At 62.1% G+C, this 40,472-nt stretch carries 34 protein-coding genes; 15 read left to right on the forward strand and 19 right to left on the reverse strand.

Annotation, left to right across the window (positions count from 1 at the left end; translation table 11 throughout):
• Positions 1–71 precede the first annotated feature (71 nt).
• From NTD89_RS10695 to NTD89_RS10725, 7 genes are all read right to left on the reverse strand, one after another.
• Entirely contained in the window at positions 72–1,601 is a 1,530-nt protein-coding gene (locus NTD89_RS10695; protein WP_145164010.1) for a DHA2 family efflux MFS transporter permease subunit, read from the reverse strand.
• On the reverse strand, positions 1,601–2,824 hold the full coding sequence (locus tag NTD89_RS10700; protein ID WP_145164008.1) for an efflux RND transporter periplasmic adaptor subunit: 1,224 nt from the start codon (positions 2,822–2,824) through the stop codon (positions 1,601–1,603). Before NTD89_RS10700 ends, NTD89_RS10695 begins: the two co-directional genes overlap by 1 nt.
• A 15-nt stretch (positions 2,825–2,839) precedes the next feature.
• Positions 2,840–4,291: an efflux transporter outer membrane subunit gene (locus NTD89_RS10705; RefSeq protein WP_242199386.1), complete on the reverse strand. Its 1,452-nt coding sequence runs from the start codon at positions 4,289–4,291 to the stop codon at positions 2,840–2,842.
• Positions 4,288–4,761 (reverse strand): MarR family winged helix-turn-helix transcriptional regulator, encoded by a 474-nt coding sequence (locus tag NTD89_RS10710; RefSeq protein WP_145164004.1) that lies wholly within the window; start codon positions 4,759–4,761, stop codon positions 4,288–4,290. Before NTD89_RS10710 ends, NTD89_RS10705 begins: the two co-directional genes overlap by 4 nt.
• 236 nt (positions 4,762–4,997) lie before the next feature.
• Positions 4,998–8,684, reverse strand: a complete 3,687-nt coding sequence (locus NTD89_RS10715) for a translocation/assembly module TamB domain-containing protein (protein WP_262207519.1) — start codon at positions 8,682–8,684, stop codon at positions 4,998–5,000.
• Positions 8,684–10,411, reverse strand: a complete 1,728-nt coding sequence (locus NTD89_RS10720) for an autotransporter assembly complex protein TamA (RefSeq protein ID WP_262207522.1) — start codon at positions 10,409–10,411, stop codon at positions 8,684–8,686. Before NTD89_RS10720 ends, NTD89_RS10715 begins: the two co-directional genes overlap by 1 nt.
• Before the next feature lie 64 nt (positions 10,412–10,475).
• The gene (locus tag NTD89_RS10725; protein WP_145163998.1) at positions 10,476–11,126 is read right to left on the reverse strand and encodes a GNAT family N-acetyltransferase; all 651 of its coding nucleotides are present in this window, start codon (positions 11,124–11,126) and stop codon (positions 10,476–10,478) included.
• A 168-nt stretch (positions 11,127–11,294) separates the two neighbouring features.
• Between NTD89_RS10725 and xthA the strand changes: the two genes are divergently transcribed.
• Both xthA and NTD89_RS10735 read left to right on the forward strand, forming a co-directional pair.
• Positions 11,295–12,107, forward strand: coding sequence for an exodeoxyribonuclease III (xthA, locus tag NTD89_RS10730; protein WP_106578806.1), 813 nt, complete (start codon positions 11,295–11,297; stop codon positions 12,105–12,107).
• A gap of 183 nt (positions 12,108–12,290) precedes the next feature.
• Positions 12,291–13,616 (forward strand): phosphate ABC transporter substrate-binding/OmpA family protein, encoded by a 1,326-nt coding sequence (locus NTD89_RS10735; protein WP_262207526.1) that lies wholly within the window; start codon positions 12,291–12,293, stop codon positions 13,614–13,616.
• A 153-nt stretch (positions 13,617–13,769) separates the two neighbouring features.
• Here the strand turns inward: NTD89_RS10735 and NTD89_RS10740 are convergent, their stop codons facing one another.
• Positions 13,770–14,999 carry an acyl-CoA dehydrogenase gene (locus tag NTD89_RS10740; RefSeq protein WP_145163992.1) on the reverse strand — a complete coding sequence of 410 codons (1,230 nt, stop codon included), beginning with the start codon at positions 14,997–14,999 and terminating at the stop codon, positions 13,770–13,772.
• Positions 15,000–15,165: 166 nt separating this feature from the next.
• Here NTD89_RS10740 and NTD89_RS10745 point away from each other — a divergent pair, with 166 nt between their 5' ends.
• From NTD89_RS10745 to NTD89_RS10755, 3 genes are all read left to right on the forward strand, one after another.
• Positions 15,166–16,101: a LysR family transcriptional regulator gene (locus NTD89_RS10745; protein ID WP_262207527.1), complete on the forward strand. Its 936-nt coding sequence runs from the start codon at positions 15,166–15,168 to the stop codon at positions 16,099–16,101.
• Between the two features lie 277 nt (positions 16,102–16,378).
• Positions 16,379–16,771, forward strand: a complete 393-nt coding sequence (locus NTD89_RS10750; protein ID WP_106578810.1) for a MerR family transcriptional regulator — start codon at positions 16,379–16,381, stop codon at positions 16,769–16,771.
• Between the two features lie 16 nt (positions 16,772–16,787).
• The gene (locus tag NTD89_RS10755) at positions 16,788–17,687 is read left to right on the forward strand and encodes a hydroxymethylglutaryl-CoA lyase (protein WP_242199382.1); all 900 of its coding nucleotides are present in this window, start codon (positions 16,788–16,790) and stop codon (positions 17,685–17,687) included.
• A gap of 663 nt (positions 17,688–18,350) precedes the next feature.
• Here the strand turns inward: NTD89_RS10755 and NTD89_RS10760 are convergent.
• Positions 18,351–19,988, reverse strand: coding sequence for an AMP-binding protein (locus tag NTD89_RS10760; RefSeq protein ID WP_262207529.1), 1,638 nt, complete (start codon positions 19,986–19,988; stop codon positions 18,351–18,353).
• Positions 19,989–20,151: 163 nt separating this feature from the next.
• On the opposite strand from NTD89_RS10760, the gene NTD89_RS10765 reads away from it, so the two are divergent.
• Genes NTD89_RS10765 through NTD89_RS10780 form a run of 4 tightly spaced genes read left to right on the forward strand, consistent with a single transcriptional unit; the run spans position 20,152 to position 25,677 of the window.
• Positions 20,152–21,315, forward strand: coding sequence for an isovaleryl-CoA dehydrogenase (locus NTD89_RS10765; RefSeq protein WP_242199379.1), 1,164 nt, complete (start codon positions 20,152–20,154; stop codon positions 21,313–21,315).
• 10 nt (positions 21,316–21,325) lie between these two features.
• Positions 21,326–22,933, forward strand: a complete 1,608-nt coding sequence (locus NTD89_RS10770) for a carboxyl transferase domain-containing protein (RefSeq protein ID WP_262207530.1) — start codon at positions 21,326–21,328, stop codon at positions 22,931–22,933.
• 15 nt (positions 22,934–22,948) lie between these two features.
• Positions 22,949–23,755 carry a gamma-carboxygeranoyl-CoA hydratase gene (locus NTD89_RS10775; protein WP_242199373.1) on the forward strand — a complete coding sequence of 269 codons (807 nt, stop codon included), beginning with the start codon at positions 22,949–22,951 and terminating at the stop codon, positions 23,753–23,755.
• Entirely contained in the window at positions 23,752–25,677 is a 1,926-nt protein-coding gene (locus tag NTD89_RS10780) for an acetyl/propionyl/methylcrotonyl-CoA carboxylase subunit alpha (RefSeq protein WP_262207531.1), read from the forward strand. The genes NTD89_RS10775 and NTD89_RS10780 overlap by 4 nt, the downstream gene beginning before the upstream one ends.
• Here the strand turns inward: NTD89_RS10780 and NTD89_RS10785 are convergent.
• Positions 25,674–26,309, reverse strand: a complete 636-nt coding sequence (locus NTD89_RS10785; protein WP_262207533.1) for a LexA family protein — start codon at positions 26,307–26,309, stop codon at positions 25,674–25,676. The genes NTD89_RS10780 and NTD89_RS10785 overlap by 4 nt on opposite strands.
• A gap of 130 nt (positions 26,310–26,439) precedes the next feature.
• On the opposite strand from NTD89_RS10785, the gene NTD89_RS10790 reads away from it, so the two are divergent.
• Positions 26,440–26,790, forward strand: a complete 351-nt coding sequence (locus NTD89_RS10790; protein WP_262207535.1) for a DUF6124 family protein — start codon at positions 26,440–26,442, stop codon at positions 26,788–26,790.
• 466 nt (positions 26,791–27,256) lie between these two features.
• Positions 27,257–28,408 (forward strand): M14-type cytosolic carboxypeptidase, encoded by a 1,152-nt coding sequence (locus NTD89_RS10795; protein WP_242199364.1) that lies wholly within the window; start codon positions 27,257–27,259, stop codon positions 28,406–28,408.
• An 18-nt stretch (positions 28,409–28,426) separates the two neighbouring features.
• On the opposite strand, the gene NTD89_RS10800 is transcribed toward NTD89_RS10795, so the two are convergent.
• On the reverse strand, positions 28,427–28,966 hold the full coding sequence (locus tag NTD89_RS10800) for a cytochrome b (RefSeq protein ID WP_106578819.1): 540 nt from the start codon (positions 28,964–28,966) through the stop codon (positions 28,427–28,429).
• Complete coding sequence (locus tag NTD89_RS10805; RefSeq protein WP_242199361.1) at positions 28,963–30,045, reverse strand: catalase family peroxidase; 1,083 nt, start codon at positions 30,043–30,045, stop codon at positions 28,963–28,965. The genes NTD89_RS10800 and NTD89_RS10805 overlap by 4 nt, the downstream gene beginning before the upstream one ends.
• 168 nt (positions 30,046–30,213) lie before the next feature.
• Here NTD89_RS10805 and NTD89_RS10810 point away from each other — a divergent pair, with 168 nt between their 5' ends.
• Positions 30,214–30,720, forward strand: coding sequence for a sigma-70 family RNA polymerase sigma factor (locus NTD89_RS10810; protein ID WP_106578821.1), 507 nt, complete (start codon positions 30,214–30,216; stop codon positions 30,718–30,720).
• Positions 30,717–31,454 carry an anti-sigma factor family protein gene (locus NTD89_RS10815; RefSeq protein ID WP_262207540.1) on the forward strand — a complete coding sequence of 246 codons (738 nt, stop codon included), beginning with the start codon at positions 30,717–30,719 and terminating at the stop codon, positions 31,452–31,454. Before NTD89_RS10810 ends, NTD89_RS10815 begins: the two co-directional genes overlap by 4 nt.
• Here NTD89_RS10815 and NTD89_RS10820 read toward each other — a convergent pair.
• From NTD89_RS10820 to NTD89_RS10850, 7 genes are read right to left on the reverse strand one after another with little or no spacing between them, the layout of a single operon-like run.
• Positions 31,451–32,440: a spore coat protein U domain-containing protein gene (locus NTD89_RS10820; protein ID WP_410017207.1), complete on the reverse strand. Its 990-nt coding sequence runs from the start codon at positions 32,438–32,440 to the stop codon at positions 31,451–31,453. The genes NTD89_RS10815 and NTD89_RS10820 overlap by 4 nt on opposite strands.
• A 16-nt stretch (positions 32,441–32,456) precedes the next feature.
• Positions 32,457–34,850, reverse strand: coding sequence for a fimbria/pilus outer membrane usher protein (locus NTD89_RS10825; protein WP_262207542.1), 2,394 nt, complete (start codon positions 34,848–34,850; stop codon positions 32,457–32,459).
• A gap of 41 nt (positions 34,851–34,891) precedes the next feature.
• Positions 34,892–35,677, reverse strand: coding sequence for a molecular chaperone (locus NTD89_RS10830; protein ID WP_262207544.1), 786 nt, complete (start codon positions 35,675–35,677; stop codon positions 34,892–34,894).
• Between the two features lie 27 nt (positions 35,678–35,704).
• On the reverse strand, positions 35,705–36,205 hold the full coding sequence (locus tag NTD89_RS10835; protein WP_370003162.1) for a spore coat U domain-containing protein: 501 nt from the start codon (positions 36,203–36,205) through the stop codon (positions 35,705–35,707).
• A 5-nt stretch (positions 36,206–36,210) separates the two neighbouring features.
• The gene (locus NTD89_RS10840) at positions 36,211–36,744 is read right to left on the reverse strand and encodes a spore coat U domain-containing protein (protein ID WP_262207545.1); all 534 of its coding nucleotides are present in this window, start codon (positions 36,742–36,744) and stop codon (positions 36,211–36,213) included.
• Positions 36,745–36,762: 18 nt separating this feature from the next.
• Complete coding sequence (locus NTD89_RS10845) at positions 36,763–37,317, reverse strand: spore coat U domain-containing protein (RefSeq protein WP_262207546.1); 555 nt, start codon at positions 37,315–37,317, stop codon at positions 36,763–36,765.
• The gene (locus NTD89_RS10850; RefSeq protein WP_164487989.1) at positions 37,311–37,811 is read right to left on the reverse strand and encodes a spore coat U domain-containing protein; all 501 of its coding nucleotides are present in this window, start codon (positions 37,809–37,811) and stop codon (positions 37,311–37,313) included. Before NTD89_RS10850 ends, NTD89_RS10845 begins: the two co-directional genes overlap by 7 nt.
• A 215-nt stretch (positions 37,812–38,026) precedes the next feature.
• On the opposite strand from NTD89_RS10850, the gene zapE reads away from it, so the two are divergent.
• Both zapE and NTD89_RS10860 read left to right on the forward strand, forming a co-directional pair.
• Positions 38,027–39,121: a cell division protein ZapE gene (gene zapE, locus NTD89_RS10855; RefSeq protein WP_262207548.1), complete on the forward strand. Its 1,095-nt coding sequence runs from the start codon at positions 38,027–38,029 to the stop codon at positions 39,119–39,121.
• A gap of 40 nt (positions 39,122–39,161) precedes the next feature.
• Positions 39,162–40,466: a protein kinase gene (locus NTD89_RS10860; RefSeq protein WP_262207550.1), complete on the forward strand. Its 1,305-nt coding sequence runs from the start codon at positions 39,162–39,164 to the stop codon at positions 40,464–40,466.
• The last annotated feature ends 6 nt before the right edge of the window (positions 40,467–40,472 follow it).

The raw sequence follows: 40,472 nt of genomic DNA on the forward strand, positions 1-40,472 counted from the left end.
GTATCTGATGTACCGAGGTGCCTGCATCGCAGGCAAGCCAGCTCCCACATTGACCGAGTTCGGTCTTTCGATCAGTGCCCCGAAGCCTCCGGCCCGGCCTTCGCCGCAAACGGTGGTTTCGCCAGCCACACAATCACGATCAAGCCCATGAACATCCACCCCAGCAGCGTGAAGTAATCCACGGTGGACATCATGTACGCCTGGCTGGTGAGAATCTGGTCCAGCTGTGCATAAGCCTTGTGCCCTGCCCCGCCGAGTGCCTGCAAGGCATCACGGGTTGCCGAGTCGTAGGTGGTCATGTTCTCGCTCATGTACGCATGGTGCTGGTCGGCGCGGCGAATCCATATCCAGGTGGTCAGCGAGGCCGCAAAACTGCCGCCCAGGGTCCGCAGGAAGGTCGCCAGGCCCGCGCCGTCGGCGATTTGCGCCGGCGGCAGGTCGGACATCAGGATGCTCAAGGTCGGCATGAAGAACAGCGCCACGCCAATGCCCATGAACAGCTGCACCAGGGCGATGTGGGTGAAGTCGACTTCATTGGTAAAGCCGGCACGCATGAAACAACTCAGGCCAATCGCCAGGAACGCCAGCCCGGCCAGCAAGCGCAGGTCGAACTTGTGCGCGTACTTGCCTACAAACGGCGACATCAGCACCGGCAGAATGCCGATCGGTGCCACCGCCAGGCCCGCCCAGGTGGCGGTGTAGCCCATCTGGGTTTGCAGCCATTGCGGCAGGATCAGGTTGATGCCGAAGAACCCCGCATAACCGAGCACCAGAACAATGGTGCCGATGCGGAAGTTGCGGTAGGCAAACAGCCGCAGGTTGACCACCGGGTGCTTGTCGGTCATTTCCCAGATGACGAACACCGCCAGGGCTATCGCCGAAATCACGGCACCAACGATGATGAAGTTGGATTCGAACCAGTCCAGGTCATTGCCCTTGTCGAGGATGATCTGCAGCGCGCCAACACCGACGATCAGGCTCAGCAGCCCGACGTAATCCATCGGCTGGTAACTGGTGACCACCGGACGTTTCTTCAACTGCGAACGCACCACCAGCACCGCAAAGATGCCGATGGGCACGTTGATAAAGAAGATCCACGGCCAGCTGTAGCTGTCGGTAATCCAGCCGCCAAGGATCGGGCCGGCAATCGGCGCCACCACCGTGACCATCGCCAGTAACGCCAAGGCCATGCCGCGCCTCGCCGGCGGGTAAACCGCGATCAGCAACGTTTGGGTCATCGGGTACAGCGGCCCGGCCACCAGGCCCTGCAGCACCCGAAAGCCGATCAGCTCAGGCATCGAGGTGGAAATACCGCAGAGGAACGAGGCCAGCACAAACAGGATGGTCGCCCACAAAAACAGCTTCACCTCGCCAAAGCGCCGGCTCAACCAGCCGGTCAGCGGCAAGGCAATCGCGTTGCTCACCGCAAACGAGGTGATCACCCAGGTGCCCTGCTCCGAACTCACGCCGAGGTTGCCGGAAATGGTCGGCAAGGCCACGTTGGCGATCGTGGTGTCGAGCACCTGCATAAAGGTCGCCAGCGACAGGCCAATAGTGGCCATCAACAGGCTGGGTGGCGTGAACGAGGCGTTATTGCTCATCAGCGTTGCACAGCCTTGGGCGCGGCGAGGCTGTTGTCATGGATCAGCTGAGTGATCATGGCATCGGCTTCGGCCAATTGGCGGTCATACACGTTGGTGGTGAACGAGGCCTTTTGCGGCGCCTGCTGCGCCAGCACCGGGCCGCTCTTGTCGTGCAGGTCCACGTTGACCACGGTGCTCAAGCCCACACGCAGCGGGTGCTTGGCCAGCTCGTCGGCGTTGATATGAATACGCACGGGCACCCGTTGCACGATCTTGATCCAGTTACCGGTGGCGTTCTGCGCCGGCAGCAAGGCAAACGCGCTGCCGGTACCGGCGCCCAGGCTGTCCACGGTGCCGCTGTACTTCACGTCACTGCCGTAGATATCCGACTCGATGTCCACCGGCTGGCCGATACGCATATCGCGCAGCTGGGTTTCCTTGAAGTTGGCGTCGATCCACAACTGGTTCAGCGGGATCACCGCCATCAACGCGGTACCCGGCTGCACGCGCTGACCCAATTGCACCGTGCGCTTGGCCACATAGCCGGTTACCGGTGCAATCAAGGTGCTGCGGGCGTTGGTCAAGTACGCCTGGCGCAGTTGCGCGGCGGCGGCCTGCACGTCCGGGTGGGACGAAATCACCGTGTCGTCCACCAGCGCGCTGGAGGTCTTGAACTGTTGCTGCACGTTGGCCAGGGCGCTTTGCGCCGAGGTCAGGTCGTCACGGGCGTGGGACAGTTCTTCCTGGGAGATCGCGCCGCCGGCGGCAAGGTTCTTACGACGGTTGTAATTGTCCTGGGCCTTTTGCACGTTGGCTTGCTGCGCCAGCACCTGGGCTTTCATGCCATCAACGTTGCTGTACAAGCCCCGCACCTGGCGCACGGTGCGCGCGAGGTTGGCCTGGGCACTTTGCAGGCCGACAGCGGCGTCATTGGGGTCGAAGTTGATCAGCACCTGGCCTTCGTGGACCAGGTCGCCGTCGTCGGCGCCGATGCTGACCACAGTGCCGGTGACCAGCGGGGTGATTTCCACCACGTTGCCGTTCACATAGGCATCGTCGGTGCTTTCGTTGAAGCGCCCGTAAAGCTCATACCAGGCCCACACGCCGATCACGCCAAGAATCACGATCAGCGCCAGGCCGATCAGCATGATTTTGCGTTTGCGTGGGTTGCTGTCTTTCTGCTGCTCTTTCTGCTGCTCTTTAGGTTGCTCTGTTGCGTTGTTGCTTTCGGCAGTGGCCATGACAAATACCTCAAATTATTCCGTGCGTGTAGCTGGGGTGGTTACGGCCACGTTATCGGCGTTGTACCCGCCACCCAGGGCTTGCATCAATTGAATCGACAGATCGATCTGCGCAGCATTCAAGGCCGCCAACTGACGCTGGGCCTGCAGCAATTGCTGCTCGATGCTGAGTACATCCAGGTAATTCCCGATCCCCGAGCTATAGCGCTGAACCCCGGTGTCGTAAGACTGCTGGGCAATGTCCGCGGCGTGTTGCTGGGCCTGGATCTGCCGACCGGTATCGCGCAATTGCGAAAGGGTGTTGCCAATATCGCCCAAGGCTTGCACCAGGGTTTTGTTGTACTGGGCCACCGCCAGGTCGTAATCGGCGTCGCGGGCATCGAGGTCGGCGCGCAGGCGGCCGCCGTCGAAGATAGGCAACGAGACGGTCGGCGCAATGCTGAAGAAACGGCTGGCCGAGCCAAACATCGCGTCGCCCAACAACGACTCGGCCCCGGCGCTCGCGCTCAGGTTGAGGTTGGGGTAGAAGCGGGTCTTGCTGGCGGCGACATTCTTGCTTGCTGCCTCGACGCGCCAGCGTGCGGCGATCAAGTCCGGGCGACGGCCCAGCAACTCGGCCGGCAGCACAGAAGGCACGGCAACGGCGCTGGGTTTGAGCACGTTCGGGCGGGTCAGCTCGCTGCCACGGTCGGGGCCTTTGCCGAGCAATACGGCCAGGGCGATCTTGGCGCTTTGCAGCTGTTTTTCTGCATCGATCAATTGCGACTCAGAGCTGGCTTCCAGGCTTTCGGTCTGCTGGTACTGGTACTGGCTGTCGATGCCGGAACTCAGGCGGCGCTTGCTCAGGTCGAGCATCTGACGGGTGCGCTTGAGGTCGTCGGCGGCCAGGTCACGCACGATATGTGCCTGGCCCAGGTCGCTGTAGGCCTTGGCCACGTTGGCGGCCAGGGTCAGGCGCGCGGCCTGCTGATCGACTTCGGCGGCACGCGCCTGGCCCAACGCCGCTTCCCAGGCGGCGCGCTGGCCACCCCACAGGTCAAAGTTGTAGTTGAAGCTGGCGCCGATGTTACGCACGGTGGCGTAGGCATCGCCCTGCCCCAGCGGGTCCTGATCCTTGGCCAGGCGCGAACGGCTCACGCCGGCGCTGGCATCCAGGGTCGGCATGCGGGCGGCATCGGCGGCGTAGGCAGCGGCTTGCGCCTGGTGGGCACGGGCGCTGGCGACTTGCATGTCAGGGCTGTTTTGCAGGGCTTCATGGATCAAGCCGTCCAGCTGCGGGTCGCCAAGGCTCTTCCACCAATCAGCCGTCGGCCATGCGGCGCTCGACAAGGTCACGCCACTGAGGGACTTGCCGGTTTGCAACGTGTTGGCGTCGAGGCGTTGGCCCTGGGTGTCGAGGCCGCTGAAGTTGGCACAACCGGCCATGCTCATCGCCACCAGCACCAGGCTAAGTGCGCGTGTGTTCATTGATTACCTACCCGCTGGATGACGATGGCGTCACCGGCAGCTATCAGAATTTTCGTGAGGATTTTTTCCAGGGTTTGCAACTCGCCGGGCTGCAGGGCGCCGGCCAGCTCATTCATCGCCTGCGCGCCGATGTGCGGCAGCATGTCTGCCAGGCGCTGGCCGTCTTCGGTCAGTACCAGCTGCACCTGGCGCCGGTCCTGCTCGGAACGCTTGCGCGCCAGCAGGCCCTTTTGCTCCAGGCGGTCGAGCATGCGGGTCATGGAACCGCTGTCCAGCGACAGGTTGCGACACAGCTCGGCGGGCGTGTCGACCTCGTACTGGGCAATGATGATCAACACCTTGAACTGCGCGGCGGTGACGCCATGCGGTTCCATATGCGTGTCGATAATGCGGTCCTTGAGCAGCGCGGCGCGGCCCAGCAACAGGCCGAGGTGGCAGTTGCGAAAGCTGTCAGGGGTGAAGTGGGTCATCGAAAGTCACCTTATTACTGCCTAGGCAGTGAATGTATGACAAGATGTTACTGCTTAGGCAGCGAATGTCAAATGGAATTATTAGCTTGCTTGCTAATTGACCGACAGGTGGGCTGCACCACAAACGAACGTGGGAGCTGGCGTACCTGCGATGACGGTCTGTCAGTCAATGAATCATCGACTGATGGACCGCCATCGCCGGCAAGCCAGCTCCCACAATGTTTGTGCGTGAGGGTTTAGAAATCGCGCTTGTAGAAGATATCCAGTGAACTGGCCACGCCACTGGCCACTTCCAGGTACACCTTTTTGCTCAGCAGGTAGCGCAGGGCAATCGTACTGGCCGGCTCGAACACCCCAACCCCATACCGCAGGCTGAGTTTTTCGGTGATCTTGCCGCTGGCCACCACGGCGGTGTTATTGCCGGTGCCCTGGGTGTCGAGGTCGAAGTCCTGGATACCCAGCTTGTTGGCGATGTCCGAGGTCACCCCGGCGCTGCCCATCAACCCCAGCCCCAAGGCGGCTTCGGCCAGCATGTTGTTGTCTTCGCCGGTGTTGTTGCGCGAACGCCCCAGCACCAGATACGAGAGTGCATCCTCCTGAGGCATGCTCGGCTCGGAGAAGATCTGCGTGGTCGGCTGTTCGGCGCTGCCGCTCAAGCGAATACCGGCCGTCACCGTTCTGGACGGTTCGGTAACGACGCGCACGGCTTCGACATCCAGGAACGGTTGGTCCAATGGCCCTGCAAACAACAGCCGCGCGCGGCGCACGTCCAGCCGCTGCCCGTAGGCACGGTAGCGGCCATCGTTGAGCCACAGCTCGCCACGGGTGTCCATGTTGTCGCCGATGTGCACATGGCCCTGCACTTTGGCGGTGAGCCCGAAGCCCGCGAAGTTGAGCTGGTCTTCGCCCACCACCACGTCGATGTCCATGGCCATCGCCATCGGCGCCTTGCCCTCCTCGGTCTGGCTGCCGACGATCACGGTGTCATCGGAGACCTTGACGGTGGACGGCGGCAATTCACGCACGGTGATGTCGCCACGCGGGATGTGCACCTTGCCGGCAATCGCCAGTTTGTCGTTTTTCAGGCTGATTTTCAGGTCCGGCGCCACTTCCAGCTTGGCGTAAGGCTCAACCGTGACCGGCAATTGCGCGCCTTGCAGGCTGAGGTCCACCACCAGCGCCTGGCCCCAGTCGATCTGCCCCTTGAGGCTGCCCTGCCCGGCCTTGCCGCTGTGCCACGCGCCATTCAACTGCACGCTTTCGCCGGCAATCAGGGCCTGCACGTTCAAGCCTTCAAGGCTGATCGGCAACTCCGGCCCGGAGACTTCACCGCCCACCAGATTCACGTTGCCGTTGACCTGCGGTGCCAGCAAACCACCGGAGATACGCCCGTTGCCGTTGAGCTTGCCGGTGAGTTTGTCCACCATCGGCACAAACGGTCGGGCCACGGCGAGGTCCAGGCCGTTGAGGCTGAAATTACCGGTGATCGGCTTGTTCTTCGGCAACGGGTTGATCTGCGCCTGCACCAGCAACTCGCCGAGCTTGCCGCCACGGAAGGTCAGCTGAGTGTCGATGCGTTTAGGGTTGAGGGTGGTTTCCAGCTTCAGGGTGTCGTAGGGGAAATCCACCCACTGAGCCTTGTCCTTGACGCGCAGGGTGCCACCGCTGGCATCCACCGCGATCACGCCTTTAGGCCCGCTGGCGGGCAGGTCGAGCTGCACGTCGGCGTTGAGCCTGCCTTGCCAGGCGAAATCCTTGGGCAGAAAGGCAGCCAGGCTGTCGATAGGGAATTGCTTGAGGTGGTAACGCAACTTCGGCTCAGGCATCAGGCGCTGGTCTTCACCGCACAGGCTGGAAGGGCCAGACACCCAGCAATGCGCCGCAAAGGTCAGCTTGCCGTCCGCCAGGCGCTCGATCCTGGCCGGGGCTTGCAGCTTCCAGTCCTGGCCACCGGCTTGAACGTCACCGCTGGCCAGGCGCCCGCGCCAGTTACCTTTGTCGAGGTTGCCATCGAGCGCCAGGCCCAGCTTGACCAGCGGCCCGGCCAGGTCCAGCTGGACTTTCTGGCTTTTGATATCCCCTTGAGCGCTGGCGGTCAGGGTGCCGACCTGGGTGTCGCCGGCCTGAATGCCACTGCCCTTGAGGTCGATCTTCGCGCGCTGGGCGTTGTCGAGTGTGGCGTTGAGGGTGAGGTTTTGCAGTTGATTGTCGGCGAACGCCAGTTGCTGGCCTTTAAGGTCGAGTTTGCCTTGCGGCGCCTTCAACGTACCGGCCACATCGACGCGCCCGTTGATCTGCCCGCGCAGTTGCGGCCACAGCTGGGCCAGGCGCGTCAGCTTGATGTCGATCTGCCCGGCCACACGTTGCTGCAGGCTGCCGCTGCCATTGATGCGGTTATCACCCAGGCGGATGTCCAGGTTGGCCAGGGTCCATTGCTCGCCTGCGCCGTCTGCCTTGGCCGCCAGCACGGCGGTCTGACCGCGCAAGCGGCCCTTGAGGTCGAGGTCGGCGTTGAGCTTGAGTTGTTCATGTTTGAACTCGCCCTTGCTGCGCAGCGGCCCGGCCAACGTGCCCGGCAACTCCGCGACCCAGTACGCCGGGTTCAGCGCCGACAGGTCCAGCGCGGTGTCCCAGGCAATGCCGTCGGCAAACTGCAGGCTCAGGTGGCCTTCAGCCTTGCCTTGGCCGGCCGTCAATTTCAGTTCGGGCAGGAAGAGTTGCTTGAGGTCGCCACTGAACGGCGTGACCACATTGAATTTGCCGGCCGGGCCGTCGAGGTCGGCCTTGAGGTTGCCGAGGTAACTGCCGTCTTTGTAGGAAATCTCGCCGTTGAGCGTATGCAGCGCGAACTGCGGCTCATCAATCAATGGATAGAGGCGGTGCCAGGGAAAATCCAGCCAATCGATCTTGGCGTCGGCGCTGAAGCCTTGTTGCCAGTCCAGATTGGCGCTGAGCTTGAGGCTTTGCTGGTCGCCGGCATTCAAATCCAGGCCGGCGATCTGCGCGCCCTTGGCGTCAACCTTGCCCTGCAGCAGCAGGTCCACCGGGCCTTTTTCCGCTGGCAGCACGGCCTTGCCCAACAGTTGATAACCGCTGCTCAGGTCACCCTTGGCGGTGAGGTCCAGTTGATTGAGTTGCAGGGTGTCGGGCAAGTCGGCGCTGGGCTTGAAGCCGTCGGCGCTGATGTGCAATTGCGCGGGCAAGTTCTCCACCAGTGGTTGCAGCTCACCGCTGAGTTTGGCGGGCAGGTAGCCACTGCTGTCGGCGTCGAGTTTGAGGGTCTTGAGCAAGTCTCCGTCGAGCTTGAGGGCAACCTTCCACGGCGCGCCGCCGGGCGCGTACGGCAGGCTCAGGTTGCCCGTGGCGCTCAGCGGCCAGTTGCCGGTCGGTTGCAGCAGACCGGCCAGGTCCAGCACCAGGTCATCGCGTTGCAGGTGCACCGAGTCGATCTGCAGGCCCGCGGCGGTCCAGTGCGCCGCGAGCTGCAAGCCCTTGAGCTCTTCGCTGCCATTGAACAGCAGGCTACCGACGCGAACGTCGCCCAACTGGATCGCCACCGGCAGTTTCAACTCCGGCAGCTGGATCGGCCCGCTGCTGCTGTCATCGGTACTGGGTGGGAATTGCAGGCTGACCTGCTCCACGTCCAGCTGGTTGATGCACAGGGTCATGCGCAGCAGGCAGGCCGGCGACCAGTCGAACTTCGCCGCATTCAGCTCGACCCGGCTGGTGTCTTGCTGCCACAGCAGGTGGTCGACACGCCACTGGCCACCCAAATGCCCCTGGAAATTCTCAACCGTCAATCCGGGCACCTGGCGCAAGGCCCAGCGGCTGCCCGCTTGGCTGCCGAGTACCGCCCACAGTGCCAGTAACACCACGGTGAAGACTGCCACGATGGCCAGCCCCGCTATTTTCAAACCACGCATCACAGCTCAGGCCCCATGGAAAAGTGCAAACGAATGCCGCCCGGATCTTCCAGGGCATGGGCCAGGTCGAGGCGGATCGGGCCCACCGGCGACACCCAACGCACGCCCACGCCCACACCGGTTTTCAGGCTCGGCATGTCCAGGCTGTTGAAGGAGTTGCCTTGGTCGACAAAGGTCGCGATCCGCCATTTTTCGGCGATGGAATATTGATATTCGGCACTCAGCGCCACCATGTAGCGGCCGCCGATGCGGTCACCGCGATCGTTTTCGGGTGACAACGTCTGGTACTCGTAGCCACGCACGCTCTGGTCACCACCGGCAAAAAAGCGCAGCGATGGCGGCACCGATTTGTAGCCATTGGTGGCACTGCCGCCAAACTGCGCACGGCCGAGGAAACGGTGGTTGTCCCACAAGGTGGTCAAGCCCTTGATCGTGGCGGTGCCGTAAAGCAGGTTGGTGTCGGAACCCAGGCCTTCCTTGGCGACCTTGGCGTCGAACATCAGGCGATAGCCATTGTGCGGATCGATGCGGTTGTCGCTGCGCAGGTAGGAATAATTGATCCCCGGCATCACCAGGTTACTCAGGCCCGAGTCGTTGCCCAGGCGGTATTCTTCGCGCTGGTATTTGAGCGAGATGACCCGCGTCCAGCCGCTGGGCAATTTGCTGTGCCATTCAGGGCCGAGGGTGAGCAATTTACTCAGGGTGTCGGTATTGGCGATTTCTTCATTCTGGTAGCCGCCGGCAAAACGCAGTTTGTCGGTGAGCGGTGGGTCCAGCGGGATGTCGTACCACAGGCCGACGTTCTGGCGCGGCGCCGACAGCTCGGCTTCCCAGCCATAGCTGTGACCTTGTGGGTTGACCCAGTGACGCGTCCAGTTGGCTTTGCCGCGCGGGCCGACGTCGGTCGAGTAACCCAGGCCCAGGCCCATGGTGCGCGGCTTGCGGGTGTCCAGTTGCACCGCCACCGGGATCACATCGTTGGCCGAGGCTGCGGGGCTTGCGTCTACGCGCACGGTTTCGAAAAAGCCACTCGCCTGCAGGTTCTGGTTGAGTTCGGCGATCAGCTCGGAGTCGTAAGGGTCGCCGCTTTTGAACGGCACCATGCGTTGCAGCAGGTCTTCATCAAACGGCGTGTCGCCGGCGAAGCTGACCTTGCCCATGCTGTAGCGCGGGCCGCTGTCGTAAATGAGTTCGATATCGGCGACGCCGGCTTTAGGGTCAACCGAGAGTTTCTGGCTGGTAAAGCGCCCGCTGAAAAAGCCGTAGCGCGAGGCCTGGTTCTGGATCAGACGCTTGGCGTCTTCGTAGTGGCCGTGGTTGAGCACGGCGCCGGATGTGAGGTCGCTGCTGTCGGGCACGCGAAAAGCCTTGAGGCTCGCGGCCTGGCCGTCAACCCGAATGGTCACGTTGCGCAAATGCACCGGCTCGCCGGGGTCGATGGTGAGGATCAGGCGTGGATTCTTGCCGCCTTTTACATCACTGACGATTTGTGGCTGATAGTAGCCCAGCGCCTGGGCCGCCTTGCGGGCCTGCTCTTCGGCGCCGCGGCTGAACCGCAGCAGGGCTTCTTCATCACGATCGCCTACCCCGCCGATATAGCCTTCGATGTTGGCTTTCAACGCGTCGTTTGTAGGCTTGATCCGCACGTCCAATTCGCTTTGCGCCAAGGCGCCGCAGCTTGTGAACAGCAGAATCAAGCCGCTGGTAAATCTTCCTGGAAACTTCATAGGCGCGGATGCTACACGAGCTGGGGAGAGACTTTGAACCCGGAATTATCTGAATAATTCTGCATTAAGCCGTTGCAACATGTAACGACTGCGGATTGGGGTGGAAAAACACGTGCTCCAGGATAGGCCCTATCGCCACTTCGCCGATTTCCTCATAGCCCTGGCGCTTATAAAAATCCAGGTAGCGTGAGTTGCCGGTATCGAGCACTACGCCTGAGGAATGCGGGTCGTCGGCGCACCAGTTGTGCACGGCCTCCAGCAATTGCTCGCCATAGTGTTTGCCCTGAAATTGCGGGTGGATGCCCAACAACGGCAGTACGTGCACCGACTCGGTCGGCAGGCACGCCAGCACTGCGTGATGGTATTCCAGGTAACGGCGAGTGCCGCGCACACCGGTGCTCAACCACATGCGCAATTGCCACGCCCAGCTTTCGGTAATGCCCAGGCGCCGTTGCGGTGGCGCAATCAGGGCGATGCCGATCAGCCGGTCGTTGACGAACAGGCCGATGGCGGGCAGTTTCTGAAAGAAATGCTGCTTGACCAGCTCACGCACCGTGGCGCGTACCCGCTGTTCATAGCCTGGGCGTTCAGCTTCGAAGATGTAGGCGAACGTCGGCTCATGCCGATAAGCCTGGTAGAGCATGGAGCGCGCTTCGCGCGAATAGCCGCTGTTGAGCAGGCGGATCTCGGCAAGGGCCGTCGAAGTGTCAGGCATACAGTCAATCTCCCTGGGCGCCATTCAGAAGATGGCGTTCTTATGGGTACGAACCTACGCAGCACCAGTCGTTCCCAGACATTAGCAGTGCATCTGCTCGACCGCCACGCTGGCCCCCGTCGGACTTGTCGGCTAGCATCGCCCTTTTGCCAGACTGGACTGCCGACCATGAAAATCGTCTCCTTCAATATCAACGGGCTGCGCGCCCGCCCTCATCAGCTGGCGGCGCTGATTGAAAAGCATCAACCCGACGTGATCGGCCTGCAGGAAACCAAGGTTCATGATGACCAGTTCCCGCTGGCCGAAGTGCAGGCCTTGGGCTACCACGTTTATTACCACGGCCAAAAAGGCCATTACGGGGTGGCCCTGCTCTCGCGCAAAGAAGCGCTGAGCGTGCACAAAGGTTTTGCCAGCGATGAAGAAGACGCCCAGCGCCGCTTCATCTGGGGCACCTTCGCCGATGAGAACGGCAACCCCGTGACCATCATGAACGGCTACTTCCCCCAGGGTGAAAGCCGCGACCACCCGACCAAGTTTCCGGCCAAAAAACGCTTCTACGAAGATTTGCAGCACCTGCTGGAAAGCCAGTTCAGCAATGACCAGGCGTTGGTGGTGATGGGCGACATCAACATCTCCCCGCAAGACTGCGACATCGGTATCGGCGCCGACAACGCCAAACGCTGGCTGAAAACCGGCAAGTGCAGCTTCTTGCCGGAAGAACGCGAGTGGATGGCCCGCCTGAAAAACTGGGGCCTGGTGGACAGCTTCCGCCACCTCAACCCGGACGTGGCCGACCGCTTCAGTTGGTTTGATTACCGCAGCCGTGGGTTCGAAGATGAGCCCAAGCGCGGCCTGCGCATTGACGTGATCATGGCGTCCAACGGCCTGGTGCCGCGGGTCAAGGATGCCGGCGTGGACTACGAGCTTCGGGCGCTGGAAAAGCCGTCCGACCATGCGCCGATCTGGCTGGAACTGAGCTGACGCGACTCAATGTGGGAGCTGGCTTGCCTGCGATGCAGGCACTTCGGTCTTCCAGCTAAACCGAGTTGATGCTATCGCAGGCAAGCCAGCTCCCACCTTTGGGTTGGTTGTGTGCCCGTCACACCGTTGAAACCTTACTGACTTAATCTCCCGGCACTCCCTTTGGCTTAAGAAGGTGCCGGCATGATGCTGCGCGTTCTGCTCCTGTTGATCCTGCCCCTCTACGCAGTTGCCGCTGCCCTGCCCGTTCCCGACCAAGGCCCCGCGTTGCGCATCCAGGGTTCCAACACCATCGGCGCCGCGCTCGGGCCCGCGCTGGTCATGGGCATGATGCAATACCAGGGCTTGCAGGCGGTGCACAGTGAACCGGGCGACGGCGCCAATGAACAGCGCGTGATCGGCAAGACCCGCCAAGGCAGGACGGTCACCATCGAGGTGGCGGCCCACGGTTCCAGTACCGGGTTCGCGGCGTTGAAAAACCTCAGCGCCGACCTCGCCGCGTCGTCGCGCCCGATCAAGGACAGCGAACTGGTGGACCTTGAACCCTTGGGCGACCTGAAAAGCCCCGAGGCTGAGCAAGTGATCGCCATTGATGGCCTGGCGATTATCCTCAACCCGCAAAACCCGTTGAAGACCCTGAACACCGAGCAACTGGCGCAGATTTTCAATGGCGAAGTCGACACGTGGGAGGCACTGGGCGGCATCGGCGGGCCGATTCATTTGTATGCCCGGGATGATCAGTCCGGCACCTACGACACCTTTAAGGAACTGGTGCTACGCCTGCGCGGTAAACCCCTGGCACCTGCCAAGCGTTTTGAGTCCAGTGAGCAACTGTCCGATGCCGTAAGCCAGAACCCTCAGGGCATCGGCTTTATCGGCCTGCCGTATGTGCGCCAGGCCAAGGCCGTGGCAATCGTCGATGGCGACTCACAACCGATGTTGCCGTTGAACAGCCTGATTGCCACCGAGGACTACCCGCTGTCACGCCGACTGTTCTTTTACCTGCCGCCCTCGAGCCGCAACCCGTGGGCCAAGGCGCTCGTGGACTTTACCCAGAGCAGCAAAGGCCAGGCGATTGTTGCAGCCAACGGTTTTATCGCGCAGCAGGTGCAGGCGATCAGCGTGGAGCCGCGCCCGTCGATGCCTGCGGACTATCAAGCCATCGCGCGTGAGGCCCAGCGACTGAGCGTGAATTTCCGCTTCGAAGAGGGCAGCGCCAGCCTCGACAACAAGGCGCGTCAGGATTTGCAGCGGGTGGTGGCGTACCTGAAAAGCCACGACAAACTCCACAAGCAGGTGACGCTCGTAGGGTTTGGCGACGCCAAGAATGACCCACAGCGCGCCGCGCTACTGTCGAAGTTGCGGGCAATGGCGGTACGCCGCGAACTGGTGAGGAACGGTGTGGTGCTGCGCGATATTCTCGGCTTCGGCGCGCAGATGCCGGTGGCGGCGAACACGGCGGACGAGGGGCGGATCAAAAACCGGCGAGTGGAGGTTTGGGTGCACTGACGCCTGGCGAGCAAGCCCGCTGTGGCGAGCGGACTTGCCCCACGTTGGGCTGCGCAGCAGCCCCATAATCACACGCACTCTTGCAGGCAGAACCGGTCGCATGGTTTCAGGGCTGCTGCGCAGTCCAACGCGGGGCAAGCCCGCTGGCTACATTTACTGCCCGCTGCGCATCAGCTCTTTGGGCACGTACTTGCCGATCTCGAACTTGCCGATCGCCGCACGGTGCACTTCATCCGGGCCGTCGGCCAGGCGCAAGGTGCGTTGCATGGCGTACATGTAGGCCAGCGGGAAGTCGTTGGAAACCCCGGCACCGCCGTGAATCTGGATGGCGCGGTCAATCACTTTCAACGCCACATTCGGCGCCACCACCTTGATCTGCGCGATTTCGCTTTTCGCAACTTTGTTGCCCACGGTGTCCATCATGTACGCCGCTTTCAAGGTCAGCAGGCGGGCCATGTCGATTTCCATCCGTGAGTCGGCGATCTTGTCGATATTGCCGCCCAGACGGGCCAATGGTTTACCGAACGCGGTGCGGCTGACGGAGCGTTTGCACATCAGTTCCAGCGCGCGCTCGGCCATGCCGATGGAGCGCATGCAGTGGTGGATACGGCCTGGGCCAAGGCGGCCCTGGGCAATTTCGAAGCCGCGACCTTCGCCGAGCAGTACGTTTTCGTACGGCACGCGCACGTTGTCGAACAGCACTTCGGCGTGGCCGTGCGGGGCGTCGTCGTAGCCGAAGACCGGCAATGGGCGCACGATTTTTACGCCGGGGGCATCCACCGGCACCAGGATCATCGAGTGCTGCTGATGACGCGGTGCATCCGGGTTGCTCAGGCCCATGAAGATCAAGATCTTGCAGCGCGGATCGCAGGCGCCGGAGGTCCACCATTTTTTGCCGTTGATCACCCACTCGTCGCCCTGGCGCTCGGCACGGGCGGCCATGTTGGTGGCGTCTGAGGACGCCACGTCCGGTTCGGTCATGGCAAAGGCCGAGCGAATCTCGCCGCGCAGCAACGGCTCGAGCCAGCGTTGTTTTTGCTCTGCGTTGGCGTAGCGCACCAGCACTTCCATGTTGCCGGTGTCGGGGGCTGAGCAGTTGAACGGCTCCGGGCCCAGCAGCGAGCGGCCCATGATCTCGGCCAGTGGTGCGTATTCGAGGTTGGTCAGGCCGGCGCCCAGTTCGGATTCGGGCAGGAACAGGTTCCACAGGCCTTCGGCTTTTGCCTTGGCTTTCAACTCTTCCATGATGGCGGTGGGCTGCCAGCGGTCGCCTTCGCTGACCTGGCGTTCGAACACCGGCTCGGCCGGGTAAACGTAAGCGTCCATGAATGCGGTGACGCGTTCACGCAGTTCCTGAACCTTGGGCGAATAGGCGAAATCCATGAGCAGCTCCCTTCTCTGAGAGGTTGTTTAGGTCATGCAATCGATGCTAGAACAGCGCTGATAATTTACCTAGCCTATTCTCGGCGTGTATTAACATTCATCACCGATATATGATCGGCGCCTGAGCACCTGACAAATCGCCACCTAACAATAAGAGCGCAACGAAATGAATCTGAGCAAGGTCGACCTCAACCTCTTTATTGTCTTCGATGCGATCTACACCGAAGCCAACTTGACCCGTGCCGGGCAGATCGTCGGCATCACCCAGCCGGCGGTGTCCAACGCGCTGGCGCGCTTGCGCGAAACCTTCAATGACCCGTTGTTCGTGCGCACGGCCCAGGGCATGGTGCCCACGCCGATGGCGCAGAACATCATCGGCCCGGTGCGCAATGCGTTGTCGTTGCTGCGGGTGTCGGTGCAGGAAAGCCGGATTTTCAACCCGCAGCAGGCGGCCAAAACCTACCGCATCAGCATGACCGACCTCACCGAAGCGGTGATTCTGCCGCTGTTGTTTCAGCGCCTGCGCCGCCTGGCGCCGACGGTGGTGATCGAGAGTTTCCTGTCCAAACGCCGCGAAACCACCAAGGAACTCGCCGCCGGACGCCTGGATTTTGCCGTGGATGCGCCGCTTAACACCGACCCGCAAGTGCGCCACGTCAAGCTGATGGAAGACCGCTACGTGTGCGCCATGCGCAAGGGCCATCCGATGGCGGGCAAGGACAAATTCACGCTGGATGACTACCTGTCGCTGACGCATATCCATATCTCCAGCCGCCGCAACGGCCTGGGCCATGTGGACCTGGCCCTGGGCAAGATGGGCATCCAGCGCAAGATCGCCCTGCGCTCTCAGCATTACCTGATGGCCTCGCAAGTGTTGCAGCAGACCGACATGGTGATGACCGTGCCCGAGCGCTTTGCCCGGCGCCATGAATTGCACTGGTTCAACCTGCCGGTCAACGATGTGCCGCCTGTGGAAACTCACTTGTACTGGCACGAAAGCACCGACCAGGACCCGGCCAACCGCTGGATGCGCGAGCAAATGATTGAGTTGTGCCAACAGGTGACGGCGCATGAGAAAAAGCTCGATGGCAAGCATGCCTGACCTGTGGCAAGCAGACTTTTTGTGGTGATCAGGCCCTGTGTGACAAGCAGGCCCTGTGTGGCGAGCAGGCTTGCCCTGCGTTGGGCTGCGTAGCAGCCCCAAACCCAGGCGCCGCGTTTTCCCTGAAAAATTGAGTCAATGTTTATTGCTGGCGCGTCACACCCAACGCAGGGCAAGCCTGCTCGCCACAACACGCCCGCTCATAAGGTTGGAAAGGCAGCTTGACGTTCACGTCAACCTGACATTAGCTTAGGCCAAGACCTTCTTGAGCGCCCCCATGAGCACGACTTACAGCATCTCCGACCTCGCCCGCGAGCTCGACATCACCACCCGCGCCATTCGCTTCTATGAAGAACAAGGCCTGCTGGCCCCGGAACGCCGGGGCCAGGAGCGCATCTACTCGGCGCGCGACAAGGTCAGCCTCAAACTGATCCTGCGCGGCAAGCGCATCGGTTTCTCCCTGGCCGAGTGCCGCGAGCTGATCGAACTCTACGACCCCAGCAGCGGCAACCACATCCAACTCAACAGCATGCTCGCCAAAATCGCCGAACGCCGTGAGCAGCTTGAGCAACAACTGCTGGATATCGAACAGATGAAGCTGGAACTGGACACCGCCGAAGAGCGCTGCACCCAGGCCCTGGCGCAGACCATGAGCCAGGTTGGCCAATAACGATAAGGTAGCCATCATGCCCCTCCCCTCACACGTACGCCTGGTGGAAGTCGGCCCGCGCGACGGCCTGCAGAACGAAGCCCAGCCCATCAGCGTGGCCGACAAGGTCCAACTGGTGGATGCCCTGACCGGCGCGGGCTTGAGCTATATCGAAGTGGGCAGCTTTGTCTCGCCCAAGTGGGTCCCGCAGATGGCCGGGTCGGCGCAAGTGTTTGCGCAAATACAACGCAAACCCGGCGTGACCTACGGCGCACTCGCACCGAACCTGCGCGGTTTTGAAGATGCCGTGGCCGCGGGCGTAAAGGAAGTCGCCGTGTTTGCGGCCGCGTCCGAGGCGTTTTCCCAACGCAACATCAATTGCTCCATCAGCGAAAGCCTGGAGCGCTTTGCGCCCATCATGGCGGCGGCCAAGCAGCACGGCGTCAGCGTGCGCGGGTATGTGTCGTGTGTGTTGGGTTGCCCTTACGAAGGTGACATCGCGCCGGAACAGGTCGCGGCGGTCGCGCGCGAGTTGTACGCCATGGGCTGCTATGAGGTTTCCCTGGGCGACACCATCGGCACTGGCACGGCGGGCGCTACGCGGCGGCTCTTTGAGGTGGTCGGCGCGCAGGTGCCACGGGACAAGTTGGCCGGGCACTTCCATGACACCTACGGCCAGGCGATTGCGAATATCTACGCCAGTGTGCTGGAAGGGATCACGGTGTTCGACAGCTCCATCGCGGGCCTGGGCGGCTGCCCCTACGCCAAGGGCGCCAGCGGTAATGTGGCGACTGAAGACGTGGTGTATTTGCTCAACGGTCTGGGTATCGACACGGGCATCGACCTGCAGGCGCTAATTCTCGCGGGCCAGCAAATCAGCAGCGTGCTCGGCCGGCCCACCGGGTCGCGGGTGGCCAAGGCGCGTAACGCCAGTTGAGTAGAGCGGCTGTGACAATGTGTTACCGCACCGCTACATATCGAGTAACACGGGAACATATTTTGTCGCATTCGCTGTAGGCGATTTCTTATAAAAAATTCAACCTGCTGATTTTAAAGGATTTTTAAAAGTTGGCACGGCTTCTGCTATCTCTATTGCATAACAAGAATAAAAAGCGCCAAACCTAATAAAAATAAGACGAAACGACTCTGACATAACAAAAACAACACGGCAGAGACGCAGCTAACAGATTTTTTTGGAGAAGATGTGCTTCGCAGGGTACGGCATGCCGAAACCCGCAACCGGTTAGAGAAAAATAAAACTACCTCAGGTAGCTGCCACTGGTTGGATCGGTAACGAAGAAGCAGATCAGCGCTCAAAAAAATACGTTTGCTCTTGACCCCGAATGGGGGTCGCCCAAAACAGCGGTAAAGGGTAACGGTTGCCAAAAACAACAACAGGCCGCCCCTCAATAATAAAAAAGAGCACGCAACGACAAATTAAAGGGGACCTTCGGGTCCCCTTTGTGCTTTCCGGGATTCGACAAACGCTCGTCTGGCATCGATCAAAAAGCGTGTTCGCGAAGGCGGTGTGTCATTGACAGATGAGCTGGCTGACCCTGCGCATTCGCGAGCAAGCCCGCTCCCACATGGGTTTGGGTTGTCAGTTGGACTGGGTTTTCAGCTCCTCAATCGAGATTTCGCGCATGCGAAATTTCTGGATCTTGCCCGTCACCGTCATCGGAAACTCTTCCACGAATTTGAAATGCTTGGGCGTCTTGAAATGCGCGATGCGGCCCTTGCACCAGGTTTGCAGCTCCAGCTCGTTGGCCATATGGCCCGGATGGAACTTGACCCAGGCGACGATCTCTTCACCGTAACGCTCATCCGGAATGCCAATAACTTGCACATCTGCCACCGCCGGGTGGGTGAAGAAAAACTCTTCGAGCTCGCGCGGGTACACGTTTTCGCCACCGCGAATGATCATGTCCTTGTTGCGCCCGGCAATACATACGTAACCGTGTTCATCCATGGTCGCCAGGTCGCCGGTGTGCATCCAGCCCGCGTCATCGATGGCGTCACGGGTGCCGTCGGGGTTGTTCCAGTAGCCGAGCATGACGCTGTAGCCGCGCGTGCACAGCTCGCCGATTTCACCGCGCGCGACGGTATTGCCAGCAGTGTCGATAATCTTGTTTTCCAGCTGCGGCTGGGTACGGCCCACGGTAGTGACGCGTCGCTCCAGGTCATCGTTGGCACCGGTTTGCAGTGACACCGGGCTGGTTTCGGTCATGCCGTAGGCAATCTGCACTTCACCCATGTGCAGCTCGCTGATGACGCGGCGCATCACCTCGATAGGGCATGTGGCCCCGGCCATGATCCCGGTGCGCAAGCTTGTCAGCTCGAATTCGCCGCGGCGAGGATGATCGAGGATGGCGATGAACATGGTCGGCACGCCGTAGAGGCCGGTGGCGCGCTCTTCGGCGACGGCGCTGAGGGTCAGCAGCGGATCAAAGCCGTCATTCGGGTAGATCATCGTGGTGCCGTGAGTGATGCAGCCAAGGTTGCCCATGACCATGCCAAAGCAGTGATACAACGGCACCGGGATCACCAGCCGGTCCTGCGCCGTGAGGCCCAGGCTTTCGCCAACCATGTAGCCGTTATTGAGAATGTTGTGATGACTGAGGGTGGCGCCCTTGGGAAACCCGGTGGTGCCGGAGGTGTACTGAATGTTCACGGCCTGGTCGAAGTGCAGGCTGGCCTGGCGCCTGTGCAGCTGTTCGGGCGGGACGCCAGCCCCCAGGGCCGCCAGCTGCGACCAGGGCAGAAACCCCTGCGGTGGGTTGGGATCGAGGCTGATCATGGCGCCCAGGTTGGGGCTCAGTGCCTGCAGCATGGCGTGGTAATCAGAGGTTTTGAATGACCCGGCGCACACCAGCCATTGGCAACCGGACTGCTTGAGCACGTACTCCAGCTCACTGCTGCGGTAGGCCGGGTTGATGTTGACCAGAATCACACCAAGCTTGGCACTGGCAATCTGGGTGATGCACCACTCTGCACAATTGGGCGCCCAGATGCCCAGGCGGTCACCGGCTTGCATGCCCAGGGCCAGAAACGCACGGGCGTGCAAATCAACCGTGTGGGCCAGTTGCCGCCAGGTGTAGCGGCGTTGCTGATGGCGCACCACCAACGCTTCACCCTCGGGATAGCGCGAGACCGTGTTATCGAAGGCCTGGCCAATGGTCATGGCCAGCAAGGTCTTGTCCTGAGAGCCACGGCTGTAGCTCTGATTCGGTTGATCCATAACGACCCCTTTTGTCTTTTTTGTAAGGTGGACGGCGGCTGCTTGACGTAAACGTAAACTACGATTGACAGCGTCGCAACGCAAGCTTACGTTAACGTAAAGGTGAGCGCCCTCCCCGGCGCTCAACCACACAACAACAAAGCTCACATTAAGGTGCCTGTCCATGAGTTACCCGTCCCTGAACTTCGCCCTCGGCGAAACCATCGACATGCTGCGCGACCAGGTGCAGTCCTTCGTGGCCAAGGAAATCGCGCCCCGCGCGGCTCAAATCGACAGTGACAACCTGTTCCCCGCCGATATGTGGCGCAAGTTCGGTGACATGGGCCTGCTCGGCATTACGGTGCCGGAAGAGTACGGCGGCGCCGGCCTGGGCTACCTCGCCCACGTGGTGGCCATTGAAGAAATCAGCCGAGGTTCGGCGTCAGTCGGCTTGTCCTATGGCGCTCACTCAAACCTGTGCGTCAACCAGATCAACCGCAACGGCAGCCACGAACAGAAGCTCAAATACCTGCCGAAGCTGATCAGCGGCGAGCATATCGGCGCCCTCGCCATGAGCGAACCGAATGCCGGCTCCGACGTGGTCTCGATGAAACTGCGCGCCGAAAAACGCGGCGACCACTATGTGCTCAACGGCAGCAAGACCTGGATCACCAACGGCCCTGATGCCAACACCTTCGTGATCTACGCCAAGACCGACGTGGAAAAAGGCCCTCACGGCATCACCGCGTTTATCGTCGAGCGCGACTGGAAAGGCTTCAGCCGCAGCAACAAGTTCGACAAGCTCGGCATGCGCGGCTCCAACACTTGCGAGCTGTTTTTCGATGACGTGCAAGTGCCCGAAGAAAACATCCTCGGCGCACTCAATGGCGGCGTGAAAGTGCTGATGAGCGGCCTGGACTACGAACGCGTGGTGCTGGCGGGCGGCCCGATCGGCATCATGCAAGCGTGCATGGACCTGATCGTGCCGTACATCCACGACCGCAAGCAGTTTGGCCAGAGCATCGGCGAATTCCAGCTGATCCAAGGCAAGGTCGCCGACATGTACACCCAGCTCAATGCCAGCCGCGCCTACCTCTACGCGGTGGCGCAGGCATGCGAGCGCGGTGAGACCACGCGCAAGGACGCCGCCGGGGTAATCCTGTTCAGCTCCGAGCGCGCCACACACATGGCCCTGGACGCCATTCAGATTCTGGGCGGTAACGGTTACATCAACGAATTCCCCGCCGGGCGCCTGCTGCGTGACGCCAAGCTGTACGAAATAGGCGCCGGCACCAGTGAGATTCGCCGGATGCTGATCGGCCGCGAACTCTTCAACGAAACCCGCTGAAGGAGCGCCCATGGCCACCTTGCACACCCGACTCAACCCGCGCTCGGCAGAATTTGCCGACAACAGCGCAGCCATGCGCCTACAGGTCGACGCCCTGCACAGCCTGCTCGCCCACGTGCAGCAAGGCGGTGGCGCCAAGGCTCAAGAGCGGCACACGTCGCGCGGCAAACTGCTGCCCCGTGAGCGGATCAATCGTTTGCTCGACCCGGGCTCGCCGTTCCTTGAACTGAGCCAACTGGCGGCCCATCAGGTGTACGGCGAAGACGTGCCGGCGGCCGGGGTGATTGCCGGGATCGGCCGCGTGGAAGGCGTCGAATGCATGATTGTCGCCAACGACGCCACGGTAAAAGGCGGCTCCTACTACCCGCTCACGGTAAAAAAACACCTGCGCGCGCAGACCATCGCCGAGCAGAACCGCCTGCCGTGCATCTACCTCGTGGACTCCGGTGGCGCCAACCTGCCGCGTCAGGATGAGGTCTTCCCGGATCGCGAGCACTTCGGGCGGATCTTCTTCAACCAAGCGAATATGAGCGCCCAGGGCATCCCGCAGATTGCGGTGGTGATGGGCTCGTGCACGGCGGGCGGTGCCTACGTGCCGGCCATGGCCGACGAAGCGATCATGGTGCGTCAGCAGGCGACCATCTTCCTCGCCGGCCCGCCGCTGGTGAAAGCGGCGACCGGCGAGGTGGTCAGCGCCGAAGACTTGGGCGGCGCCGACGTGCACTGCAAGATCTCCGGTGTGGCCGACCACTATGCCGACAGCGATGAACACGCGCTGGCCCTGGCGCGGCGCAGCGTGGCCAACCTCAACTGGCGCAAACAGGGGCAGTTGCAGCAACGCCAGCCGGTGGCGCCGCTGTACAGCAGCGAAGAGCTTTACGGCGTGATCCCGGCCGATGCCAAGCAGCCGTTTGATGTGCGCGAAGTGATCGCGCGGCTGGTCGACGGCTCGGTGTTCGATGAGTTCAAGGCACTGTTTGGCACCACGCTGGTGTGTGGTTTTGCGCACTTGCACGGCTACCCGATGGCGATTTTGGCCAATAACGGGATTCTGTTCGCCGAAGCCGCGCAAAAAGGCGCGCACTTTATCGAACTCGCCTGTCAGCGCGGGATTCCGCTGCTGTTTTTGCAGAACATTACTGGCTTCATGGTCGGCCAGAAGTACGAAGCCGGCGGCATCGCCAAGCACGGCGCCAAGCTGGTGACCGCGGTGGCCTGTGCCAAGGTGCCCAAATTCACGGTGATCATCGGCGGCAGCTTTGGTGCCGGTAACTACGGCATGTGCGGCCGGGCTTACGACCCGCGCTTTTTGTGGATGTGGCCCAATGCACGCATCGGCGTGATGGGTGCCGAACAGGCGGCCGGCGTGCTGGTGCAGGTCAAGCGTGAACAAGCCGAACGCGCTGGCGCAAGCTTCAGCGCCGAAGAGGAAGCCGCGATCAAGCAGCCGATCCTCGACCAGTATGAAACCCAGGGCCACCCGTATTACTCCAGCGCGCGCTTGTGGGATGACGGCGTCATCGACCCGCTGCAGACCCGCGACGTGCTGGCCCTGGCCTTGTCCGCTTCGCTGAACGCCCCCATCGAGCCGAGCCGCTTCGGCGTGTTCCGCATGTAAATGGAGCTGTACCCCATGAGCGATTTCAACACCCTCGAACTGATCACCGACCGCCGTGGTTTTGCCACGCTGTGGCTCAGCCGCGAAGCCAAGAACAACGCGTTCAACGCCGAAATGATCCGCGAACTGATCATCGCACTCGACCAGGTGCAGGGCGATTCGTCGTTGCGCTTTCTAGTGCTGCGTGGGCGCGGCAAGCACTTCAGTGCCGGTGCCGACCTGGCGTGGATGCAGCAATCGGCCGAGCTGGACTACCACACCAACCTGGACGACGCCCGCGAGCTGGCGGAGTTGATGTACAACCTGGCCAAGCTGAAAATCCCGACCCTGGCTGTTGTGCAGGGCGCGGCCTATGGCGGCGCGCTGGGCTTGATCAGTTGCTGCGACATGGCCATCGGCGCCGATGACGCGCAGTTCTGCCTGTCGGAGGCGCGCATCGGCCTGGCTCCGGCGGTGATCAGCCCGTTCGTGGTGCAGGCCATCGGCGAACGTGCGGCGCGGCGTTATGCCCTGACCGCTGAGCGTTTTGGCGGCCAGCGGGCACGCGACATTGGCCTGCTGGCAGAAAGTTACCCCGCCGGTGAGCTGGATCAGCACGTCGAACACTGGATCGCCAACCTGCTGCTCAACAGCCCTGCGGCGATGCGCGCCAGCAAGGACTTGTTGCGCGAAGTGGGCAACGGCGCCCTCACCCCGGCGTTGCGCCGCTATTGCGAAAACGCCATCGCACGGATTCGCGTCAGCGCCGAGGGCCAGGAAGGCTTGCGCGCCTTCCTGCAAAAACGTCCGCCCAGCTGGCAAGCACAGGAGCCGCGTTCATGAGCCCACTGACGACTGTGCTGGTGGCCAACCGCGGCGAAATTGCCTGCCGAGTGATGCGCACCGCCAAGGCCATGGGCCTGACCACCGTGGCGGTACACAGCGCCATCGACCGTGACGCGCGCCACAGCCGCGAGGCGGACATCCGTGTCGACCTGGGTGGCAGCAAGGCCACCGACAGCTACTTGCAAATCGACAAGCTGATTGCCGCCGCCCAAGCCAGCGGCGCCCAGGCGATCCATCCCGGGTATGGGTTTCTATCGGAAAACGCCGGTTTTGCTCGCGCGATTGAAGCCGCCGGGTTGATCTTCCTCGGCCCGCCCGCCTCGGCCATTGATGCAATGGGCAGCAAATCGGCCGCCAAGGCGCTGATGGAAAAAGCCGGCGTGCCGCTGGTGCCGGGTTACCACGGCGAAGCTCAGGACCTGGACACCTTCCGCGCGGCCTGCGAGCGCATCGGCTACCCGGTGCTGCTCAAGGCCACCGCGGGCGGTGGCGGCAAGGGCATGAAGGTGGTCGAGGACGTCAGCCAACTGGCCGAGGCCCTGGCTTCCGCCCAGCGTGAGGCACTGTCGTCGTTTGGCAACGGGCAGATGCTGGTGGAGAAATACCTGATCAAGCCGCGTCATGTGGAAATCCAGGTCTTTGCCGACCAGCACGGCCACTGTTTGTACCTCAATGAGCGCGACTGCTCGATTCAGCGTCGCCATCAAAAGGTCGTGGAAGAAGCGCCGGCGCCGGGCCTGAGCGTTGCACAGCGCAAAGCCATGGGCGAAGCCGCCGTGCGCGCGGCCCAGGCCATCGGCTATGTGGGCGCGGGCACGGTGGAGTTTTTACTCGACGCGCGTGGCGAGTTTTTCTTCATGGAAATGAACACACGGCTGCAGGTGGAACATCCGGTGACCGAGGCGATCACCGGCCTCGACCTGGTGGCCTGGCAGATCCGTGTCGCCCAGGGCGAGCCACTGCCGATCACCCAGGACCAGGTGCCCTTGATCGGGCACGCGATTGAAGTGCGCTTGTATGCCGAAGACCCGGCCAATGATTTTCTGCCGGCCACCGGGCACCTCGCGCTGTACCGCGAATCCGCACCCGGCCCGGGCCGTCGCGTGGACAGCGGGGTACAACAAGGCGACAGCGTTTCGCCGTTCTACGACCCGATGCTGGGCAAGCTGATTGCCTGGGGCGAAGACCGTGAACAGGCGCGGCTGCGCTTGTTGAGCATGCTCAATGAGTTCGCGGTGGGTGGGCTCAAGACCAACCTGGGCTTTTTGCGGCGCATCATCGGCCATCCGGCGTTTGCGGCGGCTGAATTGGATACCGGGTTTATTCCGCGCTATCAGGCTGAGTTGTTGCCGGTGCCGGGCGAGTTCAGCGACGAGTTCTGGCAGGCCGCAGGCTCAGCGCTTATGCAGAGTCTGCCGGCAGGTGATGGGCCGTGGGCGGACACGCGGGGGTTTCGCGCGGGGCTGCCTGCCGAGGTTTCGCTGCATTTGAGCAGCGGCGCGCAGGATCGTCGAGTGACGTTGGGTGGAGGCGCTGCGCAGTTACGTGGCGAGCAGTTGTGGCTCGAGCACAACCGCGTGCGCCGTGCCCATCTGGCGGTGCGCGGCGAAGGGTGCGTGTACCTGCGCTGGGACGGCGAGATGCATGCAGTGAGCCTGTTCGACCCGATTGCAGCGGTCGAGGCCAGCCAATCTCATCAGGGTGGGCTCACGGCGCCGATGAACGGCAGCATCGTGCGGGTGTTGGTGGACGTCGGCCAGGCCGTCGAAGCCGGTACACAATTGGTGGTACTGGAGGCGATGAAGATGGAGCACAGCATTCGCGCGCCGCACGCTGGCGTGGTCAAGGCGCTGTTTTGCCAGGAAGGTGAAATGGTTGCCGAAGGCAGTGCCCTGGTGGCGCTTGAAACAGCGGACTAAAACTTCGCCGTGGCCTGCACGACAACGCCGAGGATTCGGCAGTCGTCGGTGAACAGCTGCTTGGGGTAGGTGGGATTGAGCGGCACCAGGTAACGCTGGCCGCTTTCTTCCATTAACTGGCGAAAGGTTGCCTGGGGGCTGTCGGCCCATTGGGCGACCACCAGTTTGCCGGGTTCGGCGTCAATGGCCGGGTCCACCAGAATCAACATGCCAGCGCCAATGCTCAAACCACTGGGGGCAGTCATCGCGTCTCCCGTCACGGGCAGCCAGTAGGCTTCGCCCCGGGCGTGGTAATCGGTCAGTTCAAAACGTGCGGCGCCGTAGGCCGGGCGCTCTTCACGTATTTCGCAGACGCCCTTCCAGTCGCTGACCGGGTAGCGAAAATACGGGTTGTAGTGTTTTTCCAGGGGCGGGGCCTGATCGGCTTTCTGCCGAATTTCCAGCGCAACCTCCAGATACTCCAACCCTAACTCGGCGAGCACCCGGTTCATGTCCGCCAGGCTTGGCACGCGGCGCTTGTTGAGCCAATGGCCCACGCCGCCCTGGGACATGCCCAGGCGTTCAGCCAGTTCATCCTGTGTGACCTTGCGGTCTTTCATGTTGGCTTTGACCAACGCTATCCAGTTATCCATGGGCCGTGACAATACGTTGTGCAGATGCCACGACAATAAACAGTTTGTAGTAATCCATCAAATGACATAAATACGATTCGTATTAGTATCAGGCGCAGGTTTTCGACATTCACTCAGAGTAGCCACCCTCATGACGATCCGCCCGTATCATCTGCCCGGCACCGCTGAAACCGAACAACTGTCGGGGCTGCGCACCAGCGGCGCGGCCCAGCGCGCATTGGATCATTACTTGAAAGAAGATGTGTCGGCACCGCTCCCGGACGAGAGCTTCTTCGACATCAAGCCCAACGTCAGCCACGAGGATGCCCTGGTGCATGCTTCGGAGCTGTTGCGCAGCGCGGCAGCGGCGGCCTACGAACTGGCGAGCAGCCGGCAGGGCAACCAGCGGGACCTGGCGTTTTCAGTGGTGTATTTGATTGATATGGCGAAGGTGATGGTGGAGCGGACGTTGCAGTCGCCAGCGGCTCAGGCAAACGCATAACAGACACGAAGCAAAAATATTTCTATCCCACGGATAAAAACATTTGACTTGCAAATGATAATGATTATTATTGGGCTCAGCTGATCGCGAGATCAGTCGATAAACCAAGGGACCTTAGGTCGGACTCTTGGAATATCTCCTCATCAGGCTAATCACGGTTTTTGACCCGGCTCTTTGGCCGGGTCTTTTTTTTGCCAGTTTCCCTGGCATGGCTTCAGGCTAATGAAGACTGTGTGTTGCTTGATGGCGCGCATGGTAGCAAAAGACCATCTTCAAAAGAAAGCCGAACGAGCGCTCCAGGCCCGATCTTTCCGAAATAGCGCTTGAGAATCAATCTCATAGATTCTAAGCTGCTGCTGCGTCAGGGATGATGCCCCCCTCCCCCGTGCAAAAATATTGCATCAAGATTTTGCCTGACTCCTGTGTAAGATATCCGCCACAACACTCATATTCAGGCAATCAGACTATGACCGTGGCCTTGACCTCCATCAAGATCAGCACCGACTTCGACAGTGGCAACATCCAGGTTCTGGATGCGAGTGATGCCTATCAGTTATTGCTGGCGATCAAACCCGACACCCGCAGCGCACACTTCCAGTGGTTCCACTTCAAGGCCGAAGGCATGCACGTGGGCCACACCCACACCTTTCGCCTGAGTAACGCAAGTCAGTCCTCTTACAAAAATGCCTGGAGCGGCTACAACGCCGTGGCGTCCTACGACCATATCAACTGGTTTCGCGTCCCCACGCGCTTTGATGGCGAAACATTGCACATCAGCCTGGAAACCCGCGAAAAACAGGCCTGGATCGCCTACTTCGAACCCTACAGCCGCGAGCGTCACGACGCCTTGATCGAGCAGGCCTTGAACCGCGCCGGTACCCAGTTACTCGCCACCGGCAAAAGTGCCGAAGGCCGTGATATCCAACTGCTGCGCCGCGGCAAGGGTGGCGAGGGCCAGCGCAAGGTCTGGATCATCGCCCAGCAACACCCCGGCGAGCACATGGCCGAATGGTTCATGGAAGGCATCATCGAACGCCTGCAACAGGACGGTGACGCCGAGCTGAAAAAACTGTTGTCCGTCGCCGACCTGTACCTGATCCCCAACATGAACCCCGACGGCGCCTTTCACGGCCACTTGCGCACCAATGCCATGGGCCAGGACCTCAATCGTGCCTGGCAGAGCGCCAGCCAGGAAATCAGCCCTGAAGTGCTGTTCGCCCAGCAGCAGATGGAAAAATACGGCGTCGACCTGTTTCTCGATATCCACGGCGACGAAGAAATCCCCTACGTGTTTACCGCCGGCTGCGAAGGCAACCCAGGCTACACGCCTCGCCTCGAAGCGCTGGAAAAACACTTTCGCAGCCACTTGAGCGCATTGACTCGCGACTTCCAGACCACCCACGGTTACACCCGCGACCTGCCGGGCGAGGCCAACATGACGCTGGCCTGCAATGCCGTCGGAGAGAAATTCGACTGTCTGTCGCTGACCCTGGAGATGCCCTTCAAGGACAACGACGATGCGCCCAACCCGAAAACCGGTTGGTCAGGTGAGCGCTCCAAACAGCTGGGCAAGGACGTATTGAGCACGGTTGCCGATATCGTCACGGCACTGCGCTAAGCCGCCCCGCCCCCGGCATCAGTCCTTGGTGCCGGTCATGCTTTGCAGCACGCCGTCACGGCGAATCAAGCCGTGAAACAGCGCCGCCGCCAAGTGCAACAGCACCGTCAGAAACAGCAGATACGCCAGATACCCATGGGCCTTGCGCAACACCGCAAACAACGGCGCATTCGCACCCACCAGCGCCGGCAACTGCACTGAACTGCTGAGCATCACCGGGTCACCGGCCGCCGAAATCATCGCCCAGCCCAGCAGCGGCAACACCAGCATCAACGCGTACAACAGCACATGAGAGGCCTTGGCTGCCAACCTTTGCCACAGCGGCAAATCATCCGGCAGCGGCGGTTGCCGAGTGGAAAAACGCACCACCAGCCGCACGATCACCAGTGCCAGAATCGCAATCCCCAGCGGCTTATGCAGGTGAATCAGCCACTCATGGCGCTCCGACACCGACGCCGCCATGCCCGCACCGATAAACAACATAGCGATGACCATCAGCGCCATCAGCCAATGCAGCACACGCGCCAGCGGCGCGAAATAGCGTGGTTGAACATTCATGGCTTCGACTCCTGAGGGGCGCTGTGCAGCGGGCTAACTTCACCGGCACGACGCACGTACGAGCTGGCGTAGGCTGCCGAACGCGCCGCCAGCAGCGGGTCGTCGGAGGCCTGGATACCACTGGGCAAAATCAGCGGATCAAAGTTGATATCACGGCAATCGCCGTCCGCTTGCGGCTGGCTGCTCTGCAGTACCAGGGTGCCGGCGTTGAGCACCTTGTGTTCGCCGGTCCAGGTTTTGCTCGCATCGTCCAGCGGGTCGCCGGGGTTGGCCAGGGTCATGTTCAACTGCCAGCGCAGCGGGCCGGATGCCAGACGCTGCACCAGGTCTTTTTCAAGAAAGTCACTGCCTGAAGGCGCGGTATCGCCCGCTGCATCCTGGCTCTGCGGCACGACGCCCCAACGCACTGCCTGGCGCTTGCCGTCAGCGCTGACCAGATAAAACGCATTGATGCCGTTGTAGGTTTCTGTCGCATAGCTGGCCGACGGCTTGGCCGTCTTGACCCATGCCAGGAACGGCGCGGTCTCCGGGTGCGCGGCAAAAAACGCCGGCATGCCCGCCGGGTTCGGCTTGCCGGTGGCCGGGTCTGGCGCGCCCGCCTTGAGCATCTGGTAAAAGGCTTCAGGCGTGCCCACCGGGAACACCGGCATGCTGTTCATCCCCGTGCGCCATTGCTGGCCGTTGGCTTGGCTGAACTGCAAGGCAAAGCTGCGGATCGGCACACTGCTGTCCGGCGCGTAAGGGTTGCCGCTGGGCAAGGCAAATCGACCAATCACCGGCGTTTTCGCTTCGCTGAACACTTGGGCACTGGAATACGCCCGCGCCTCGGGGCTGCTCTCGAAGTAACCCGCCACGCACACGCCCTTGGCATGGTTGCGGCGAAAGCCAGGGTGCAGGCCGTTATTGGTTTCCAGGGCATTAACCAGGGTTTTGGGGCGCAGGCGCTGTGGGTCGAGGGTGCCGTTGACGTAGGCAAACGCCCCGGCAACAACGGCAACCACGGCACCGATACCGGCGAGCCGTGCGATCAGGCTCGCGGTACTCAACGCAGGACGGGGCGGTGATGAGTGATCTACCATGAAGTGACTCCAGGGCCAGAGGCCTAAGCGGTGAAACATAAGGTCGGAGCATTAAGACGAACGCCGATCCGCTCTATTCCCAGGCCCTGTGTTTATTTTTCAGGCTTGGGAATAACCTTCAACGTCAGACGTCTCTCTAGTCCCAGCGTAGCGACCAGCCAGATTCCCATGCACGAACTCGACGAACAGTTACGTGAACTGATCCCCAGGATGCGGCGCTTTGCCGTGTCCCTGACCCGTAACACCAGCAGCGCCGACGACCTGGTGCAATCGACCCTGGAACGCGCAATCACCCGTTGGGCCGATAAACGCATCGAAGGCGACCTGCGCGCGTGGCTGTTCTCGATTCTTTACCGGCAATTCCTCGACGCCCACCGCCGCAGCCGGCGTTACGCGCGCATGCTCGACTTCTTTACCGGCCGTGACGACGCGCAACCTTCGGTGGAGCGCACGGTGATGGCCCAATCGGCCTTGCAGGCTTTCGACCAACTCAACACCGAACAGCGCGCCCTGTTGCTCTGGGTGTCGGTCGAAGGGTTAAGCTACAAGGAGGTTGCCGTCATCCTCGAGGTGCCCGTCGGCACCGTCATGTCGCGCTTGTCCCGGGCGCGCCAGGCCCTGCGCCAACTCAGCGATGGTGAAATTGCCAGCCCTTCCCTGCGGATACTCAAATGATCAGCCTGCCCCCCAGCGAACGCGATTTGCATGCCTACGTCGATCACCAACTGCTGGAGAGCGATCGCCGCGTGCTTGAAACCTACTTGGCGGCCCACCCCGACGTCGCCGCCCAGGTGCATGCCTGGCAACAGGATGCGCAAGCACTGCGCGCGTCATTGAGCGGGGCCTTGCAACAACCGGCCAACCCCGAGCTGGACCCGGCGCTGATTCGCCAACGCATCAAACACCAATCGCGCCGCCACTTCGCCACGGCTGCCGTGCTGTTGATCGCCGTCAGCCTGGGCGGTGTTGGCGGCTGGCACGCCCGCGAAGCGACCCAGCCTGCCCTGTTGCCGATGGCCGACGCCATGCAGGCGTTCCGCCTGTTTGCCCAGGACGGCATCATGCCCGCCGACTACAAAGCCCAGGACGGCGGCTCGATGCAGGCCTGGCTGGATCGCTACTTCAACCAGGCGCACCGCCTGCCGGACTTGAGCCAGGCAGGTTTCAAACCGGTCAGCGGGCGCTTGCTCACCACTGAGCAGGGCGCTGCCGCCATGGTGCTGTACGAAGACCCGCAAGGCCGGCGCATCAGCTTCTACATCCGCCCGCCCGGCCCGGAAAACGGCTTCCTGCCCCGCGGCAGCCGCAGCGCCGATGGCTTGCAGGCCGAGTACTGGTCCGGCAGCGGCTACAACTACGCGATGGTCAGCCCGGTGGACCAGCCAACCACGCAGATGATGAAGTTCTAAAAGCCCACGTCCAGCACCACGTTGTCCAGATAGATGCCGCTCGGCGGCGTGGTCTGGTCGGTATAGACCTTGGCGTTGTAGTTGAACACCTGGCTGCCCGTGCCCAGGCCGTTGCCAGGGTTGACCTCGGCCGTTGAACTGGCCCGACGTGCCGTGCCCACGCTGCCCCAGCGGGTCGTGCTGGCACTCTTGAAGATGTCGTAAGCAAGGAAGTTACCGGCGGACACCATTTGCCGGCGGCCACCCACACTCACCGGGTTCTGCCCGTCACCGAGGCCCACGGTGTAGGCGCTGCCCTTGGTGCAGGCCACGCTGGCCTGCCCGTTGAAGGTGGAAAATGCACTGACCACCGGCGCGCTGCCAAAGGCGATGGCGGGCGTAGTGATCTGGCAGTCATTGACCACGGTCATGCTCACATTCAGCGTGGTGGTGCCGTTGTTGATCTCGCGGCCCGCGCAAATCCCACCAATGCCAATGCCCGAACAGTAGTTCCAGTTCCAGGCGATATTCAGGGTTTCGCTGTACACACCTGCCGCCACGTTACTGCCGATGGTGGTGGCGAAATACAGCGGCACAACTTTGGTGCCCGGCCCGAACACCAGGCCAAGGGAGGCGGCAATGCCGCCGCTGCCGCCAAAATCGAACGCGGTGCCGCGCGTCATTGGGAACGCGGTGGTGTTGTTGGCGTAGATCGTATAGCTGATGACGTCCCCGGTCGGCCCAACCAGGCCGCCTTGCGCGGAACCGGTGACGGTCGCATAGAAATGGTCACTCGAGGTCAAGACTGACAGCAGCGCTGACGTGCAGCTCAAGCCAGCGTTGGTGGTCGAACTCGGCTGGGAGGTGGTGCGCACGGTCATTGAACTCACCGTGGTGCCGAAACTGGCCGGCACGGTGGCGCCCACCGTGCACACCGCCTGCACCTGCACCGACACACCCAGGCTTGCCAACAGCAGTAACCGCAACAGCCAATCCTTGACCCGCACACGCACACTCCTTATGTCATTGGCACACCAGTGGCCCAATCAGCGGTACCTGCTCCTGCGTGGTATCCAGTTCGAACGTCGCCTGGCAGGTCTGGCCATCGCCGACGGTGACCTGCAAGGTGTTGTGCGCCGCCAGGTTTTCCAGGTAGACCAGGCCGTCCCACCCCACCACCGCCAGCGCGCCGCTTTGCTCGTGCCGCACCTGGCTGCCCAGGGGCAATTCCTGATGCTGGGCGTCGACCAGGGTGATGCTCGCCGCGAGCACCTGGCGCACCGGAAACTCCAGCAAGTAACCACTGCCCCGGCGCACGGCCACGCGTTGCTCCACGTTGGGCACTTGCATGTTGGCCGGCAGGTTCAGCGGGTCGATCTCGTATTTGGCCCGGTAGTAGGCGCTGGTCCACGGCACCAGCAAGTGCCCGTTGCGGTCGGTCTCACCCACCACTTGGTTCTCGTAGCGCACCGGTACGCCGCCGACGCCATCGGTGCTCACCACCACAAACGCATCGTCGACACGGTTGGCGGCGAACACGTGGTGGTCCATCCACACCAGCGAGCCACTGGCATCCGCCCAACGGGTTTGCGCGTCGCGGTTGCCATACACGCCGGCCTGCAATTGCACCGACTGCAGGCGCCAGGTCAGGTCGGCCTGTCGATAAGCCGGCCCGTCACCGCTGGCGTAACCCAGGTTAAAGCCCACGCCGCCCTCGGCCGGCACTGCCCGGCTGTAGTTGACGCGCTGCTGGCTTTCTCCGGTTTTGCTGCGTTCGCTGCCCACGCTGAGGCTGCCGTAGATGTCGAAGGGCACCACCACTTGGGCCTGCACTGCCCAGCTGCTATCACCGACTTCGTGGTTGGCCGACAGGTAAAAACTGCTGTTGCGCCACAGCGCTTTGCTCCAGGTCATGTTCACCAGGCGGGTACGAGAATCATCCGCCGCCTGCACATCGAAATAGCCCACGCCCAGGCTGCCAAAATCGTTTAGGTTCAGGCTCAAGGTCGCTTGCTGGCTGCGCTTGCTGAGGCTGGCATAGGGCGTGTCGACCAGGCTCAGGTCGGCGTATTCATCGCGGCGCTCTACCCGTTGATAAGACACGCTGTAACGCTGATTGCTGTATTGGTAGCCCAGGCTCAGTTGCTGGCCTGTGCGCCCGTCGAACTGGCTTTGGCTGACGGCGGTATTGAGCACGCCGAAGTTGCCCATGCGCAGGTTGCCGCCGACACCGCCCAGGGCCAGGTCACCCGCGGCTTCGGCGTGGCTTTCCAGGGTAAACGCATCCGACAGCCCGTACCGAAAGGTACCGCTCGCCACGCCGGCGCCGTAGCCAAAATCGCGCACGGTGTAGTCGCGGCGCAGGTTCCCCGCCGCCACCGAAAAGTCCGACAAGCCCTTTTGCAACAGCGTACTCGTGACGTAGAACGGCACCGTGGTCGAGACCTGCCGGCCCAGGGCGTCGGTGGTCACCACCACCGCCTCACCCGCGCCGTTGATGAACGGCACGTTGGTCAGGGTGTACGGCCCAGGCTGCAGGTCGGCGCTGCTGGTTTTGTAGCCGTTGATAAACAGGTCCACCGACGACGGCACGGCGGCCTCACCGGCAAACTGTGGCAGCGGGTAGGTGACCAAATCCGGACGCACGCCAAAATCGCGCGACACCTGTACCCCGCCAAGACGCACCGAGGTGCTCCACGGCAAGGCGCCACTGATCACGTCGCCGGCCTCATAGGTCAGCAGGCGCTCGTCGTCGGAAAACCGCCACGTGGTGTCATAACGCCGATAGCCGTTGTACAGGCTGCTGCCGGCTGTCTCCCGGCCAAGGGTGGTGCGGTACTGGCCGGTGTTGGACAAGGTGCCCCAGGTGTCGAACAACCTGACTTCGTTGAAGATGCCGAGGTAGGTGCCGGCGTCATCGGTGTCGTTGAGGTAGGCATCATAGTTGAGCAGCGCGCCAAAGCTGGTCAGCGCCTGGGTGCGCGGGTAATTGTCGCGACTGCCGATAAATTGCTCCGGCAACCAGGCCGGCGGCACGCTGAGCATCAGGCGCTGGCCCTGGCTGTCGTAATCGGTGTGCATGCCTGGCAGGTTTTCCAGCGCAACCTCGGCGGGCACCTCACCCGGCAGCTTCATACCGATGTCCTGCAACACCGACGCCGGCAAAAACAACTGCCCGGCACGCTGATTGACGGCGACCACGCGCCCGGTATCCCTCTGGTTGACCACCAGTTCCAGAAACAACTGCGCATCGGCAACAGCCTCCATACTGCTGGGAGGGGGCGGCAATGGCGCGGCCACACTCGGCGCCGCAAGCACCAGGCCAGACAGGCCACTCACCACCCACACCGATCGCCATAAACCTCTCGCCCGTTCATGGCTCACCAAGGCTTTGCGTCCATCAATGGACATCTCCATCCGTTAACACCAAGGGCTGCTCCATGCCCTACCGCACTGATTTATCGCCCGGGTGCAAGGTTCTCCAATTGCGTCGCACCATTGACTCGCACCTGCAGCGGCTGATCAGCCGGCAGCCCCTCCGGCACCGGCCAGCGCATGGTTGCGCCCGGCAGCACATAGCCCATCAGGCCTTCCACCAGCGGTCGCGGCTGGCCGCCCTGTTTGAACGTGGCGTCGGTCAAGCGCGCGTGCACGGCGCCCTGGTTGCGCATTTCGACGTAGTTGCGCCCGCCCACCGTGACCTTTTTCCAGCTCAGGTCCGGCTTGCCGGCGCTTTTGGGGTCGCGCTCGCGTGTGCCATCAACCTTGCTCCAAAGGCCCGGGCCATAGGCGAACAGCGGCACCGAATAGCGCATCTGGAAGCGAATCGCGGCGGCCGTCTTGCCATCAGCCGGGGCCGCAGGCGGCGTGGCCGGGGGGATTTCATCGATGATGATCCGGTAGGCCAGTTCCCGGCCCGGCGGCACCTCTTTGGTCCGGGTCAGGCGCACCAGCTGTTTCTGCCCCGGCTCGATTTTCGCCACCGGCGGGCTGCCGATCACGTCGCGCTGGTTCTGGTACTGCTCGTCAAAACCGCTCTGGGTCCAGGCAAACACGCGGATTTGCAGGTTGGCGGTCTCCGTGCCGCGATTTTCCAGCCACAGGGCGCTGGCCTGTTGGTCGGCCTCCAGCACCGGGTCAATCGGCCAGATCAGCACGGAGCTTGCCGCCTGCGCCTGCCCTGCCGTCAACGCCAACAACGCGCTCAAACCTGCTGCCCAAAAGTGCCGGGAAGCTGCATACATAAGTCTTACTCCTCATTGCCAATCGCCTTACCACGACAGCTGCACCTGCAACGTGTCGCTGTACGTCCCCCCAGGCGTATTACCCGGTAACTGCACTCGCCCATAAATCGGCAAGGTGATGCTGGCTGCGTTGCTGTAGGCCACGCTCACGCTTTGGCTGATGCCCAGGCTCTGGCTGAACGCCGCGTCCCGAAACAGTTGATAAGCCACTTGGGCAGTGCCGCTATTGAGCTGCATCCGCCGACCGCTGTTGTTGTGCAAACCGCCATCGACACTCATGCTCAGCGCGACGCCCGGTGTACATTGCAGGGTCACGCCCGCCGTGAGTGCGACAGACGCGGTGCTGGTCGCCAGGGCCGAATAAGTGCCGAAGGCCAGGCTGCCGTAGTTCGTGCCGCCACCCACCACCAGGCATCCAGGGGTGATGGTCGCGCTGACCTGGAACGACTGACTGGTCACCGCCAGCAGCGATACCGGCATGCCCCAGCCGATGCACACCACACACGCCGCCCACCCTGCCCGGCTCATGGCGCTTAGAACGTCAGCGTCACGTTGACCGTGTCGGTGTAAGTCCCGGCCGGCAGCCCGGCCTTGCCGTTGGCCTTACCGTAAATATTCACGGCCTGGGCCACGCCCGTGCTGGGTGCCAGGTTGATCACCCCACCGATGGCGAGCAAATTGGAGTGGCCACTGTCGGTGAACAAGTCATACGGCACGTAATTGGCCACACCGTCGTACAGCGCGCGCCCACCGCCCACGGACTTGCCGTCGTTGGCGCCGGCAGACACGGTCAGCGTCGGTGAAGTGCCCGCCGAACACAGAATCGACAACGCGCCACCGCCGCCGCCCAGCACCTGGCCGTCGGCTTCAGTGAACAGGCTGTTGGCCGTACCGAAGTTCAAGTTACCGAAGCTCATCCCGCCGGTGGCCGCCGCGCCATTGACCTGGCAACTGCTGGTCAGCACCAGCGTTGCGGTGACGGTGCCGGCGACCGTGGCCGCCTGCGTACTTGACACCCACACCAGTGCCATCAATGGAAAAACTGCTTTCGATACAAGTGCATGCATGATGTTCATCCTCATGATTTACCAATCCAGAGTCACCGTCAGGGTGTCTGTGTAGATGCCGGCCGGTAGGGCCCTGGTATTCGCCACCACCGAGCCAAATACCGGGATCGGTACTTGCGTGCCCTTGGTCACGACGAAATTGCGTTGTTGGCCAACGCTGTAAGTGCTGTGGCCCAGCGGATCAGCCGACAGCCGATACGGAATGGTCTGACGCCCGTTGCTCAAGCGTCGCGTGGTGCCATCGCCGTGCGCGCCGCCGTCGATAGTCACGGTGAAACTGCTGACCACCGACGGGTTGCAGGACACCGACAGCGGCGCCTTGTCGCCATCGGAAACGGCTGCGCCCAGTGGGTTGATCCAGGTCGGGCCCTGGCTGCCAAAATCGAGCATTGCCGTGCCGCCCACAGGGCTCACGGGCGCGCTCACGGGCGAGCTTGCGGCGCCCTTGCTCACCTCACAACTGGCGGTTATCACCAGCCGCGCATGAATCTGCCCGGCCACGGCCGCCTGGGCGTCCTCCGCCAGCAGCAACAGGCCGCCCATGGCCACGAGGGCCCAGCCCCGGCTTACCATGTGACCGTGACCTTGAGCAGGTCGGTGTAGCGGCCGACGGCGGGGATGTCCTTGAGCGGTTCGATGCGGCCATATAAGGGCAAGTCGACGCTGCCCGAGTCCGGCACGCGGCCACTGAGCGGTTCATTCACGGGCAAGGCAATACGTCGCGCGGCGTCGGCGTAAAGGCGATAGGGAATAGGTTTGCTCGAGGGGGTCGCGGCGCTGAGGTAGCGCACTTCGCCGACGCCGCCATGCAGGCCGCCGTCAACGCGCATTTGATAGGGTGTGTCCGGGTTGCATTCCAAGCGCGGCTGGCGCTGGCTGATCAAGGCCGCACTCAACGGGCCGGCCGGGTCATCCAGACGCGGGCCGCTGCCAAAGTCCAACACGCCCAGCTGCTCGATACCCGCATCGCGGGTGATGCCCACCAGCTGGCAGCCCCGTTGCACGTCGATGCGCACTTCTACCTGAAGTTGCGCAGCGTAAACCGTGTTACAGAGTATGGCGCCCATCACTGCCAATACTGCTCGTCCCTTCACAGCCCCAATTCCTTATACAGGGGTAACAACTGTGTATGAGGTTAGCCATTTAAGGAGAAACCGCCAGTTTGCCCAGGATTACCCCCACGCCATGCTTTTTCGAGATAGCTGGCGGCGCGCTTCTCTATTGGTCAAATCGCCTCGGGCGCCCTAAAGTGAGCGACCACCGCACGACAGAGTGACTTGCATTGGCTGTGCTTCCCCTGATTCAGCGTTTGCTGGGCAAAAAAACCGCCGTCCTGGCCCCCTCGCCTATCCCGGTGTTCTTTGAGAACAAAGCCAGGCAACAGGGCTATACCCTGAGCGCAGGCCAAAACCGGGCGATTGCCGCCCTCGCCCGCGAGACCCAGCACCTGCTCGCCAACCGTGCAACGCGCAGCCTGTACCTGCACGGCCCGGTGGGGCGCGGCAAGAGCTGGCTGCTCGATGGGTTCTTCCAGGCGCTGCCGATTGCCGACAAGCAGCGCGTGCACTTCCATGCGTTTTTTGCCCGCCTGCATCGGGGCATGTTTGCGCACCGTGAGCACGACGACGCCCTGGGCGTGACCCTCGATGAGCTGCTGGCGGGATGCCGGGTGCTGTGTTTCGACGAATTCCATGTTCACGATATCGGCGATGCCATGCTTATCAGCCGGTTGTTCAAAGCCTTGTTCGAACGCGGCGTGCTGGTGCTGGTGACCTCAAACTATGCACCCGAGGGGCTGCTGCCCAACCCGTTGTACCACGAACGCTTCAAACCGGTGATCGACCTGATTGCCGCGCGGATGGACGTGCTGGAGGTCAGCTCACCCCAGGATTTTCGCAGCTTGCCCCAAGCGCATGCCGAGCAGCACTTCAGCGCCGGCCAGTATGTTTGGCCGGGCACGCCCGCCCAGCGTGAAATGCTCGGGCTGCCCACCACCGATTGCCCCGCGCAACGCCTGACGGTCGGCAACCGCCAGCTGATATGTCGCCACCATCAGGCGCCAACCCTCGCGTTCACCTTCAACGACCTGTGCGAACAACTCACCGCCGTGATGGATTACTTGCTGCTCTGCGAGGACTTCGACCACTGGATCGTCGACGGGCTGCCCCAGTTGGCAGACTGCCCGATTGCCGTGCAACAGCGGTTCATCAACTTGGTGGACGTGCTGTACGACCAGGACAAACGCCTGACGCTGATCGGCCAACACCCCTTGGCGCATGCCCTTGAAGGGCAGGCCATCGACCTCGCTCGCACCGCGAGCCGCCTGAACCAATTGCAAACCGTCTGCCCGCAACCGGCGCCTCACCCGGTATCATGAGCGCCTTTTTACGCCCTCTTGCCGAGTGACTGCGCCGTTCATGAATACCCTCGCCCAACTCAAGACCGGCCAACTGGCTGGCATCACGCGCCTGGACCTGTCCTGCGGGCTGACCGAATTCCCGCGGGAAATCTTCGAACTGGCCGACTCCCTGGAAATCCTCAACCTCACGGGCAACGCCCTGAGCAGCCTGCCCGAAGACCTGCATCGCTTGTCGCACCTGCGCGTGCTGTTCTGCTCGGACAACGCCTTCACCGAGCTGCCGACGTGCCTGGGCCAGTGCGCACAGCTGAGCATGATCGGCTTCAAGGCCAACCGGATCAGCCACGTGCCCGCCGCCGCCCTGCCGCCGCAGTTGCGCTGGCTGATCCTCACCGATAACTGCATCAGCCAATTGCCCAGCGAATTGGGCGAGCGGCCGTTGCTGCAGAAACTGATGCTGGCCGGCAACCAACTGGCGCACCTGCCGCAAAGCCTGGCCAACTGCCACAACCTGGAATTGATCCGCATCGCCGCCAACCGCCTGACGCAATTGCCGCAGTGGCTGCTGACGCTGCCGAGCCTGACCTGGCTGGCCTATGCCGGTAACCCGGTGGAAATGGCCGTGGCTGTGGCGGGCGATGACGCGACACCGAACATCCCCTGGTCGGAACTCGAACTGGGCGAAGTACTGGGCGAAGGCGCCTCGGGGATCATTCGCAAGGCGGCGTGGCGACCGCGGGGGTTGTCTGTCGCAGTCAAACTGTACAAAGGCACGATCACCAGCGACGGCTCTCCGCTGCACGAAATGCAGGCCTGCATCGCCGCCGGGCTGCACCCCAACCTGATCAAGGTGGAAGGCCGCGTGGTGGGCCATCCCGATGACCAGGCCGCGCTGGTGATGGACCTGATCGACCCGAGCTATCGCAACCTTGCCGCGCTGCCGAGCCTGGCGTCCTGCACGCGCGATATCTACGCGCCCGACACGCGCTTCAGTCCCGAAGTGGCCTTGCGCATGGCGCGCGGCATAGCGTCGGTGGCGGCCCATTTGCACCGCCACGGCATTACCCATGGCGACCTGTACGGCCACAACATTCTGTGGAATGCCGAAGGTGATTGCTTGCTCGGGGATTTTGGCGCGGCGTCGTTCCATGCCACGGCGGACACCGTGGAAACCCAGGCGTTGCAGCGTATTGAAGTGCGGGCGTTTGGGGTACTGCTGGGGGAGTTGCTGGAGCGCGTTGACACGCCGTTCAACGACCAGGCGTTGGTCGCGCTGCAAAAACGCTGCTGCCAGCCTGATGTGTTGGCGCGGCCGAGCTTTGAAGAGATCGAGACCTTGCTGCAGTCTCTGCCACGCCACTGATCAAAT

The sequence above is a fragment of the Pseudomonas sp. 14P_5.3_Bac1 genome (assembly GCF_025466135.1).
Classification (GTDB): Bacteria; Pseudomonadota; Gammaproteobacteria; order Pseudomonadales; family Pseudomonadaceae; genus Aquipseudomonas.

What these genes read in the sequence shown, in the direction of transcription:
- NTD89_RS10695 (WP_145164010.1), bottom strand. Translation starts at nt 1,601, where the DNA reads ATGAGCAATAACGCCTCGTTCACGCCACCCAGCCTGTTGATGGCCACT.
- NTD89_RS10700 (WP_145164008.1), bottom strand. Translation starts at nt 2,824, where the DNA reads ATGGCCACTGCCGAAAGCAACAACGCAACAGAGCAACCTAAAGAGCAG.
- NTD89_RS10705 (WP_242199386.1), bottom strand. Translation starts at nt 4,291, where the DNA reads ATGAACACACGCGCACTTAGCCTGGTGCTGGTGGCGATGAGCATGGCC.
- NTD89_RS10710 (WP_145164004.1), bottom strand. Translation starts at nt 4,761, where the DNA reads ATGACCCACTTCACCCCTGACAGCTTTCGCAACTGCCACCTCGGCCTG.
- NTD89_RS10715 (WP_262207519.1), bottom strand. Translation starts at nt 8,684, where the DNA reads ATGCGTGGTTTGAAAATAGCGGGGCTGGCCATCGTGGCAGTCTTCACC.
- NTD89_RS10720 (WP_262207522.1), bottom strand. Translation starts at nt 10,411, where the DNA reads ATGAAGTTTCCAGGAAGATTTACCAGCGGCTTGATTCTGCTGTTCACA.
- NTD89_RS10725 (WP_145163998.1), bottom strand. Translation starts at nt 11,126, where the DNA reads ATGCCTGACACTTCGACGGCCCTTGCCGAGATCCGCCTGCTCAACAGC.
- xthA (WP_106578806.1), top strand. Translation starts at nt 11,295, where the DNA reads ATGAAAATCGTCTCCTTCAATATCAACGGGCTGCGCGCCCGCCCTCAT.
- NTD89_RS10735 (WP_262207526.1), top strand. Translation starts at nt 12,291, where the DNA reads ATGATGCTGCGCGTTCTGCTCCTGTTGATCCTGCCCCTCTACGCAGTT.
- NTD89_RS10740 (WP_145163992.1), bottom strand. Translation starts at nt 14,999, where the DNA reads ATGGATTTCGCCTATTCGCCCAAGGTTCAGGAACTGCGTGAACGCGTC.
- NTD89_RS10745 (WP_262207527.1), top strand. Translation starts at nt 15,166, where the DNA reads ATGAATCTGAGCAAGGTCGACCTCAACCTCTTTATTGTCTTCGATGCG.
- NTD89_RS10750 (WP_106578810.1), top strand. Translation starts at nt 16,379, where the DNA reads ATGAGCACGACTTACAGCATCTCCGACCTCGCCCGCGAGCTCGACATC.
- NTD89_RS10755 (WP_242199382.1), top strand. Translation starts at nt 16,788, where the DNA reads ATGCCCCTCCCCTCACACGTACGCCTGGTGGAAGTCGGCCCGCGCGAC.
- NTD89_RS10760 (WP_262207529.1), bottom strand. Translation starts at nt 19,988, where the DNA reads ATGGATCAACCGAATCAGAGCTACAGCCGTGGCTCTCAGGACAAGACC.
- NTD89_RS10765 (WP_242199379.1), top strand. Translation starts at nt 20,152, where the DNA reads ATGAGTTACCCGTCCCTGAACTTCGCCCTCGGCGAAACCATCGACATG.
- NTD89_RS10770 (WP_262207530.1), top strand. Translation starts at nt 21,326, where the DNA reads ATGGCCACCTTGCACACCCGACTCAACCCGCGCTCGGCAGAATTTGCC.
- NTD89_RS10775 (WP_242199373.1), top strand. Translation starts at nt 22,949, where the DNA reads ATGAGCGATTTCAACACCCTCGAACTGATCACCGACCGCCGTGGTTTT.
- NTD89_RS10780 (WP_262207531.1), top strand. Translation starts at nt 23,752, where the DNA reads ATGAGCCCACTGACGACTGTGCTGGTGGCCAACCGCGGCGAAATTGCC.
- NTD89_RS10785 (WP_262207533.1), bottom strand. Translation starts at nt 26,309, where the DNA reads ATGGATAACTGGATAGCGTTGGTCAAAGCCAACATGAAAGACCGCAAG.
- NTD89_RS10790 (WP_262207535.1), top strand. Translation starts at nt 26,440, where the DNA reads ATGACGATCCGCCCGTATCATCTGCCCGGCACCGCTGAAACCGAACAA.
- NTD89_RS10795 (WP_242199364.1), top strand. Translation starts at nt 27,257, where the DNA reads ATGACCGTGGCCTTGACCTCCATCAAGATCAGCACCGACTTCGACAGT.
- NTD89_RS10800 (WP_106578819.1), bottom strand. Translation starts at nt 28,966, where the DNA reads ATGAATGTTCAACCACGCTATTTCGCGCCGCTGGCGCGTGTGCTGCAT.
- NTD89_RS10805 (WP_242199361.1), bottom strand. Translation starts at nt 30,045, where the DNA reads ATGGTAGATCACTCATCACCGCCCCGTCCTGCGTTGAGTACCGCGAGC.
- NTD89_RS10810 (WP_106578821.1), top strand. Translation starts at nt 30,214, where the DNA reads ATGCACGAACTCGACGAACAGTTACGTGAACTGATCCCCAGGATGCGG.
- NTD89_RS10815 (WP_262207540.1), top strand. Translation starts at nt 30,717, where the DNA reads ATGATCAGCCTGCCCCCCAGCGAACGCGATTTGCATGCCTACGTCGAT.
- NTD89_RS10825 (WP_262207542.1), bottom strand. Translation starts at nt 34,850, where the DNA reads ATGGAGATGTCCATTGATGGACGCAAAGCCTTGGTGAGCCATGAACGG.
- NTD89_RS10830 (WP_262207544.1), bottom strand. Translation starts at nt 35,677, where the DNA reads ATGTATGCAGCTTCCCGGCACTTTTGGGCAGCAGGTTTGAGCGCGTTG.
- NTD89_RS10835 (WP_370003162.1), bottom strand. Translation starts at nt 36,205, where the DNA reads ATGAGCCGGGCAGGGTGGGCGGCGTGTGTGGTGTGCATCGGCTGGGGC.
- NTD89_RS10840 (WP_262207545.1), bottom strand. Translation starts at nt 36,744, where the DNA reads ATGCATGCACTTGTATCGAAAGCAGTTTTTCCATTGATGGCACTGGTG.
- NTD89_RS10845 (WP_262207546.1), bottom strand. Translation starts at nt 37,317, where the DNA reads ATGGTAAGCCGGGGCTGGGCCCTCGTGGCCATGGGCGGCCTGTTGCTG.
- NTD89_RS10850 (WP_164487989.1), bottom strand. Translation starts at nt 37,811, where the DNA reads ATGGGCGCCATACTCTGTAACACGGTTTACGCTGCGCAACTTCAGGTA.
- NTD89_RS10860 (WP_262207550.1), top strand. Translation starts at nt 39,162, where the DNA reads ATGAATACCCTCGCCCAACTCAAGACCGGCCAACTGGCTGGCATCACG.